Source organism: Vibrio sp. QJM3NY_26, assembly GCF_057786005.1.
Genome location: NZ_CM173515.1, coordinates 3,227,771 through 3,285,441, shown reverse-complemented (window position 1 = coordinate 3,285,441; position 57,671 = coordinate 3,227,771). Strand labels below are relative to the sequence as shown.

General features: G+C 46.3%; 34 protein-coding genes, 12 tRNA genes and 12 rRNA genes (2 of these 58 running past the window's edge). 46 read left to right on the top strand and 12 right to left on the bottom strand.

The features are described 5' to 3' along the window. The 3 genes in view from btuB to murI are tightly spaced (at most 60 nt apart) and all read left to right on the top strand, a layout consistent with a single transcriptional unit that may run on beyond the window. A protein-coding gene (gene btuB / locus AC3CH4_RS14705; RefSeq protein ID WP_488543080.1) for a TonB-dependent vitamin B12 receptor crosses the window boundary here: on the top strand, window positions 1-131 show its 3' end. It extends 1,705 nt beyond the left edge of the window; 131 of the gene's 1,836 nt are visible here — the last part of the coding sequence; its start codon lies beyond the left edge, outside the window; its stop codon occupies window positions 129-131. A gap of 48 nt (window positions 132-179) precedes the next feature. Continuing rightward, window positions 180-845 (top strand): Dph6-related ATP pyrophosphatase, encoded by a 666-nt coding sequence (locus tag AC3CH4_RS14700; protein ID WP_054548337.1) that lies wholly within the window; start codon window positions 180-182, stop codon window positions 843-845. 60 nt (window positions 846-905) lie between these two features. Then, on the top strand, window positions 906-1,712 hold the full coding sequence (murI, locus tag AC3CH4_RS14695; RefSeq protein WP_054548336.1) for a glutamate racemase: 807 nt from the start codon (window positions 906-908) through the stop codon (window positions 1,710-1,712). Here murI and AC3CH4_RS14690 read toward each other — a convergent pair. Then, window positions 1,675-2,127, bottom strand: coding sequence for an RNA recognition motif domain-containing protein (locus AC3CH4_RS14690; protein WP_004736687.1), 453 nt, complete (start codon window positions 2,125-2,127; stop codon window positions 1,675-1,677). The genes murI and AC3CH4_RS14690 overlap by 38 nt on opposite strands. A 640-nt stretch (window positions 2,128-2,767) precedes the next feature. On the opposite strand from AC3CH4_RS14690, the gene AC3CH4_RS14685 reads away from it, so the two are divergent. The 22 genes from AC3CH4_RS14685 (at window position 2,768) to AC3CH4_RS14580 (ending at window position 25,023) form a co-directional block, all read left to right on the top strand. Beyond that, window positions 2,768-4,322 (top strand): 16S ribosomal RNA (locus tag AC3CH4_RS14685). Window positions 4,323-4,678: 356 nt separating this feature from the next. Continuing rightward, window positions 4,679-7,572, top strand: a 23S ribosomal RNA gene (locus AC3CH4_RS14680). Between the two features lie 97 nt (window positions 7,573-7,669). Beyond that, window positions 7,670-7,785: ribosomal RNA gene (gene rrf, locus AC3CH4_RS14675) — 5S ribosomal RNA — on the top strand. Window positions 7,786-8,211: 426 nt separating this feature from the next. Beyond that, window positions 8,212-9,766 (top strand): 16S ribosomal RNA (locus AC3CH4_RS14670). Window positions 9,767-9,832: 66 nt separating this feature from the next. Next, window positions 9,833-9,909: transfer RNA gene (locus AC3CH4_RS14665), tRNA-Ile, on the top strand. Between the two features lie 14 nt (window positions 9,910-9,923). Further along, window positions 9,924-9,999, top strand: a tRNA-Ala gene (locus AC3CH4_RS14660). Between the two features lie 125 nt (window positions 10,000-10,124). Further along, window positions 10,125-10,280 (top strand): hypothetical protein, encoded by a 156-nt coding sequence (locus AC3CH4_RS14655; RefSeq protein ID WP_413216768.1) that lies wholly within the window; start codon window positions 10,125-10,127, stop codon window positions 10,278-10,280. 18 nt (window positions 10,281-10,298) lie between these two features. Next, window positions 10,299-13,191: ribosomal RNA gene (locus tag AC3CH4_RS14650) — 23S ribosomal RNA — on the top strand. A gap of 98 nt (window positions 13,192-13,289) precedes the next feature. After that, window positions 13,290-13,405 (top strand): 5S ribosomal RNA (gene rrf / locus AC3CH4_RS14645). A gap of 408 nt (window positions 13,406-13,813) precedes the next feature. Continuing rightward, window positions 13,814-15,368 (top strand): 16S ribosomal RNA (locus AC3CH4_RS14640). Window positions 15,369-15,490: 122 nt separating this feature from the next. Continuing rightward, window positions 15,491-15,566 (top strand) — tRNA-Glu (locus AC3CH4_RS14635). 2 nt (window positions 15,567-15,568) lie between these two features. Then, window positions 15,569-15,644, top strand: a tRNA-Lys gene (locus AC3CH4_RS14630). Between the two features lie 32 nt (window positions 15,645-15,676). Continuing rightward, window positions 15,677-15,752 (top strand) — tRNA-Val (locus AC3CH4_RS14625). Between the two features lie 405 nt (window positions 15,753-16,157). Beyond that, a 23S ribosomal RNA gene (locus AC3CH4_RS14620) occupies window positions 16,158-19,051 on the top strand. 98 nt (window positions 19,052-19,149) lie between these two features. Continuing rightward, window positions 19,150-19,265 (top strand): 5S ribosomal RNA (gene rrf / locus AC3CH4_RS14615). Window positions 19,266-19,673: 408 nt separating this feature from the next. Next, window positions 19,674-21,228: ribosomal RNA gene (locus tag AC3CH4_RS14610) — 16S ribosomal RNA — on the top strand. Between the two features lie 66 nt (window positions 21,229-21,294). Beyond that, window positions 21,295-21,371, top strand: a tRNA-Ile gene (locus tag AC3CH4_RS14605). 21 nt (window positions 21,372-21,392) lie between these two features. Continuing rightward, a tRNA-Ala gene (locus AC3CH4_RS14600) sits at window positions 21,393-21,468 on the top strand. 128 nt (window positions 21,469-21,596) lie between these two features. Then, window positions 21,597-21,752: a hypothetical protein gene (locus AC3CH4_RS14595; protein ID WP_488543079.1), complete on the top strand. Its 156-nt coding sequence runs from the start codon at window positions 21,597-21,599 to the stop codon at window positions 21,750-21,752. An 18-nt stretch (window positions 21,753-21,770) separates the two neighbouring features. Then, window positions 21,771-24,664 (top strand): 23S ribosomal RNA (locus AC3CH4_RS14590). 99 nt (window positions 24,665-24,763) lie between these two features. After that, a 5S ribosomal RNA gene (rrf, locus tag AC3CH4_RS14585) occupies window positions 24,764-24,879 on the top strand. The 16S, 23S and 5S rRNA genes sit together here with 8 tRNA genes alongside, the layout of an rRNA operon. 67 nt (window positions 24,880-24,946) lie before the next feature. Next, window positions 24,947-25,023 (top strand) — tRNA-Asp (locus tag AC3CH4_RS14580). Between the two features lie 642 nt (window positions 25,024-25,665). Here the strand turns inward: AC3CH4_RS14580 and pssA are convergent. After that, entirely contained in the window at window positions 25,666-27,006 is a 1,341-nt protein-coding gene (gene pssA / locus AC3CH4_RS14575) for a CDP-diacylglycerol--serine O-phosphatidyltransferase (protein WP_171331239.1), read from the bottom strand. A 91-nt stretch (window positions 27,007-27,097) separates the two neighbouring features. Beyond that, window positions 27,098-27,529 (bottom strand): GNAT family N-acetyltransferase, encoded by a 432-nt coding sequence (locus tag AC3CH4_RS14570; protein WP_171309486.1) that lies wholly within the window; start codon window positions 27,527-27,529, stop codon window positions 27,098-27,100. A gap of 66 nt (window positions 27,530-27,595) precedes the next feature. Here AC3CH4_RS14570 and murB point away from each other — a divergent pair, with 66 nt between their 5' ends. Further along, window positions 27,596-28,642 carry a UDP-N-acetylmuramate dehydrogenase gene (gene murB / locus AC3CH4_RS14565; RefSeq protein ID WP_488543078.1) on the top strand — a complete coding sequence of 349 codons (1,047 nt, stop codon included), beginning with the start codon at window positions 27,596-27,598 and terminating at the stop codon, window positions 28,640-28,642. Then, window positions 28,639-29,604 carry a bifunctional biotin--[acetyl-CoA-carboxylase] ligase/biotin operon repressor BirA gene (gene birA, locus AC3CH4_RS14560; RefSeq protein WP_488524943.1) on the top strand — a complete coding sequence of 322 codons (966 nt, stop codon included), beginning with the start codon at window positions 28,639-28,641 and terminating at the stop codon, window positions 29,602-29,604. Before murB ends, birA begins: the two co-directional genes overlap by 4 nt. Window positions 29,605-29,611: 7 nt before the next feature. On the opposite strand, the gene coaA is transcribed toward birA, so the two are convergent. Beyond that, on the bottom strand, window positions 29,612-30,535 hold the full coding sequence (coaA, locus tag AC3CH4_RS14555; RefSeq protein WP_171313578.1) for a type I pantothenate kinase: 924 nt from the start codon (window positions 30,533-30,535) through the stop codon (window positions 29,612-29,614). Between the two features lie 210 nt (window positions 30,536-30,745). Between coaA and AC3CH4_RS14550 the strand changes: the two genes are divergently transcribed. The 13 genes from AC3CH4_RS14550 to rpoC all read left to right on the top strand — a co-directional run bounded on the left by AC3CH4_RS14550 (window position 30,746) and on the right by rpoC (window position 44,665). Next, window positions 30,746-30,821: transfer RNA gene (locus tag AC3CH4_RS14550), tRNA-Thr, on the top strand. 45 nt (window positions 30,822-30,866) lie between these two features. Further along, window positions 30,867-30,951 (top strand) — tRNA-Tyr (locus tag AC3CH4_RS14545). Window positions 30,952-30,989: 38 nt separating this feature from the next. Beyond that, window positions 30,990-31,064: transfer RNA gene (locus tag AC3CH4_RS14540), tRNA-Gly, on the top strand. A 14-nt stretch (window positions 31,065-31,078) separates the two neighbouring features. Further along, window positions 31,079-31,154 (top strand) — tRNA-Thr (locus AC3CH4_RS14535). Between the two features lie 95 nt (window positions 31,155-31,249). Continuing rightward, on the top strand, window positions 31,250-32,434 hold the full coding sequence (gene tuf / locus AC3CH4_RS14530; protein ID WP_012604914.1) for an elongation factor Tu: 1,185 nt from the start codon (window positions 31,250-31,252) through the stop codon (window positions 32,432-32,434). A gap of 223 nt (window positions 32,435-32,657) precedes the next feature. Beyond that, the gene (secE, locus tag AC3CH4_RS14525; protein WP_017073785.1) at window positions 32,658-33,035 is read left to right on the top strand and encodes a preprotein translocase subunit SecE; all 378 of its coding nucleotides are present in this window, start codon (window positions 32,658-32,660) and stop codon (window positions 33,033-33,035) included. A gap of 13 nt (window positions 33,036-33,048) precedes the next feature. After that, entirely contained in the window at window positions 33,049-33,597 is a 549-nt protein-coding gene (gene nusG / locus AC3CH4_RS14520) for a transcription termination/antitermination protein NusG (RefSeq protein ID WP_012605006.1), read from the top strand. Between the two features lie 212 nt (window positions 33,598-33,809). Then, window positions 33,810-34,238 (top strand): 50S ribosomal protein L11, encoded by a 429-nt coding sequence (rplK, locus tag AC3CH4_RS14515; RefSeq protein ID WP_010435555.1) that lies wholly within the window; start codon window positions 33,810-33,812, stop codon window positions 34,236-34,238. Window positions 34,239-34,242: 4 nt separating this feature from the next. Further along, the gene (rplA, locus tag AC3CH4_RS14510; protein WP_017077557.1) at window positions 34,243-34,947 is read left to right on the top strand and encodes a 50S ribosomal protein L1; all 705 of its coding nucleotides are present in this window, start codon (window positions 34,243-34,245) and stop codon (window positions 34,945-34,947) included. Window positions 34,948-35,190: 243 nt separating this feature from the next. Continuing rightward, window positions 35,191-35,685 carry a 50S ribosomal protein L10 gene (gene rplJ / locus AC3CH4_RS14505; protein WP_017077558.1) on the top strand — a complete coding sequence of 165 codons (495 nt, stop codon included), beginning with the start codon at window positions 35,191-35,193 and terminating at the stop codon, window positions 35,683-35,685. A 57-nt stretch (window positions 35,686-35,742) separates the two neighbouring features. Further along, complete coding sequence (gene rplL, locus AC3CH4_RS14500; RefSeq protein WP_054548256.1) at window positions 35,743-36,108, top strand: 50S ribosomal protein L7/L12; 366 nt, start codon at window positions 35,743-35,745, stop codon at window positions 36,106-36,108. A gap of 235 nt (window positions 36,109-36,343) precedes the next feature. Then, entirely contained in the window at window positions 36,344-40,372 is a 4,029-nt protein-coding gene (gene rpoB, locus AC3CH4_RS14495; RefSeq protein WP_029222057.1) for a DNA-directed RNA polymerase subunit beta, read from the top strand. Window positions 40,373-40,462: 90 nt separating this feature from the next. Then, entirely contained in the window at window positions 40,463-44,665 is a 4,203-nt protein-coding gene (gene rpoC, locus AC3CH4_RS14490; protein ID WP_029222058.1) for a DNA-directed RNA polymerase subunit beta', read from the top strand. A 372-nt stretch (window positions 44,666-45,037) separates the two neighbouring features. Here the strand turns inward: rpoC and AC3CH4_RS14485 are convergent, their stop codons facing one another. Then, window positions 45,038-45,535: an Rsd/AlgQ family anti-sigma factor gene (locus AC3CH4_RS14485; protein ID WP_054548255.1), complete on the bottom strand. Its 498-nt coding sequence runs from the start codon at window positions 45,533-45,535 to the stop codon at window positions 45,038-45,040. 165 nt (window positions 45,536-45,700) lie between these two features. Here AC3CH4_RS14485 and nudC point away from each other — a divergent pair, with 165 nt between their 5' ends. Both nudC and hemE read left to right on the top strand, forming a co-directional pair. Next, window positions 45,701-46,510, top strand: a complete 810-nt coding sequence (nudC, locus tag AC3CH4_RS14480; protein ID WP_488543077.1) for an NAD(+) diphosphatase — start codon at window positions 45,701-45,703, stop codon at window positions 46,508-46,510. Window positions 46,511-46,810: 300 nt separating this feature from the next. Beyond that, window positions 46,811-47,878, top strand: a complete 1,068-nt coding sequence (hemE, locus tag AC3CH4_RS14475) for a uroporphyrinogen decarboxylase (RefSeq protein WP_004729761.1) — start codon at window positions 46,811-46,813, stop codon at window positions 47,876-47,878. Window positions 47,879-47,986: 108 nt separating this feature from the next. Here the strand turns inward: hemE and AC3CH4_RS14470 are convergent, their stop codons facing one another. Together AC3CH4_RS14470 and AC3CH4_RS14465 are read right to left on the bottom strand one after the other, a co-directional pair. After that, entirely contained in the window at window positions 47,987-48,580 is a 594-nt protein-coding gene (locus AC3CH4_RS14470; RefSeq protein ID WP_171308896.1) for a uracil-DNA glycosylase family protein, read from the bottom strand. Next, window positions 48,580-49,506, bottom strand: a complete 927-nt coding sequence (locus tag AC3CH4_RS14465; RefSeq protein WP_065207437.1) for a D-2-hydroxyacid dehydrogenase — start codon at window positions 49,504-49,506, stop codon at window positions 48,580-48,582. Before AC3CH4_RS14465 ends, AC3CH4_RS14470 begins: the two co-directional genes overlap by 1 nt. A gap of 71 nt (window positions 49,507-49,577) precedes the next feature. Here AC3CH4_RS14465 and AC3CH4_RS14460 point away from each other — a divergent pair, with 71 nt between their 5' ends. After that, complete coding sequence (locus tag AC3CH4_RS14460) at window positions 49,578-50,165, top strand: YjaG family protein (protein WP_054548251.1); 588 nt, start codon at window positions 49,578-49,580, stop codon at window positions 50,163-50,165. Between the two features lie 80 nt (window positions 50,166-50,245). On the opposite strand, the gene AC3CH4_RS14455 is transcribed toward AC3CH4_RS14460, so the two are convergent. After that, window positions 50,246-51,397, bottom strand: coding sequence for a CNNM domain-containing protein (locus AC3CH4_RS14455; protein ID WP_017077566.1), 1,152 nt, complete (start codon window positions 51,395-51,397; stop codon window positions 50,246-50,248). 270 nt (window positions 51,398-51,667) lie between these two features. On the opposite strand from AC3CH4_RS14455, the gene hupA reads away from it, so the two are divergent. Together hupA and AC3CH4_RS14445 are read left to right on the top strand one after the other, a co-directional pair. Next, window positions 51,668-51,940: a nucleoid-associated protein HU-alpha gene (gene hupA, locus AC3CH4_RS14450; protein WP_004729753.1), complete on the top strand. Its 273-nt coding sequence runs from the start codon at window positions 51,668-51,670 to the stop codon at window positions 51,938-51,940. A 47-nt stretch (window positions 51,941-51,987) separates the two neighbouring features. Then, entirely contained in the window at window positions 51,988-52,686 is a 699-nt protein-coding gene (locus tag AC3CH4_RS14445; RefSeq protein WP_171316694.1) for a DUF1481 domain-containing protein, read from the top strand. Between the two features lie 170 nt (window positions 52,687-52,856). Here the strand turns inward: AC3CH4_RS14445 and purD are convergent, their stop codons facing one another. Together purD and purH are read right to left on the bottom strand one after the other, a co-directional pair. Then, complete coding sequence (gene purD, locus AC3CH4_RS14440) at window positions 52,857-54,146, bottom strand: phosphoribosylamine--glycine ligase (RefSeq protein WP_017073773.1); 1,290 nt, start codon at window positions 54,144-54,146, stop codon at window positions 52,857-52,859. 282 nt (window positions 54,147-54,428) lie between these two features. Then, window positions 54,429-56,021, bottom strand: a complete 1,593-nt coding sequence (gene purH, locus AC3CH4_RS14435) for a bifunctional phosphoribosylaminoimidazolecarboxamide formyltransferase/IMP cyclohydrolase (protein WP_146456953.1) — start codon at window positions 56,019-56,021, stop codon at window positions 54,429-54,431. 325 nt (window positions 56,022-56,346) lie between these two features. Between purH and zntR the strand changes: the two genes are divergently transcribed. Continuing rightward, a complete protein-coding gene (zntR, locus tag AC3CH4_RS14430) occupies window positions 56,347-56,787 on the top strand; it encodes a Zn(2+)-responsive transcriptional regulator (protein WP_488543076.1) in 441 nt (146 codons plus the stop codon). A gap of 90 nt (window positions 56,788-56,877) precedes the next feature. Here zntR and fis read toward each other — a convergent pair whose 3' ends face one another. Both fis and dusB read right to left on the bottom strand, forming a co-directional pair. Then, complete coding sequence (gene fis, locus AC3CH4_RS14425) at window positions 56,878-57,174, bottom strand: DNA-binding transcriptional regulator Fis (RefSeq protein ID WP_004729744.1); 297 nt, start codon at window positions 57,172-57,174, stop codon at window positions 56,878-56,880. Window positions 57,175-57,197: 23 nt separating this feature from the next. Continuing rightward, a protein-coding gene (gene dusB / locus AC3CH4_RS14420) for a tRNA dihydrouridine synthase DusB (protein ID WP_488543638.1) crosses the window boundary here: on the bottom strand, window positions 57,198-57,671 show its 3' portion. It continues 495 nt past the right edge of the window; only the last 474 of its 969 coding nucleotides appear in the window; its start codon lies beyond the right edge, outside the window; its stop codon occupies window positions 57,198-57,200.

Genomic DNA, 57,671 nt, shown 5'->3' with positions numbered 1-57,671 from the left:
GCTATTATGCTAATGAGAACACTACGATCAGTGCTCGTGTTGATAACTTACTTGATGAAGACTACGAAACGGCTTTAGGGTACCCAGCCGCAGAGCGTGCTTACTACTTGAACGTAGCTTACCAATTCTAATTTACACCTAAACCGCCTCCGGGCGGTTTTTTCTTATTGGGTATATCAATGAAAAAGAAAGTCGTCATAAGTTGGTCGTCAGGTAAAGACTCGACATTAACGCTAGAGCGTCTACTTGAAAGCTCCGAATATGAAGTTGTCGCTCTATACACTACATATGTTGGAGATGAAGTTCCTTTCCAAGTGACTCCCATTGATGTGGTTGCCATGCAGGCGCAATTAGTCGGTTTGCCACTCATCACGATTGAGCTCCCGGAAGTGTTTCCTAGTAATGAGATTTATCAAAGTACCATTGTCTCCGCACTTAAAGGTTCTGGCTTATCAATCGATGCGGTCGCGTTTGGAGACATGTTTTGTAATGGCATTGCCGATTATCGAAGAAGCTATATAGAACCTGCGGGGTGGGAGTGTGTGTTTCCCTTAATGGGAGAGAGCAGTCAGGCACTTGCAAGTGAAATAATAGACAGAGGAATCGAAACCTTTCTCGTCACGGTCGATAGCGATGCATTAGACATGAGCTATTGCGGGAAAAAATACACGCTTGAACTAATAGACAGTTTACCGAGTCATGTCGATCCATGTGGCGAAGATGGTGAGTTCCATACCTTAGTGATGTCAGCGCCATGCTTTAAAGGTAAGCTCAAGATAGATCTAGAAAATGTAGAGCAAGGTGAGCGCTTTGTTCATCAACGTTATCAAGCTTGCATTATATAGAGTGAGGATTGGCGAAAACTAAGCGAAGGAGTATCATTGCAGCGAAACTTATTATAGGTAATCGTTGTGTCGGATAGTCTACAAAAAAATATATTGGTCTTTGATTCTGGAGTGGGTGGCCTATCTGTATATAAGGAGATAAGCCAGTTACTACCGAATCATAACTATACTTATGTATTCGATAACGAGGCTTACCCATACGGTGAACTCGATCAACAAGTTCTTGTCCGCAGAGTCCAAAGTATCGTCGCTAGCTTTGTGGCTAGCCACGCTATTGATATCGTAGTAATAGCCTGCAATACCGCAAGTACGATTGTCTTACCTACACTGCGTGCTAATAATCTAATCCCAATTGTTGGCGTTGTTCCGGCAATCAAACCTGCATCCCTACTTGCCAATAAAGCGGTGGGTCTGATTGCTACTCCCGCAACGATTACTCGTGAATACACACACGAGCTCATCAAAAACTTCTCGAGTAATAAAAGAGTCGAACTGTTAGGTTCTACTCGGCTGGTGGATATGGCCGAAGATAAACTCAGGGGGGAGACGATTGACCTTGAAGAGCTGCAACTCATCCTTCAACCGATGATCAATACAATTGATGTGGCCGTTTTAGGATGCACACATTTCCCGCTGATAAAATCAGAGATTCAACAAGTCCTAGGTAAGAGTGTTTTATTGGTTGATTCTGGTAAAGCGATTGCGAAGCGAGTTCAAGATTTATTGGATTTGGAGAGTAGTGATAAAGAAGGGGGAGTGCGTGAGGTTTTTTGTAGTGCACTTCCTAAGAAAGAAAGTGCACTAAATAGCATGTTGAAGCAGTTAGGATTTAGCTCAGTTCAGCTTCGTCCGTTTCTGGATGTTTAGGATCATTTGCAACTCGCACTTTTAAAGTTCGTTGCATGTAATCTTTATCGTTAAGTTCTGAAATAGCATGATTCACATCATTGCTAGCCATTACGACAAATCCAAAGCCTCTTCTTTTACCAGTACGTTTGTCTTTCATTAAGCGTACTGCAAATACTTCACCATACTCTGAGAATAATTCACGTACGTGTGACTCATTCGCTTTGTATGGAAGGTTACCTACATAAAGTGTTTTTGTTGATGCCTTAGGTTCTGAATCTGATTTTGAGTCGGTGCTTGAAAAGTTAACAACAAAAGCGGAAGCCAAGACACCAAGGATAAAGGTAATTGCAGGCGATATATCTACCTGAGAGAAAACAATGCCACCTAGAACAGCTAGTGCGACAATTAACAACATCGATTTTTTTGAGTTCATATCGGAATACTACATATTAATAAACGAAATAGACGCATCTACTCTTAACAAAATAGATACATGAATCTTACGTTCATGGTTTCCATTTTGCCAATGTATTGCTGTGATACGTCTCAAATGTTTAGTTTTTATTCGAAAAATGCGGATCTGGTGGCTTTTTAGGCGAACAAAACTTTTATTCAAAAAAGCCCTTGTGCTCTATGTCGATCTCTCTATAATGCCGCCTCACCGACACGGAGTGAGACGAAAGTCACACAGCGAAATCGGTAGAGAAAAAGGAGTTGAAAATAACCCTTGACTCTCTAAGTGGTGCAGGTATAGTACGCACCCCTAGCGACTGAGATGTGAATCACAAAACGCTAGCGCTCTTTAACAATTTAAACCTATCAATCTGTGTGGGCACTCGTTGATGAATATCAAAACGTTATTACTTAGGTAGTAACAGTTACTTCGGTAACAAACTTGATTTCAATGAACTGAGTGACCAATACAAAGTTAAGTTTACTTAATTTTGGCACAGTCAATTCATTACCATTCTGTTGGAATGGTAATAGCTTTAGAATTACATGTTCATCAATCTTTTTCGAAAGAGCAATGAATATTAGTTTTGAAGTCAGTATTCGTTGAGTCACAAAATCTTAAATTGAAGAGTTTGATCATGGCTCAGATTGAACGCTGGCGGCAGGCCTAACACATGCAAGTCGAGCGGAAACGACAACATTGAATCTTCGGAGGATTTGTTGGGCGTCGAGCGGCGGACGGGTGAGTAATGCCTAGGAAATTGCCTTGATGTGGGGGATAACCATTGGAAACGATGGCTAATACCGCATAATGCCTACGGGCCAAAGAGGGGGACCTTCGGGCCTCTCGCGTCAAGATATGCCTAGGTGGGATTAGCTAGTTGGTGAGGTAATGGCTCACCAAGGCGACGATCCCTAGCTGGTCTGAGAGGATGATCAGCCACACTGGAACTGAGACACGGTCCAGACTCCTACGGGAGGCAGCAGTGGGGAATATTGCACAATGGGCGAAAGCCTGATGCAGCCATGCCGCGTGTATGAAGAAGGCCTTCGGGTTGTAAAGTACTTTCAGTTGTGAGGAAGGGTGTGTAGTTAATAGCTGCGCATCTTGACGTTAGCAACAGAAGAAGCACCGGCTAACTCCGTGCCAGCAGCCGCGGTAATACGGAGGGTGCGAGCGTTAATCGGAATTACTGGGCGTAAAGCGCATGCAGGTGGTTCATTAAGTCAGATGTGAAAGCCCGGGGCTCAACCTCGGAACTGCATTTGAAACTGGTGAACTAGAGTGCTGTAGAGGGGGGTAGAATTTCAGGTGTAGCGGTGAAATGCGTAGAGATCTGAAGGAATACCAGTGGCGAAGGCGGCCCCCTGGACAGACACTGACACTCAGATGCGAAAGCGTGGGGAGCAAACAGGATTAGATACCCTGGTAGTCCACGCCGTAAACGATGTCTACTTGGAGGTTGTGGCCTTGAGCCGTGGCTTTCGGAGCTAACGCGTTAAGTAGACCGCCTGGGGAGTACGGTCGCAAGATTAAAACTCAAATGAATTGACGGGGGCCCGCACAAGCGGTGGAGCATGTGGTTTAATTCGATGCAACGCGAAGAACCTTACCTACTCTTGACATCCAGAGAAGCCAGCGGAGACGCAGGTGTGCCTTCGGGAGCTCTGAGACAGGTGCTGCATGGCTGTCGTCAGCTCGTGTTGTGAAATGTTGGGTTAAGTCCCGCAACGAGCGCAACCCTTATCCTTGTTTGCCAGCGAGTAATGTCGGGAACTCCAGGGAGACTGCCGGTGATAAACCGGAGGAAGGTGGGGACGACGTCAAGTCATCATGGCCCTTACGAGTAGGGCTACACACGTGCTACAATGGCGCATACAGAGGGCAGCAAGCTAGCGATAGTGAGCGAATCCCAAAAAGTGCGTCGTAGTCCGGATTGGAGTCTGCAACTCGACTCCATGAAGTCGGAATCGCTAGTAATCGTGAATCAGAATGTCACGGTGAATACGTTCCCGGGCCTTGTACACACCGCCCGTCACACCATGGGAGTGGGCTGCAAAAGAAGTGGGTAGTTTAACCTTTCGGGGAGGACGCTCACCACTTTGTGGTTCATGACTGGGGTGAAGTCGTAACAAGGTAGCCCTAGGGGAACCTGGGGCTGGATCACCTCCTTATACGAAGATAGTCACGATGAGTGTCCACACAGATTGATGGTTTAGATTTAGTTAAAGCCAGAGCTTTAATTAATAACGTAAGTTATTGATTAAAGCTTTTTGCTTTATGCTCTTTAACAATTTGGAAAGCTGACTGATTTGATTACTTACGAGTAATTCAATCAAATTTAAAAGTTCTCAATGTTTATCTTTCATTAGATAAACACAACAAACACATTCAAGTGTCTTGTATTCGAATCAATGTTTACATTGATTCACAATTGAGTCCGGCAAACAGTTATCAAGAATTAACCCTTCTTGATGACAACCAAAAACCTTGGTTAGTTGCCATACGCTAAGACCCTTTCGGGTTGTATGGTTAAGTGACTAAGCGTACACGGTGGATGCCTTGGCAGTCAGAGGCGATGAAAGGCGTAATAACTTGCGATAAGCCCAGATTAGGTAGTAATAACCTTTTGAGTCTGGGATTCCTGAATGGGGAAACCCACTTGCATAAGCAAGTATCCTGTTGTGAATACATAGCAACAGGAGGCAAACCGGGGGAACTGAAACATCTAAGTACCCCGAGGAAGAGAAATCAACCGAGATTCCGAAAGTAGCGGCGAGCGAAATTGGATTAGCCCTTAAGCTTTTAATGATGCAGGTGAAGAGTCTGGAAAGTCTCGCAATAAAGGGTGATAGCCCCGTAACCGACACATCATAATCAGTGAAAACGAGTAGGGCGGGACACGTGATATCCTGTCTGAATATGGGGGGACCATCCTCCAAGGCTAAATACTACTGACTGACCGATAGTGAACCAGTACCGTGAGGGAAAGGCGAAAAGAACCCCTGTGAGGGGAGTGAAATAGAACCTGAAACCGTGTACGTACAAGCAGTAGGAGCACCTTCGTGGTGTGACTGCGTACCTTTTGTATAATGGGTCAGCGACTTAATTTTAGTAGCAAGGTTAACCGTTTAGGGGAGCCGTAGGGAAACCGAGTCTTAACTGGGCGTACAGTTGCTAGGATTAGACCCGAAACCAGGTGATCTAGCCATGGGCAGGTTGAAGGTTGAGTAACATCAACTGGAGGACCGAACCGACTAATGTTGAAAAATTAGCGGATGACTTGTGGCTAGGGGTGAAAGGCCAATCAAACCTGGAGATAGCTGGTTCTCCCCGAAAGCTATTTAGGTAGCGCCTCGGACGAATACTACTGGGGGTAGAGCACTGTTAAGGCTAGGGGGTCATCCCGACTTACCAACCCTTTGCAAACTCCGAATACCAGTAAGTACTATCCGGGAGACACACGGCGGGTGCTAACGTCCGTCGTGGAGAGGGAAACAACCCAGACCGCCAGCTAAGGTCCCAAAGTATAGCTAAGTGGGAAACGATGTGGGAAGGCTCAGACAGCCAGGATGTTGGCTTAGAAGCAGCCATCATTTAAAGAAAGCGTAATAGCTCACTGGTCGAGTCGGCCTGCGCGGAAGATGTAACGGGGCTAAGCTATACACCGAAGCTGCGGCTACGTACCTTAGGGTATGTGGGGTAGGGGAGCGTTCTGTAAGCCGTTGAAGGTGGTCTGTAAGGGCTGCTGGAGGTATCAGAAGTGCGAATGCTGACATGAGTAACGATAAAGGGAGTGAAAAACTCCCTCGCCGGAAGACCAAGGGTTCCTGTCCAACGTTAATCGGGGCAGGGTAAGTCGACTCCTAAGGCGAGGCCGAAAGGCGTAGTCGATGGGAAACGGGTTAATATTCCCGTACTTCTTACAATTGCGATGGGGGGACGGAGAAGGCTAGGTGGGCCTGGCGACGGTTGTCCAGGTTCAAGTATGTAGGCGGGTGGTTTAGGTAAATCCGGACCACTACTAACGCTGAGATACGATGTCGAGCTACTACGGTAGTGAAGTCATTGATGCCATGCTTCCAGGAAAAGCCTCTAAGCTTCAGATTGTAAGGAATCGTACCCCAAACCGACACAGGTGGTCGGGTAGAGAATACCAAGGCGCTTGAGAGAACTCGGGTGAAGGAACTAGGCAAAATGGTACCGTAACTTCGGGAGAAGGTACGCTCTTATCAGTGAAGTCCCTTGCGGATGGAGCAGACGAGAGTCGCAGATACCAGGTGGCTGCAACTGTTTATTAAAAACACAGCACTGTGCAAAATCGTAAGATGACGTATACGGTGTGACGCCTGCCCGGTGCCGGAAGGTTAATTGATGGGGTTAGTCTTCGGACGAAGCTCTTGATCGAAGCCCCGGTAAACGGCGGCCGTAACTATAACGGTCCTAAGGTAGCGAAATTCCTTGTCGGGTAAGTTCCGACCTGCACGAATGGCGTAATGATGGCCACGCTGTCTCCACCCGAGACTCAGTGAAATTGAAATCGCTGTGAAGATGCAGTGTACCCGCGGCTAGACGGAAAGACCCCGTGAACCTTTACTACAGCTTGGCACTGAACATTGAACCTACATGTGTAGGATAGGTGGGAGACTATGAAATTGCGTCGCTAGATGTGATGGAGTCGTCCTTGAAATACCACCCTTGTAGTTTTGATGTTCTAACGTTGGTCCCTGAATCGGGATTACGGACAGTGCCTGGTGGGTAGTTTGACTGGGGCGGTCTCCTCCCAAAGAGTAACGGAGGAGCACGAAGGTGGGCTAAACACGGTTGGACATCGTGTGGTTAGTGCAATGGCATAAGCCCGCTTGACTGCGAGAATGACAATTCGAGCAGGTGCGAAAGCAGGTCATAGTGATCCGGTGGTTCTGAATGGAAGGGCCATCGCTCAACGGATAAAAGGTACTCCGGGGATAACAGGCTGATACCGCCCAAGAGTTCATATCGACGGCGGTGTTTGGCACCTCGATGTCGGCTCATCACATCCTGGGGCTGAAGTCGGTCCCAAGGGTATGGCTGTTCGCCATTTAAAGTGGTACGCGAGCTGGGTTTAGAACGTCGTGAGACAGTTCGGTCCCTATCTGCCGTGGGCGTTGGAAAATTGAAAGGGGCTGCTCCTAGTACGAGAGGACCGGAGTGGACGAACCTCTGGTGTTCGGGTTGTCATGCCAATGGCATTGCCCGGTAGCTAAGTTCGGAATCGATAACCGCTGAAAGCATCTAAGCGGGAAGCGAGCCTTGAGATGAGTTTTCCCTGGCACTATAAGTGTCCTAAAGGGTTGTCGTAGACTACGACGTTGATAGGCAGGGTGTGTAAGTGCTGCGAGGCATTGAGCTAACCTGTACTAATTGCCCGTGAGGCTTAACCATACAACACCCAAGGGGTTTTGTGGACTCAGATGTACCAGACCTTGAATGAGTTTGAAGAGAAATACTTTTAGATAAGCTTTCCGAATTTTAAAATTTGCTTGGCGACCATAGCATTGTGGACCCACCTGATTCCATGCCGAACTCAGAAGTGAAACACAATAGCGCCGATGGTAGTGTGGGGTTTCCCCATGTGAGAGTAGGACATCGCCAGGCTTTAATTTCGACTTTGTCTATTTAATAGACAAGTCACCATAGGGTTCTAAGTTTTCTTAGTGTTTTATGTTGACTTTCAAAGTGGAAAGCGTATTATACGCGTCCTGCTTAAGTGCTAAGGCACTGAAAGCGTTCTCTTTTTAGAGGACACGCTCTTTAACAATTTAAACCTATCAATCTGTGTGGGCACTCGTTGATGAATATCAAAACGTTATTACTTAGGTAATGACAGTTACTTCGGTAACACAATGATTTCAATGAACTGAGTGACCAATACGTTTAACTACTTGTAGTTATTCGGCACAGTCAATTCATTACCATTCTGTTGGAATGGTAATAGCTTTAGAATTACATGTTCATCAATCTTTTTCGAAAGAGCAATGAATATTAGTTTTGAAGTCAGTATTCGTTGAGTCACAAAATCTTAAATTGAAGAGTTTGATCATGGCTCAGATTGAACGCTGGCGGCAGGCCTAACACATGCAAGTCGAGCGGAAACGACACTAACAATCCTTCGGGTGCGTTAATGGGCGTCGAGCGGCGGACGGGTGAGTAATGCCTAGGAAATTGCCTTGATGTGGGGGATAACCATTGGAAACGATGGCTAATACCGCATAATGCCTACGGGCCAAAGAGGGGGATCTTCGGACCTCTCGCGTCAAGATATGCCTAGGTGGGATTAGCTAGTTGGTGAGGTAATGGCTCACCAAGGCGACGATCCCTAGCTGGTCTGAGAGGATGATCAGCCACACTGGAACTGAGACACGGTCCAGACTCCTACGGGAGGCAGCAGTGGGGAATATTGCACAATGGGCGAAAGCCTGATGCAGCCATGCCGCGTGTATGAAGAAGGCCTTCGGGTTGTAAAGTACTTTCAGTTGTGAGGAAGGGTGTGTAGTTAATAGCTGCGCATCTTGACGTTAGCAACAGAAGAAGCACCGGCTAACTCCGTGCCAGCAGCCGCGGTAATACGGAGGGTGCGAGCGTTAATCGGAATTACTGGGCGTAAAGCGCATGCAGGTGGTTCATTAAGTCAGATGTGAAAGCCCGGGGCTCAACCTCGGAACTGCATTTGAAACTGGTGAACTAGAGTGCTGTAGAGGGGGGTAGAATTTCAGGTGTAGCGGTGAAATGCGTAGAGATCTGAAGGAATACCAGTGGCGAAGGCGGCCCCCTGGACAGACACTGACACTCAGATGCGAAAGCGTGGGGAGCAAACAGGATTAGATACCCTGGTAGTCCACGCCGTAAACGATGTCTACTTGGAGGTTGTGGCCTTGAGCCGTGGCTTTCGGAGCTAACGCGTTAAGTAGACCGCCTGGGGAGTACGGTCGCAAGATTAAAACTCAAATGAATTGACGGGGGCCCGCACAAGCGGTGGAGCATGTGGTTTAATTCGATGCAACGCGAAGAACCTTACCTACTCTTGACATCCAGAGAAGCCAGCGGAGACGCAGGTGTGCCTTCGGGAGCTCTGAGACAGGTGCTGCATGGCTGTCGTCAGCTCGTGTTGTGAAATGTTGGGTTAAGTCCCGCAACGAGCGCAACCCTTATCCTTGTTTGCCAGCGAGTAATGTCGGGAACTCCAGGGAGACTGCCGGTGATAAACCGGAGGAAGGTGGGGACGACGTCAAGTCATCATGGCCCTTACGAGTAGGGCTACACACGTGCTACAATGGCGCATACAGAGGGCAGCAAGCTAGCGATAGTGAGCGAATCCCAAAAAGTGCGTCGTAGTCCGGATTGGAGTCTGCAACTCGACTCCATGAAGTCGGAATCGCTAGTAATCGTGAATCAGAATGTCACGGTGAATACGTTCCCGGGCCTTGTACACACCGCCCGTCACACCATGGGAGTGGGCTGCAAAAGAAGTGGGTAGTTTAACCTTTCGGGGAGGACGCTCACCACTTTGTGGTTCATGACTGGGGTGAAGTCGTAACAAGGTAGCCCTAGGGGAACCTGGGGCTGGATCACCTCCTTATACGAAGATACCACGATGAGTGTCCACACAGATTGATTAGGTTTAGAAAGTAAAAGAGACGATATTGGGTCTGTAGCTCAGCTGGTTAGAGCGCTCGCCTGATAAGCGGGAGGTCGGTGGTTCGAGTCCACTCAGACCCACCAATATCGACCTAGATGGGGCTATAGCTCAGCTGGGAGAGCGCCTGCCTTGCACGCAGGAGGTCTGCGGTTCGATCCCGCATAGCTCCACCATCTTTAAGTGTTTTTATCTGAAAATATTTAAAAATGGTTTCGAAAGAAATCAAGCTCTTTAACAATTTGGAAAGCTGACTGATTGATTTACTTACGAGTAATTCAATCAAATTTAAAAGTTCTCAATGTTTACCTTTATTGGTAAACACAACAAACACATTCAAGTGTCTTGTATTCGAATCAATGTTTACATTGATTCACAATTGAGTCCGGCAAACAGTTATCAAGAATTAACCCTTCTTGATGACAACCAAAAACCTTGGTTAGTTGCCATACGCTAAGACCCTTTCGGGTTGTATGGTTAAGTGACTAAGCGTACACGGTGGATGCCTTGGCAGTCAGAGGCGATGAAAGACGTAATAACTTGCGATAAGCCCAGATTAGGTAGTAATAACCTTTTGAGTCTGGGATTTCTGAATGGGGAAACCCACTTGCATAAGCAAGTATCCTGTTGTGAATACATAGCAACAGGAGGCAAACCGGGGGAACTGAAACATCTAAGTACCCCGAGGAAGAGAAATCAACCGAGATTCCGAAAGTAGCGGCGAGCGAAATTGGATTAGCCCTTAAGCTTTTAATGATGCAGGTGAAGAGTCTGGAAAGTCTCGCAATAAAGGGTGATAGCCCCGTAACCGACACATCATAATCAGTGAAAACGAGTAGGGCGGGACACGTGATATCCTGTCTGAATATGGGGGGACCATCCTCCAAGGCTAAATACTACTGACTGACCGATAGTGAACCAGTACCGTGAGGGAAAGGCGAAAAGAACCCCTGTGAGGGGAGTGAAATAGAACCTGAAACCGTGTACGTACAAGCAGTAGGAGCACCTTCGTGGTGTGACTGCGTACCTTTTGTATAATGGGTCAGCGACTTAATTTTAGTAGCAAGGTTAACCGTTTAGGGGAGCCGTAGGGAAACCGAGTCTTAACTGGGCGTACAGTTGCTAGGATTAGACCCGAAACCAGGTGATCTAGCCATGGGCAGGTTGAAGGTTGAGTAACATCAACTGGAGGACCGAACCGACTAATGTTGAAAAATTAGCGGATGACTTGTGGCTAGGGGTGAAAGGCCAATCAAACCTGGAGATAGCTGGTTCTCCCCGAAAGCTATTTAGGTAGCGCCTCGGACGAATACTACTGGGGGTAGAGCACTGTTAAGGCTAGGGGGTCATCCCGACTTACCAACCCTTTGCAAACTCCGAATACCAGTAAGTACTATCCGGGAGACACACGGCGGGTGCTAACGTCCGTCGTGGAGAGGGAAACAACCCAGACCGCCAGCTAAGGTCCCAAAGTATAGCTAAGTGGGAAACGATGTGGGAAGGCTCAGACAGCCAGGATGTTGGCTTAGAAGCAGCCATCATTTAAAGAAAGCGTAATAGCTCACTGGTCGAGTCGGCCTGCGCGGAAGATGTAACGGGGCTAAGCTATACACCGAAGCTGCGGCTACGTATCTTAGGATATGTGGGGTAGGGGAGCGTTCTGTAAGCCGTTGAAGGTGGTCTGTAAGGGCTGCTGGAGGTATCAGAAGTGCGAATGCTGACATGAGTAACGATAAAGGGAGTGAAAAACTCCCTCGCCGGAAGACCAAGGGTTCCTGTCCAACGTTAATCGGGGCAGGGTAAGTCGACTCCTAAGGCGAGGCCGAAAGGCGTAGTCGATGGGAAACGGGTTAATATTCCCGTACTTCTTACAATTGCGATGGGGGGACGGAGAAGGCTAGGTGGGCCTGGCGACGGTTGTCCAGGTTCAAGTACGTAGGCGGAAAGTTTAGGTAAATCCGGACTTTCTTAACGCTGAGATACGATGTCGAGCTACTACGGTAGTGAAGTCATTGATGCCATGCTTCCAGGAAAAGCCTCTAAGCTTCAGATTGTAAGGAATCGTACCCCAAACCGACACAGGTGGTCGGGTAGAGAATACCAAGGCGCTTGAGAGAACTCGGGTGAAGGAACTAGGCAAAATGGTACCGTAACTTCGGGAGAAGGTACGCTCTTATCAGTGAAGTCCCTTGCGGATGGAGCAGACGAGAGTCGCAGATACCAGGTGGCTGCAACTGTTTATTAAAAACACAGCACTGTGCAAAATCGTAAGATGACGTATACGGTGTGACGCCTGCCCGGTGCCGGAAGGTTAATTGATGGGGTTAGACTTCGGTCGAAGCTCTTGATCGAAGCCCCGGTAAACGGCGGCCGTAACTATAACGGTCCTAAGGTAGCGAAATTCCTTGTCGGGTAAGTTCCGACCTGCACGAATGGCGTAATGATGGCCACGCTGTCTCCACCCGAGACTCAGTGAAATTGAAATCGCTGTGAAGATGCAGTGTACCCGCGGCTAGACGGAAAGACCCCGTGAACCTTTACTACAGCTTGGCACTGAACATTGAACCTACATGTGTAGGATAGGTGGGAGACTATGAAATTGCGTCGCTAGATGTGATGGAGTCGTCCTTGAAATACCACCCTTGTAGTTTTGATGTTCTAACGTTGGTCCCTGAATCGGGATTACGGACAGTGCCTGGTGGGTAGTTTGACTGGGGCGGTCTCCTCCCAAAGAGTAACGGAGGAGCACGAAGGTGGGCTAAACACGGTTGGACATCGTGTGGTTAGTGCAATGGCATAAGCCCGCTTGACTGCGAGAATGACAATTCGAGCAGGTGCGAAAGCAGGTCATAGTGATCCGGTGGTTCTGAATGGAAGGGCCATCGCTCAACGGATAAAAGGTACTCCGGGGATAACAGGCTGATACCGCCCAAGAGTTCATATCGACGGCGGTGTTTGGCACCTCGATGTCGGCTCATCACATCCTGGGGCTGAAGTCGGTCCCAAGGGTATGGCTGTTCGCCATTTAAAGTGGTACGCGAGCTGGGTTTAGAACGTCGTGAGACAGTTCGGTCCCTATCTGCCGTGGGCGTTGGAAAATTGAAAGGGGCTGCTCCTAGTACGAGAGGACCGGAGTGGACGAACCTCTGGTGTTCGGGTTGTCATGCCAATGGCATTGCCCGGTAGCTAAGTTCGGAATCGATAACCGCTGAAAGCATCTAAGCGGGAAGCGAGCCTTGAGATGAGTTTTCCCTGGCACTATAAGTGTCCTAAAGGGTTGTCGTAGACTACGACGTTGATAGGCAGGGTGTGTAAGTGCTGCGAGGCATTGAGCTAACCTGTACTAATTGCCCGTGAGGCTTAACCATACAACACCCAAGGGGTTTTGTGGACTCAGATGTACCAGACCTTGAATGCGTTTGAAGAGAAATAACTTTTAGATAAGCTTTCCGAATTTTAAAATTTGCTTGGCGACCATAGCATTGTGGACCCACCTGATTCCATGCCGAACTCAGAAGTGAAACACAATAGCGCCGATGGTAGTGTGGGGTTTCCCCATGTGAGAGTAGGACATCGCCAGGCTTTAATTTCGACTTTGTCTAGTTTCTAGACAAGTCACCATAGAGTTCTAAGTTTCTTAGAGTTTTATGTTGACTTTCAAAGTGGAAAGCGTATTATACGCGTCCTGCTTACGTGCTAAGGCACTGAAAGCAAAGCTCTTTAACAATTTAAACCTATCAATCTGTGTGGGCACTCGTTGATGAATATCAAAACGTTATTACTTAGGTAATGACAGTTACTTCGGTAACACAATGATTTCAATGAACTGAGTGACCAATACGTTTAACTACTTGTAGTTATTCGGCACAGTCAATTCATTACCATTCTGTTGGAATGGTAATAGCTTTAGAATTACATGTTCATCAATCTTTTTCGAAAGAGCAATGAATATTAGTTTTGAAGTCAGTATTCGTTGAGTCACAAAATCTTAAATTGAAGAGTTTGATCATGGCTCAGATTGAACGCTGGCGGCAGGCCTAACACATGCAAGTCGAGCGGAAACGACACTAACAATCCTTCGGGTGCGTTAATGGGCGTCGAGCGGCGGACGGGTGAGTAATGCCTAGGAAATTGCCTTGATGTGGGGGATAACCATTGGAAACGATGGCTAATACCGCATAATGCCTACGGGCCAAAGAGGGGGATCTTCGGACCTCTCGCGTCAAGATATGCCTAGGTGGGATTAGCTAGTTGGTGAGGTAATGGCTCACCAAGGCGACGATCCCTAGCTGGTCTGAGAGGATGATCAGCCACACTGGAACTGAGACACGGTCCAGACTCCTACGGGAGGCAGCAGTGGGGAATATTGCACAATGGGCGAAAGCCTGATGCAGCCATGCCGCGTGTATGAAGAAGGCCTTCGGGTTGTAAAGTACTTTCAGTTGTGAGGAAGGGTGTGTAGTTAATAGCTGCGCATCTTGACGTTAGCAACAGAAGAAGCACCGGCTAACTCCGTGCCAGCAGCCGCGGTAATACGGAGGGTGCGAGCGTTAATCGGAATTACTGGGCGTAAAGCGCATGCAGGTGGTTCATTAAGTCAGATGTGAAAGCCCGGGGCTCAACCTCGGAACTGCATTTGAAACTGGTGAACTAGAGTGCTGTAGAGGGGGGTAGAATTTCAGGTGTAGCGGTGAAATGCGTAGAGATCTGAAGGAATACCAGTGGCGAAGGCGGCCCCCTGGACAGACACTGACACTCAGATGCGAAAGCGTGGGGAGCAAACAGGATTAGATACCCTGGTAGTCCACGCCGTAAACGATGTCTACTTGGAGGTTGTGGCCTTGAGCCGTGGCTTTCGGAGCTAACGCGTTAAGTAGACCGCCTGGGGAGTACGGTCGCAAGATTAAAACTCAAATGAATTGACGGGGGCCCGCACAAGCGGTGGAGCATGTGGTTTAATTCGATGCAACGCGAAGAACCTTACCTACTCTTGACATCCAGAGAAGCCAGCGGAGACGCAGGTGTGCCTTCGGGAGCTCTGAGACAGGTGCTGCATGGCTGTCGTCAGCTCGTGTTGTGAAATGTTGGGTTAAGTCCCGCAACGAGCGCAACCCTTATCCTTGTTTGCCAGCGAGTAATGTCGGGAACTCCAGGGAGACTGCCGGTGATAAACCGGAGGAAGGTGGGGACGACGTCAAGTCATCATGGCCCTTACGAGTAGGGCTACACACGTGCTACAATGGCGCATACAGAGGGCAGCAAGCTAGCGATAGTGAGCGAATCCCAAAAAGTGCGTCGTAGTCCGGATTGGAGTCTGCAACTCGACTCCATGAAGTCGGAATCGCTAGTAATCGTGAATCAGAATGTCACGGTGAATACGTTCCCGGGCCTTGTACACACCGCCCGTCACACCATGGGAGTGGGCTGCAAAAGAAGTGGGTAGTTTAACCTTTCGGGGAGGACGCTCACCACTTTGTGGTTCATGACTGGGGTGAAGTCGTAACAAGGTAGCCCTAGGGGAACCTGGGGCTGGATCACCTCCTTATACGAAGATAGTCACGATGAGTGTCCACACAGATTGATTAGGTTTAGAAAAGCAAAGAGATGAAGAACTCCCAAGTTCTTCGAAGTTTGTTTCTACTTTTTAAAGTGGAGATAAATTGCAGTGTCCCGTTCGTCTAGAGGCCTAGGACACCGCCCTTTCACGGCGGTAACAGGGGTTCGACTCCCCTACGGGATACCATTGGGTCGTTAGCTCAGTTGGTAGAGCAGTTGACTTTTAATCAATTGGTCGCAGGTTCGAATCCTGCACGACCCACCATTCTTTCTCCGCGAAGGAATTAAAACTATCGTGGGCGATTAGCTCAGTTGGGAGAGCACCTGCCTTACAAGCAGGGGGTCACTGGTTCGAGCCCGGTATCGCCCACCATTCTCTAAAAATTCTTGGTTATATTCATATCCAAACCACTTCTTTTGTCGTTGGTTGGTATGTTTGACCCTGAGAGTCTTTAGAAAATGTGAATTTTAGAACACTGGTTCTTAAAGTCTCATGCTCTTTAACAATTTGGAAAGCTGACTGATTAACTGACTTACGAGTCATGTTAATCAAATTTAAAAGTTCTCAATGTTTATCTTTCATTAGGTAAACACAACAAACACATTCAAGTGTCTTGTATTCGAATCAATGTTTACATTGATTCACAATTGAGTCCGGCAAACAGTTATCAAGAATTAACCCTTCTTGATGACAACCAAAAACCTTGGTTAGTTGCCATACGCTTATTTGTCTTCACTTTTTAAAGTGAAAGTAAATAGAAACCCTTTCGGGTTGTATGGTTAAGTGACTAAGCGTACACGGTGGATGCCTTGGCAGTCAGAGGCGATGAAAGGCGTAATAACTTGCGATAAGCCCAGATTAGGTAGTAATAACCTTTTGAGTCTGGGATTCCTGAATGGGGAAACCCACGTGCATAAGCACGTATCCTGTTGTGAATACATAGCAACAGGAGGCAAACCGGGGGAACTGAAACATCTAAGTACCCCGAGGAAGAGAAATCAACCGAGATTCCGAAAGTAGCGGCGAGCGAAATTGGATTAGCCCTTAAGCTTTTAATGAGACAGACGAAGGCTCTGGAAAGTGCCGCAGTAAAGGGTGATAGCCCCGTAGTCGACATCTCATAATCAGTGAAAACGAGTAGGGCGGGACACGTGATATCCTGTCTGAATATGGGGGGACCATCCTCCAAGGCTAAATACTACTGACTGACCGATAGTGAACCAGTACCGTGAGGGAAAGGCGAAAAGAACCCCTGTGAGGGGAGTGAAATAGAACCTGAAACCGTGTACGTACAAGCAGTAGGAGCACCTTCGTGGTGTGACTGCGTACCTTTTGTATAATGGGTCAGCGACTTAATTTTAGTAGCAAGGTTAACCGTTTAGGGGAGCCGTAGGGAAACCGAGTCTTAACTGGGCGTACAGTTGCTAGGATTAGACCCGAAACCAGGTGATCTAGCCATGGGCAGGTTGAAGGTTGAGTAACATCAACTGGAGGACCGAACCGACTAATGTTGAAAAATTAGCGGATGACTTGTGGCTAGGGGTGAAAGGCCAATCAAACCTGGAGATAGCTGGTTCTCCCCGAAAGCTATTTAGGTAGCGCCTCGGACGAATACTACTGGGGGTAGAGCACTGTTAAGGCTAGGGGGTCATCCCGACTTACCAACCCTTTGCAAACTCCGAATACCAGTAAGTACTATCCGGGAGACACACGGCGGGTGCTAACGTCCGTCGTGGAGAGGGAAACAACCCAGACCGCCAGCTAAGGTCCCAAAGTATAGCTAAGTGGGAAACGATGTGGGAAGGCTCAGACAGCCAGGATGTTGGCTTAGAAGCAGCCATCATTTAAAGAAAGCGTAATAGCTCACTGGTCGAGTCGGCCTGCGCGGAAGATGTAACGGGGCTAAGCTATACACCGAAGCTGCGGCTACGTACCTTAGGGTATGTGGGGTAGGGGAGCGTTCTGTAAGCCGTTGAAGGTGGTCTGTAAGGGCTGCTGGAGGTATCAGAAGTGCGAATGCTGACATGAGTAACGATAAAGGGAGTGAAAAACTCCCTCGCCGGAAGACCAAGGGTTCCTGTCCAACGTTAATCGGGGCAGGGTAAGTCGACTCCTAAGGCGAGGCCGAAAGGCGTAGTCGATGGGAAACGGGTTAATATTCCCGTACTTCTTACAATTGCGATGGGGGGACGGAGAAGGCTAGGTGGGCCTGGCGACGGTTGTCCAGGTTCAAGTATGTAGGCGGGTGGTTTAGGTAAATCCGGACCACTACTAACGCTGAGATACGATGTCGAGCTACTACGGTAGTGAAGTCATTGATGCCATGCTTCCAGGAAAAGCCTCTAAGCTTCAGATTGTAAGGAATCGTACCCCAAACCGACACAGGTGGTCGGGTAGAGAATACCAAGGCGCTTGAGAGAACTCGGGTGAAGGAACTAGGCAAAATGGTACCGTAACTTCGGGAGAAGGTACGCTCTTATCAGTGAAGTCCCTTGCGGATGGAGCAGACGAGAGTCGCAGATACCAGGTGGCTGCAACTGTTTATTAAAAACACAGCACTGTGCAAAATCGTAAGATGACGTATACGGTGTGACGCCTGCCCGGTGCCGGAAGGTTAATTGATGGGGTTAGACTTCGGTCGAAGCTCTTGATCGAAGCCCCGGTAAACGGCGGCCGTAACTATAACGGTCCTAAGGTAGCGAAATTCCTTGTCGGGTAAGTTCCGACCTGCACGAATGGCGTAATGATGGCCACGCTGTCTCCACCCGAGACTCAGTGAAATTGAAATCGCTGTGAAGATGCAGTGTACCCGCGGCTAGACGGAAAGACCCCGTGAACCTTTACTACAGCTTGGCACTGAACATTGAACCTACATGTGTAGGATAGGTGGGAGACTATGAAATTGCGTCGCTAGATGTGATGGAGTCGTCCTTGAAATACCACCCTTGTAGTTTTGATGTTCTAACGTTGGTCCCTGAATCGGGATTACGGACAGTGCCTGGTGGGTAGTTTGACTGGGGCGGTCTCCTCCCAAAGAGTAACGGAGGAGCACGAAGGTGGGCTAAACACGGTTGGACATCGTGTGGTTAGTGCAATGGCATAAGCCCGCTTGACTGCGAGAATGACAATTCGAGCAGGTGCGAAAGCAGGTCATAGTGATCCGGTGGTTCTGAATGGAAGGGCCATCGCTCAACGGATAAAAGGTACTCCGGGGATAACAGGCTGATACCGCCCAAGAGTTCATATCGACGGCGGTGTTTGGCACCTCGATGTCGGCTCATCACATCCTGGGGCTGAAGTCGGTCCCAAGGGTATGGCTGTTCGCCATTTAAAGTGGTACGCGAGCTGGGTTTAGAACGTCGTGAGACAGTTCGGTCCCTATCTGCCGTGGGCGTTGGAAAATTGAAAGGGGCTGCTCCTAGTACGAGAGGACCGGAGTGGACGAACCTCTGGTGTTCGGGTTGTCATGCCAATGGCATTGCCCGGTAGCTAAGTTCGGAATCGATAACCGCTGAAAGCATCTAAGCGGGAAGCGAGCCTTGAGATGAGTTTTCCCTGGCACTATAAGTGTCCTAAAGGGTTGTCGTAGACTACGACGTTGATAGGCAGGGTGTGTAAGTGCTGCGAGGCATTGAGCTAACCTGTACTAATTGCCCGTGAGGCTTAACCATACAACACCCAAGGGGTTTTGTGGACTCAGATGTACCAGACCTTGAATGCGTTTGAAGAGAAATAACTTTTAGATAAGCTTTCCGAATTTTAAAATTTGCTTGGCGACCATAGCATTGTGGACCCACCTGATTCCATGCCGAACTCAGAAGTGAAACACAATAGCGCCGATGGTAGTGTGGGGTTTCCCCATGTGAGAGTAGGACATCGCCAGGCTTTAATTTCGACTTTGTCTAGTTTCTAGACAAGTCACCATAGAGTTCTAAGTTTCTTAGAGTTTTATGTTGACTTTCAAAGTGGAAAGCGTATTATACGCGTCCTGCTTACGTGCTAAGGTACTGAAAGCAAAGCTCTTTAACAATTTAAACCTATCAATCTGTGTGGGCACTCGTTGATGAATATCAAAACGTTATTACTTAGGTAATGACAGTTACTTCGGTAACACAATGATTTCAATGAACTGAGTGACCAATACGTTTAACTACTTGTAGTTATTCGGCACAGTCAATTCATTACCATTCTGTTGGAATGGTAATAGCTTTAGAATTACATGTTCATCAATCTTTTTCGAAAGAGCAATGAATATTAGTTTTGAAGTCAGTATTCGTTGAGTCACAAAATCTTAAATTGAAGAGTTTGATCATGGCTCAGATTGAACGCTGGCGGCAGGCCTAACACATGCAAGTCGAGCGGAAACGACACTAACAATCCTTCGGGTGCGTTAATGGGCGTCGAGCGGCGGACGGGTGAGTAATGCCTAGGAAATTGCCTTGATGTGGGGGATAACCATTGGAAACGATGGCTAATACCGCATAATGCCTACGGGCCAAAGAGGGGGATCTTCGGACCTCTCGCGTCAAGATATGCCTAGGTGGGATTAGCTAGTTGGTGAGGTAATGGCTCACCAAGGCGACGATCCCTAGCTGGTCTGAGAGGATGATCAGCCACACTGGAACTGAGACACGGTCCAGACTCCTACGGGAGGCAGCAGTGGGGAATATTGCACAATGGGCGAAAGCCTGATGCAGCCATGCCGCGTGTATGAAGAAGGCCTTCGGGTTGTAAAGTACTTTCAGTTGTGAGGAAGGGTGTGTAGTTAATAGCTGCGCATCTTGACGTTAGCAACAGAAGAAGCACCGGCTAACTCCGTGCCAGCAGCCGCGGTAATACGGAGGGTGCGAGCGTTAATCGGAATTACTGGGCGTAAAGCGCATGCAGGTGGTTCATTAAGTCAGATGTGAAAGCCCGGGGCTCAACCTCGGAACTGCATTTGAAACTGGTGAACTAGAGTGCTGTAGAGGGGGGTAGAATTTCAGGTGTAGCGGTGAAATGCGTAGAGATCTGAAGGAATACCAGTGGCGAAGGCGGCCCCCTGGACAGACACTGACACTCAGATGCGAAAGCGTGGGGAGCAAACAGGATTAGATACCCTGGTAGTCCACGCCGTAAACGATGTCTACTTGGAGGTTGTGGCCTTGAGCCGTGGCTTTCGGAGCTAACGCGTTAAGTAGACCGCCTGGGGAGTACGGTCGCAAGATTAAAACTCAAATGAATTGACGGGGGCCCGCACAAGCGGTGGAGCATGTGGTTTAATTCGATGCAACGCGAAGAACCTTACCTACTCTTGACATCCAGAGAAGCCAGTGGAGACACAGGTGTGCCTTCGGGAACTCTGAGACAGGTGCTGCATGGCTGTCGTCAGCTCGTGTTGTGAAATGTTGGGTTAAGTCCCGCAACGAGCGCAACCCTTATCCTTGTTTGCCAGCGAGTAATGTCGGGAACTCCAGGGAGACTGCCGGTGATAAACCGGAGGAAGGTGGGGACGACGTCAAGTCATCATGGCCCTTACGAGTAGGGCTACACACGTGCTACAATGGCGCATACAGAGGGCAGCAAGCTAGCGATAGTGAGCGAATCCCAAAAAGTGCGTCGTAGTCCGGATTGGAGTCTGCAACTCGACTCCATGAAGTCGGAATCGCTAGTAATCGTGAATCAGAATGTCACGGTGAATACGTTCCCGGGCCTTGTACACACCGCCCGTCACACCATGGGAGTGGGCTGCAAAAGAAGTGGGTAGTTTAACCTTTCGAGGAGGACGCTCACCACTTTGTGGTTCATGACTGGGGTGAAGTCGTAACAAGGTAGCCCTAGGGGAACCTGGGGCTGGATCACCTCCTTATACGAAGATACCACGATGAGTGTCCACACAGATTGATTAGGTTTAGAAAGTAAAAGAGACGATATTGGGTCTGTAGCTCAGCTGGTTAGAGCGCTCGCCTGATAAGCGGGAGGTCGGTGGTTCGAGTCCACTCAGACCCACCAATATCGACTAGATACAAAGATGGGGCTATAGCTCAGCTGGGAGAGCGCCTGCCTTGCACGCAGGAGGTCTGCGGTTCGATCCCGCATAGCTCCACCATCTTTAAGTGTTTTTATTTGAAAATATTTAAAAATGGTTCATTAGTTTGAATCTAGCTCTTTAACAATTTGGAAAGCTGACTGATTTGATTACTTACGAGTAATTCAAATCAAATTTAAAAGTTCTCAATGTTTATCTTTATTGGTAAACACAACAAACACATTCAAGTGTCTTGTATTCGAATCAATGTTTACATTGATTCACAATTGAGTCCGGCAAACAGTTATCAAGAATTAACCCTTCTTGATGACAACCAAAAACCTTGGTTAGTTGCCATACACTAAGACCCTTTCGGGTTGTATGGTTAAGTGACTAAGCGTACACGGTGGATGCCTTGGCAGTCAGAGGCGATGAAAGGCGTAATAACTTGCGATAAGCCCAGATTAGGTAGTAATAACCTTTTGAGTCTGGGATTCCTGAATGGGGAAACCCACTTGCATAAGCAAGTATCCTGTTGTGAATACATAGCAACAGGAGGCAAACCGGGGGAACTGAAACATCTAAGTACCCCGAGGAAGAGAAATCAACCGAGATTCCGAAAGTAGCGGCGAGCGAAATTGGATTAGCCCTTAAGCTTTTAATGAGACAGACGAAGGCTCTGGAAAGTGCCGCAGTAAAGGGTGATAGCCCCGTAGTCGACATCTCATAATCAGTGAAAACGAGTAGGGCGGGACACGTGATATCCTGTCTGAATATGGGGGGACCATCCTCCAAGGCTAAATACTACTGACTGACCGATAGTGAACCAGTACCGTGAGGGAAAGGCGAAAAGAACCCCTGTGAGGGGAGTGAAATAGAACCTGAAACCGTGTACGTACAAGCAGTAGGAGCACCTTCGTGGTGTGACTGCGTACCTTTTGTATAATGGGTCAGCGACTTAATTTTAGTAGCAAGGTTAACCGTTTAGGGGAGCCGTAGGGAAACCGAGTCTTAACTGGGCGTACAGTTGCTAGGATTAGACCCGAAACCAGGTGATCTAGCCATGGGCAGGTTGAAGGTTGAGTAACATCAACTGGAGGACCGAACCGACTAATGTTGAAAAATTAGCGGATGACTTGTGGCTAGGGGTGAAAGGCCAATCAAACCTGGAGATAGCTGGTTCTCCCCGAAAGCTATTTAGGTAGCGCCTCGGACGAATACTACTGGGGGTAGAGCACTGTTAAGGCTAGGGGGTCATCCCGACTTACCAACCCTTTGCAAACTCCGAATACCAGTAAGTACTATCCGGGAGACACACGGCGGGTGCTAACGTCCGTCGTGGAGAGGGAAACAACCCAGACCGCCAGCTAAGGTCCCAAAGTATAGCTAAGTGGGAAACGATGTGGGAAGGCTCAGACAGCCAGGATGTTGGCTTAGAAGCAGCCATCATTTAAAGAAAGCGTAATAGCTCACTGGTCGAGTCGGCCTGCGCGGAAGATGTAACGGGGCTAAGCTATACACCGAAGCTGCGGCTACGTACCTTAGGGTATGTGGGGTAGGGGAGCGTTCTGTAAGCCGTTGAAGGTGGTCTGTAAGGGCTGCTGGAGGTATCAGAAGTGCGAATGCTGACATGAGTAACGATAAAGGGAGTGAAAAACTCCCTCGCCGGAAGACCAAGGGTTCCTGTCCAACGTTAATCGGGGCAGGGTAAGTCGACTCCTAAGGCGAGGCCGAAAGGCGTAGTCGATGGGAAACGGGTTAATATTCCCGTACTTCTTACAATTGCGATGGGGGGACGGAGAAGGCTAGGTGGGCCTGGCGACGGTTGTCCAGGTTCAAGTATGTAGGCGGGTGGTTTAGGTAAATCCGGACCACTACTAACGCTGAGATACGATGTCGAGCTACTACGGTAGTGAAGTCATTGATGCCATGCTTCCAGGAAAAGCCTCTAAGCTTCAGATTGTAAGGAATCGTACCCCAAACCGACACAGGTGGTCGGGTAGAGAATACCAAGGCGCTTGAGAGAACTCGGGTGAAGGAACTAGGCAAAATGGTACCGTAACTTCGGGAGAAGGTACGCTCTTATCAGTGAAGTCCCTTGCGGATGGAGCAGACGAGAGTCGCAGATACCAGGTGGCTGCAACTGTTTATTAAAAACACAGCACTGTGCAAAATCGTAAGATGACGTATACGGTGTGACGCCTGCCCGGTGCCGGAAGGTTAATTGATGGGGTTAGTCTTCGGACGAAGCTCTTGATCGAAGCCCCGGTAAACGGCGGCCGTAACTATAACGGTCCTAAGGTAGCGAAATTCCTTGTCGGGTAAGTTCCGACCTGCACGAATGGCGTAATGATGGCCACGCTGTCTCCACCCGAGACTCAGTGAAATTGAAATCGCTGTGAAGATGCAGTGTACCCGCGGCTAGACGGAAAGACCCCGTGAACCTTTACTACAGCTTGGCACTGAACATTGAACCTACATGTGTAGGATAGGTGGGAGACTATGAAATTGCGTCGCTAGATGTGATGGAGTCGTCCTTGAAATACCACCCTTGTAGTTTTGATGTTCTAACGTTGGTCCCTGAATCGGGATTACGGACAGTGCCTGGTGGGTAGTTTGACTGGGGCGGTCTCCTCCCAAAGAGTAACGGAGGAGCACGAAGGTGGGCTAAACACGGTTGGACATCGTGTGGTTAGTGCAATGGCATAAGCCCGCTTGACTGCGAGAATGACAATTCGAGCAGGTGCGAAAGCAGGTCATAGTGATCCGGTGGTTCTGAATGGAAGGGCCATCGCTCAACGGATAAAAGGTACTCCGGGGATAACAGGCTGATACCGCCCAAGAGTTCATATCGACGGCGGTGTTTGGCACCTCGATGTCGGCTCATCACATCCTGGGGCTGAAGTCGGTCCCAAGGGTATGGCTGTTCGCCATTTAAAGTGGTACGCGAGCTGGGTTTAGAACGTCGTGAGACAGTTCGGTCCCTATCTGCCGTGGGCGTTGGAAAATTGAAAGGGGCTGCTCCTAGTACGAGAGGACCGGAGTGGACGAACCTCTGGTGTTCGGGTTGTCATGCCAATGGCATTGCCCGGTAGCTAAGTTCGGAATCGATAACCGCTGAAAGCATCTAAGCGGGAAGCGAGCCTTGAGATGAGTTTTCCCTGGCACTATAAGTGTCCTAAAGGGTTGTCGTAGACTACGACGTTGATAGGCAGGGTGTGTAAGTGCTGCGAGGCATTGAGCTAACCTGTACTAATTGCCCGTGAGGCTTAACCATACAACACCCAAGGGGTTTTGTGGACTCAATAGAAAGACAGACCTTGAATGAGTTTGAAGAGAAATACTTTTAGATAAGCTTTCCGAATTTTAAAATTTGCTTGGCGACCATAGCATTGTGGACCCACCTGATTCCATGCCGAACTCAGAAGTGAAACACAATAGCGCCGATGGTAGTGTGGGGTTTCCCCATGTGAGAGTAGGACATCGCCAGGCTTTAAATTAAATCTTTAGGTTGACCGACCTGGAGATATGGACGCTCACTTAGTGAGTTGACCACTGCGGAGTGGTAGTTCAGTTGGTTAGAATACCGGCCTGTCACGCCGGGGGTCGCGGGTTCGAGTCCCGTCCACTCCGCCACTTATTAGAAAAGCCCTGCTAGAAATAGCAGGGCTTTTTTACATTTCAAGAAAAGTGTTTTGCCCTTCGGTCGAATGAGTCCCACAAAGGGGTTGCCTGAAGTCCGCAACCCCGTCCATTCCGCTACTTATTAGAAAGCCTAGTCTGACGACTAGGCTTTCGTCGTTTCTCGGGTATGAGTTTTTGGATTTTGGTTACAGACCTTATCGCTATATATTGAGGTGTCTCTCTAGATAGAGGGAGGCTCGTGCTGTTTTACATTTAAACCTGACGAATTGAGATGGTTACTTCTAATTCTTTTTGCTACACCCTCTAAAGATAACGGAGCATCAAATTAGACCAGTATAAATACAAGTGAATATCAGGGGGCTGTCACGCTAGTTCTCGCTGTAAGGAGTGGCGATCAGGACAGGATATAGAAAGTAATTGTCGATTGAGTTGGTATCTTACGTGGTTGTTATTTGTATCTGATAGCCGCATCTTAATTATTAGGCTGACTAAGAAAGGTAGATACTTGGAGATTTAAGCGTTGGCACTAGTCTTGAGTAAATAGCGAAATTACAACAAACAAACTTATCTCACAGATACAAAAACGCCTAGCGTTTGCTAGGCGTTGATAAATAATGTTTCTAATAACATCGACTACAATATTTGTTTAAGGACTCTATCGGCTTTGACACGAGTGATCTTACGAATCAACTTCTGAACCTCCATCGGATAGCTCTCAATCTTGTCCAATTGCTTATAAGTGCAGATTAGCTGTGTGTGTTGAACAATATTATTAACCTCAGCTTGGAATTTATCCGTTAGATGATGATAGTTATCTTGGATGAATATGCCATTTTCTAAGTCCAACTTCCATGCGCGTGGGTTTAGGTTATTACCTGTGAGTAGCATGTAGCGTTTATCAACCCAAATGCCCTTCAAATGGAAGCTGTTGGAATCGTGTTGCCAAAGTCGGATAGACAGGTTACGACTTGCTATATTCGCTTCATTTGCCTTCGCAAATCGACGCAGGTTCAATTCGTATAAGTAAGGCAAGCCACCAATCGTTTTAAACTCTTCCTCTGGGGAGATAAAGAAGTCATTGGCTGTCTTATCGCCGACAACAATCGTGACCTTTACGCCACGTTTAAGTGCTCTCTTCACTTCCTTCGCTAGGCTAGGCGGAAAATTGAAATATGGCGTACAAATGAAAATTTCATCTTTAGCTTGAGCAACCAGTTGGTTAATTCCCTGATTTAGGCGGTTACGTCTCTTACCTATACCAACTAAAGGAGTTACGGCCACTTGTTCTGCGGAGACATCTTGAGAGTCGAACTTGTATTGAGAGCGTGCTAATGATGCTCTGAATTGACGGATTGCAGGTTTCAGTTCTTTGGTAACTGGTTTGTTCTTATCAGCCAAATCATAAACAGCGATGTCTGAGATCATTTGTTCTTGGACATAGGAGAACATTGAGTCAGCAAGTGTTGCGTTGTTTAAAACATGGTAGCGATCGAAACGGTAACGATCATGATAACTTAAATAGATATTGTTAAGGCTTGCACCGCTGTATATCACGCTGTCATCGACGATAAAGCCTTTTAAGTGCAATACGCCAAAGACTTCTTTGCCGCGAACTGGAATGCCATAGACGGGTACAGAGTGCTGATATTTTTCCGCAAACTCTTTATACATGGCTGCATTGCCTTCAGAAGACTCCGCACCAATCAATCCACGTTGAGCTCTGTGCCAATCGACACATACACTCACATCTAATTCTGGATTCTTTTGCTTTGCTTCATATAAGGCAGTTAGGATCTCACGGCCAGCCTCATCATCTTCAAGATACAAAGCGACTAAACTAATACGAGTTGTTGCGCGAGATATCTCATCAAGTAAGCGAGTTCTAAACTCTTGCGCTGATAGTAGTACTTCAAACTTGTCAGGATTCTGCGCTATGGTTGGCAACTGTATGAATGGATTCCTACTGGCAATCATATTGACTGTTTTACCTTAAAAATATGCAAAATTGCGAACCTTTGATTTTACCAAAGGGATAGCATCAAATACTAGATAATCGAGGCATTCTCTAACAATTTTGCTGATAATGCATAGGAATGAGATCTTTTCCGCTATTCGAATAGCGCTCATATAAGACTCTCAAACCATTTGGTAGTTCATTGGGATCGATTTGTATGAATTGATGACGATTGTAGAAATTAGTCAGATGAGAATACGCGAAGCAATAATCTTTTTCCGTCAGCGTGTGAAGAACACAATAATCCATTAGCTGTGAACCTAATCGCTTGCCACGGTATTCCTTAGAGATAGCCATTCCGGTAAGTAAGCGTGCATCTTCTATCGTTCGAAAGCGAACTACACCACATAACTGGCCGTCTAGCTCTAATGAGTAGATTTTTTCGCTTTTGTTGGCTTTACCTGTTGGGTAATGCTCTTTGTAAAAACGCTTAACGAGGGGAACCTTTACGGGGTCTAATTGAGTAATGATGACATTGTTCATTCAGTCACTGCGCCATTTGTTTATCTGCTGTAGAATGATGGCAGTGTAAGTTAATTGAATATCGCCATGCAATTCCATCTCAATGCTAGTTTAAAAAATGTTCATACTTTTTCTATCGATCAGACCTGTGATGCGTTGGTTGAAGTAACTACGATCGACGAACTGATTTCGGTTTATAGGAATCCTAAATGGTCAACTTCACCTAAGTTAATTCTGGGTAAGGGCAGTAATATGCTTTTTACCAAGCATTTCGCTGGTTTGATCATTGTCAATAAATTAGCTGGGATTGAGATGACCGAGACGGACCGTCATCACCTTCTGCATGTGAGTGGTGGTGAGGATTGGCCAAGCTTGGTTGAGTGGAGTGTTGATAAAGGTCTGGGTGGTCTAGAAAACCTCGCAATGATACCTGGTTGTTCAGGTTCTGCTCCGATTCAGAATATTGGTGCGTATGGTGTTGAACTGCAAGACGTATGCGAATATGTTGATATTCTGTATCTGGATACTTATACAGTTAAGCGGTTAAGCAAAGAGGAATGTCTCTTTGGCTACCGAGATTCTATTTTTAAGCACGCTCTCTATGGCAAAGCGATTGTTGTTGCGATTGGTTTGACCCTACCTAAAGAGTGGAAGCCATGTAACCACTACGGCCCGCTTAAAAGTTTACCTTTAGAGACACTTTCTCCTCGTTCTATATTTGATGAAGTGTGTGCTATACGCTCAAGCAAGCTACCAGACCCTTCCGTACAGGGTAATGCGGGAAGTTTCTTCAAAAACCCTGTGATCACCAAAGATCATTTTGATCGGCTGTCTGCGTTATACCCAAACATTGTCGGTTATGAGAGTAACGACATGATCAAAGTCGCCGCTGGGTGGCTCATTGATCAATGCCAGTTTAAAGGTGTGTTTGAAGGTGGTGCTCAAATTCATCCAAATCAAGCTTTGGTTATCATCAATTATGATGAAGCGTCTGCTACGGATATCCTCAGACTTGCAGCGCGAGTACGTCAAGCTGTCCTAGACAAGTTCGACATATCATTGGAACACGAAGTTCGCTTCATAGGTCAAGAAAGTGAGACAAACCTAGATAAAGCTTTGGAGTCATTGGTATGAGAGAGCACAGTACCAAGCTTGCACTATTGAGATGTCTTGCCGATGGTGAGTTTCATTCTGGTGAATACTTAGGTGAAATGATCGGTGTATCACGAGCGGCTATCAGTAAGCACATTAAAGGTATCCAAGAGTGGGGTTTGGATATCTATCGAGTACAAGGCAAAGGTTATAAGCTAGCTAGTCGTTTAGATATGCTTGACCAAGAAAAATTGTCTGCTGTGAGTCGTGATGCTTCTCTTGAACTCATTCCAATCATAGGTTCAACAAACCAGCACCTATTAGAGCGTACTAATACCCTCGAATCGGGTTCGGTCTGTATTGCTGAATATCAAGCTGCAGGTCGTGGACGTCGTGGCCGTGAATGGGTATCGCCATTCGGTGCCAATCTATACCTTTCAATGTACTGGAGACTCGATGCCGGTATGGCTGCGGCTATGGGGCTGAGTCTTGTGGTTGGTGTCGCCGTTGTAGAGGCGTTGGAGGATATGGGAGTTGAAGGCGTTAAACTAAAGTGGCCGAACGACCTTTATCATAATGACAAGAAACTCGCGGGTATTTTAGTCGAGTTGTCAGGACAGTCTGGTGGCGCTGCTCATATTGTTATTGGTTTGGGACTAAACCTGTCCATGGACCCGACAACATCAGGTATTGGTCAGCCGTGGACCTCTCTCAAAGAAGTGTGTGATGGGAAAGTGCCAGATCGTAATGATTTAGCACAGGCTCTGATCAATGCTTGGGACAAGTCACTTGCCGACTATGAGTTGAAAGGAATGTCTAATTTTGTCGAACGGTGGAACCGCTTAGATAATTTCTTAGGTCGCAACGTAAGGTTGATTATTGGACCTAGAGAAATTGAAGGTGTCGTTCAGGGGATTGATGAACAAGGCGCCGTGCTGCTCAAAACTGAGAGTGGTATAGAGAGCTATATCGGGGGAGAAATCTCGCTGAGAAAAGGAGACTAAGGCTCTACTATTTTCTTAGTAACACTTCTTCGACCATATGATCTGCGCCCTTGCGTAGAATCAGGTGAGCCCTTTCTCTGGTCGGAAGGATATTCTGCTCTAGGTTTAAACCATTGATTGATTGCCAAATACCTTCTGCTTTTTCCTTAGCGGCTAGATCTGATAATTTAGTGTAGTGCCCGAAGTATGACCCTGGTTTAGCGAAGGCACCTTCACGAAACTTCATAAAACGATTTACATACCATTGTTGAATTTGAGCGCTTTCAGCATCGACATATAACGAGAAGTCGAGGAAGTCTGAAATAAAGACTCTATGAGGCTCATGTGGGTAATTCATACCGCTTTGTAGAACGTTGAGTCCTTCAATAATAAGCACATCTGGTAAGTCGACCTCTTTTACTTCATTGGTAATGTTGTAGGTGAGGTGAGAGTACACAGGTGCTGTCACATTACGCTTGCATGCCTTCACGTCTGATACAAAATTGACTAGCGCTTTAATATCATAAGACTCAGGGAACCCTTTCTTACTCATTAGGCCTTTTTCTTGAAGCACTTCATTGGGATACAAAAAGCCATCTGTCGTAACTAGTTCAACTTTAGGGTGGTTGTCCCAACGAGATAACAGAGCTTTGAGTAGACGAGCGGTTGTACTTTTACCTACCGCCACACTGCCAGCGATACCAATGATAAATGGCGGCGCAGTCTCTTTCTTATCCAGAAATTGATGAAGTACTGAGTTTCTATTTTGTCGAGCGGCCACATAGAGATTCAACAGACGAGATAACGGTAGGTAAATTTCTACAGCTTCTTCCATTGTCAGCTTTTCATTGATGCCTTGAAGCTCTTTCAAATCGCTCTCAGAAAGTGTCATTGGAACTAAATTCCTTAGTTCAGACCACTGCGCGCGGTCAAATGACATAAATGGGCTCATACAAAACTCTATAGTGGATAACAAAACAAGTGCATGGAAAATACATCAAGCGATAGATAAATTAAATATCTTCCTTTACTAGATGCGGATTAAAGGCAGAAACCTTGAGCTAAATAACCGTATATGGGAATTTGATAAGAGAATTTTACACTTTTTTGCAATTTACTATTGCAAGGTGGAAAATCATTCAATAAAATGCGCCCCACTTGTGCCGACTTAGCTCAGTAGGTAGAGCAACTGACTTGTAATCAGTAGGTCACCAGTTCGACTCCGGTAGTCGGCACCACTTTCTCCCTTCTATTTATAGAGAGCGAGAGAAAGATCAAAATTTGGAGGGGTTCCCGAGTGGCCAAAGGGAGCAGACTGTAAATCTGCCGGCACTGCCTTCGATGGTTCGAATCCGTCTCCCTCCACCATATTCTAAAGGTTAAATAGCTCAAAAGAGTTACGTGTTGCGTGCATCGTATAATGGCTATTACCTCAGCCTTCCAAGCTGATGATGCGGGTTCGATTCCCGCTGCACGCTCCAACTCATTTTTGTGTGCTGATATAGCTCAGTCGGTAGAGCGCACCCTTGGTAAGGGTGAGGCCCCCAGTTCGACTCTGGGTATTAGCACCAGTCTAAAGCTTCTTCTCCTTTAATAAAGAAAACCATTTTTTTTGGTTGCGTGGTCTTATTTTAAGCCACCTAATCCGTACCTAGAGGGACACCCCATGTCTAAAGAAAAATTTGAACGTACGAAACCGCACGTAAACGTTGGTACTATCGGCCACGTTGACCACGGTAAAACAACTCTAACTGCTGCTATCTGTACTACACTTGCAAAAGTGTACGGCGGTGTTGCTAAAGATTTCGCATCTATCGATAACGCTCCAGAAGAGCGCGAGCGCGGTATCACAATCGCAACTTCTCACGTTGAGTACGATACTCCTGAACGTCACTACGCACACGTAGACTGTCCTGGACACGCCGATTATGTTAAAAACATGATCACTGGTGCTGCTCAAATGGACGGCGGTATCCTAGTTGTTGCTGCTACAGATGGCCCTATGCCACAAACACGTGAGCACATCCTACTTGGTCGTCAAGTTGGTATCCCTTACATCATCGTATTCATGAACAAATGTGACATGGTTGATGACGAAGAGCTACTTGAGCTAGTAGAAATGGAAGTACGTGAACTTCTTTCTGAGTACGAGTACCCAGGAGACGACCTTCCAGTAATTCAAGGTTCTGCACTTGGCGCTCTAAACGGCGAAAAGCAGTGGGAAGACAAGATTGTTGAGCTTGCAGAAGCACTAGATTCTTACATTCCACTTCCAGAGCGTGCTGTTGACCTGCCGTTCCTACTTCCTATTGAAGATGTATTCTCAATCCAAGGTCGTGGTACTGTTGTTACTGGTCGTATCGAGCGCGGTATCCTACGTGTAGGTGACGAAGTAGAAATCGTTGGTATCAAAGAAACTACTCTTACTACTTGTACTGGTGTTGAAATGTTCCGTAAACTGCTTGACGAAGGTCGTGCAGGTGAGAACGTTGGTGCACTTCTACGTGGTACTAAGCGTGATGACGTTGAACGTGGCCAAGTACTTTCTGCTAAAGGTTCAATCAACCCACACACTAAGTTTGAGTCTGAAGTATACGTACTTTCTAAAGACGAAGGCGGCCGTCACACTCCTTTCTTCAAGGGTTACCGTCCACAGTTCTACTTCCGTACAACTGACGTAACAGGCGATATCACTCTACCAGAAGGCGTAGAAATGGTAATGCCAGGTGACAACGTTCAAATGACTGTTGAGCTAATCGCTCCAATCGCAATGGACGAAGGTCTACGTTTCGCAATCCGCGAAGGTGGCCGTACAGTTGGTGCTGGTGTTGTAGCTAAAATCTTTGCATAAGATTTGACGAACCACTAGTAAAAAGGGCATCATTTGATGCCCTTTTTCTTCGCTGAAAAAAGAGTTGGATGTTTTGGCATCAATTTTAGCTCTTAGCAAAGAATTAAACGGTCTTTTTGACTAAAATGACTGTTAGATGTGTTGTTTTGCAACGCAAAGGAATGTGCCCTGCAACAGCGGGGTTATTGTCGTCTATATTTAAGACTTATCACAGGTTGGTTTTATGAAAGCAAACGCTGAAACTCCTGATAGCTCAGGTGCAGCAGATACAATGAAGTGGGTAGTCGCTTTTGTACTGTTGGCTGCTGCTGTTGTGGGTAATTACCTGTATGGTGAATTGTCTGTTGTAATTCGCGCTGCAGGTGTAGTTGTGCTGATTGCTGCCGCACTAGGCGTTGCAGCAACAACAGTTAAAGGTAAAGCTGCGATCGATTTTGCAAAAGAATCTCGTATGGAGATTCGTAAAGTTGTTTGGCCTACTCGCCAAGAAACTATGCAAACTACATTGATCGTTTTAGCTGTATGTATTGTTATGTCTCTAGTGCTTTGGGGAATTGACGGCATTATGGTCCGTTTAGTTTCTCTAGCGACTGGGGTGTAGAGGGTTCTGATTCATGAGTGAAGCTCCAAAAAAACGTTGGTATGTAGTTCAAGCCTTTTCTGGCTATGAAGGTCGTGTATCTCAATCGCTACGCGAACATATTAAAATGCACGACATGGAAGAGTTCTTTGGTGACGTTTTAGTACCTACTGAAGAAGTAGTGGAAATGCGTGCAGGTCAACGCCGTAAAAGCGAACGTAAGTTCTTCCCTGGCTACGTATTAGTGCAAATGATCATGAATGATGAATCATGGCACTTAGTGCGCAGTATCCCTCGTGTTATGGGCTTCATTGGTGGTACCTCTGATCGTCCTGCACCAATCACTGACAAAGAAGCTGATGCTATCTTGAACCGTCTAGAGAAAGCGAGCGAGTCTCCACGTCCTAAGACAATGTTCGAAGCGGGTGAAGTGGTTCGTGTGAACGATGGTCCGTTTGCTGATTTCAACGGTACAGTTGAAGAAGTAGATTACGAGAAAAGCCGCATTAAGGTATCTGTATCGATCTTTGGTCGTGCAACACCGGTTGAGCTTGAATTTGGTCAAGTTGAAAAGCTAGACTAAAACTCTAATCTTTGAACAAGCTGTGGATAAATACGTCATAAGTTGTTCAAAATAAAAGAGTATAAAAAACCACCTTTTTAGGGTTGTTAAAGGCGCGAATTATGATTATAATTTCGCGCCTTTTTGCTTCTATCGAAGTAAGAAAGAGTTAATTGAAATTAAGGGGAGCTTGCCTTAGGGCTAGCGCATGTACCCAAAAATTAGGAAATATCATGGCTAAGAAAGTTGAAGCTTATATCAAACTGCAAGTTGCAGCTGGTATGGCAAACCCAAGTCCACCGGTTGGTCCTGCTCTAGGTCAACACGGCGTGAACATCATGGAATTCTGTAAAGCGTTCAACGCAAAAACAGAATCTGTTGAGAAAGGTCTACCTACTCCAGTAGTAATTACTGTTTACAACGACCGTTCTTTCACGTTCGTAACTAAGACTCCACCTGCTGCTGTTCTTCTTAAGAAAGCTGCTGGCGTTAAGTCTGGTTCAGGTCGTCCAAACACTGAGAAAGTTGGTACTGTAACTGACGCTCAAGTTCAGGAAATCGCAGAAACTAAAGCTGCTGATATGACTGGTGCTGACATCGAAGCAATGAAGCGTTCTATTGCTGGTACTGCTCGTTCAATGGGCCTAGTGGTAGAGGGATAAGATCATGGCAAAACTTACTAAGCGTATGCGCGTAATCCGCGACAAAGTTGAAGTAACTAAAGAATACGAAATCAACGAAGCTGTTGCTCTTCTTAAAGAACTAGCGACTGCTAAATTCGTTGAGTCTGTAGATGTTGCTGTTAACCTAGGCATCGATGCTCGTAAATCTGACCAAAACGTACGTGGCGCAACTGTGCTACCTCACGGTACTGGCCGTGAAATCCGCGTTGCTGTGTTCACTCAAGGTGCAAACGCAGAAGCAGCTAAAGCAGCTGGCGCAGATATCGTTGGTATGGAAGATCTTGCTGAGCAAGTGAAAAAAGGCGTAATGGACTTTGACGTTGTTGTTGCTTCTCCTGATGCAATGCGCGTTGTTGGTCAACTAGGTACAATCCTAGGTCCACGCGGTCTAATGCCAAACCCTAAAGTTGGTACTGTAACTCCTAACGTTGCTGAAGCGGTTAAGAACGCTAAAGCTGGTCAGGTTCGTTACCGTAACGACAAGAACGGTATCATCCACACTACTATCGGCAAAGCGTCTTTCGAAGCTAACCAGCTTCAAGAGAACCTAGAAGCACTTCTAGTTGCTCTTAAGAAAGCTAAGCCTTCTTCAGCGAAAGGTACTTTCCTGAAGAAAGTAAGCATCTCTACTACGATGGGTGCTGGTGTTACTGTTGATCAAGCTAGTCTTGACACTCAAGCAAACTAATTTGCTTTGGCGCAGATTTAGTGTATACTTCTGCGCCTAATATTTGTGGTTGGGTGGTTTTTGAAGCAATTCATAACTGTCTATCCCAAGACCGTAGGCGCTGAACCTTTTAAGGTGAAGCTTAATAAAACCTACGTAGGCGATGTTGTCGTTTGAAATGAATTTATTCATTTTTGAATAACATCGTAAACGCTCAATGTATTTTATATTGAGTGCTGTAATCACAACCAGAGGTTAATCCAAATGGCTTTAAATCTTCAAGACAAAAAAGCAATTGTTGCTGAAGTCAACGAAGCAGCCAGTGGTGCACTTTCTGCAGTTGTAGCTGACTCTCGTGGCGTTACTGTTGGCGCGATGACTTCTCTACGTAAACAAGCTCGCGAAGCGGGTGTTTACATGAGAGTTGTTCGTAACACACTAGCACGCCGTGCAGTAGAAGGTACTGAGTATGAGTGTCTACAAGACACATTTACTGGTCCTAGCCTACTTGCGTTCTCTAACGAGCACCCTGGTGCTGCAGCGCGTCTTTTCAAAGACTTCGCTAAAGAGAACAAAACATTCGAGATCAAAGCTGCTGCATTTGAAGGCGCAGTTACTGATGCTGATGTACTAGCGACACTACCAACTTACGACGAAGCTATCGCACGCCTAATGATGTGCATGAAAGAAGCTTCTGCTGGCAAGCTGGTTCGTACTATCGCTGCTGTTCGCGACCAAAAAGAAGAAGCTGCGGCATAAGCCTTGCTTTTCACTGGTTGCTATTTAAACTTATTGTTGACTTAAAAGAGAATTGTTATGTCTATTACTAACGAGCAAATCCTAGACGCAGTTGCAGAAATGTCTGTAATGCAAGTTGTTGAGCTTATCGAAGCTATGGAAGAAAAATTCGGTGTTACTGCTGCTGCTGCAGTTGTAGCTGGTGGTGCTTCTGCTGAAGCTGCTGCTGAGCAAACTGAATTCGACGTTATCCTTACTGCTGCTGGCGCTAACAAAGTACAAGTTATCAAAGCTGTACGTGGCGCAACTGGCCTAGGTCTTAAAGAAGCTAAAGGTCTTGTAGACTCAGCTCCTGCAGCGCTTAAAGAAGGCGTTGACAAAGCTGAAGCTGAAGCTCTTAAAGCACAGCTAGAAGAAGTTGGCGCTTCTGTTGAAATCAAGTAATTATTACTTAATTTCCTAGCCGCAAGGCTATTGGCTGGTGGTTTATTAACCACCGGCCTTTTTGCGCTGTAGGGCTATGACGAATTTCCCGCTGTTTAACCGTCATAATCCGAGCAAAAAAACAGTCATTTTTTCGAAATGATTGTTCAACTACAGTAAACAGCTGTTTGTCACCGCCCCCTCTGAAGAGTGTTTTGGGTGGTTTGGGTCACTTATCAGCGAGCTGAGGAACCCCATGGTTTACTCTTATACCGAGAAAAAGCGCATCCGTAAGGATTTTGGTACTCGTCCACAAGTTTTGGACATTCCATACCTGTTATCGATCCAGCTTGATTCTTTCGATAAATTCATCGAACAGGATCCAGAAGGTCAATACGGTCTTGAAGCTGCTTTCCGTTCTGTATTTCCAATTCAGAGCTACAACGGCAATTCTGAGCTGCAATACGTTAGCTACCGTCTTGGTGAGCCAGTTTTTGACGTTAAAGAATGTCAAATCCGCGGTGTAACTTACTCAAAGCCACTACGCGTAAAACTACGTCTAGTTATCTTTGATCGAGACGCACCAGCAGGCACTGTAAAAGACATTAAAGAGCAAGAAGTCTACATGGGCGAAATTCCGCTTATGACAGACAATGGTACTTTCGTAATTAATGGTACCGAGAGGGTTATCGTATCCCAGCTGCACCGAAGCCCAGGCGTGTTCTTCGACAGTGATAAGGGTAAGACCCACTCATCAGGTAAAGTTCTTTATAACGCACGTGTAATTCCTTACCGTGGCTCATGGTTAGACTTTGAGTTCGATCCTAAGGATAACTTATTCGTACGTATCGACCGTCGTCGTAAGCTACCTGCATCGATTATTCTTCGTGCACTTGGTAAATCGACTGAAGAGATCCTAGATCTGTTCTTCGACAAGGTGAACTTCGAAGTTAAAGACCAAACTCTACTTATGGAGTTGGTTCCTGATCGTCTACGTGGTGAAACTGCGTCATTCGACATCGAATCAAACGGTAAAACTTACGTTGAGACTGGTCGTCGTGTTACTGCTCGCCATATCCGTCAACTTGAAAAAGATGGCGTTGAGCACATCGAAGTACCAGTAGAGTACATCGTTGAAAAGATTGCTGCGAAAGATTACATCAACGAAGCAACTGGCGAGATCATCGTTGGCGCAAACCAAGAGATTAGCCTAGAAGCACTTGCTAACCTGTCTCAAGCAGGTCACAAGACTCTAGAAGTGCTGTTCACGAATGACCTAGACCATGGTCCATTCATGTCAGACACTCTACGTGCGGATAGCACAGTAGATCGCATCTCTGCATTGGTAGAAATCTACCGCATGATGCGCCCTGGCGAGCCACCAACGAAAGAAGCTGCAGAATCATTGTTCGAAAGCCTATTCTTCTCTGAAGATCGTTACGACCTATCAACTGTAGGCCGTATGAAATTCAACAGCTCTATCGAGCGTGAAGAAGAAGAAGAGCGCGGTACTCTGGATGAATCAGACATCATCGAAGTGATGAAGAAACTGATCGGCATCCGTAACGGTATTGGTGAAGTGGACGATATCGACCACCTTGGCAACCGTCGTATCCGTTCTGTAGGTGAAATGGCAGAAAACCAATTCCGTGTTGGTCTAGTTCGTGTAGAACGTGCTGTTAAAGAGCGCCTAAGCCTTGGTGACCTTGATGCAATTATGCCTCAAGATCTTATCAACGCTAAGCCGATCTCTGCTGCAGTTAAAGAATTCTTTGGCTCTTCACAGCTTTCACAGTTTATGGACCAAAACAACCCATTGTCAGAAGTTACGCACAAACGTCGTATCTCTGCTTTAGGTCCTGGTGGTCTTACTCGTGAGCGCGCAGGCTTCGAAGTACGTGACGTTCACGTAACTCACTACGGTCGTCTATGTCCGATCGAAACGCCTGAAGGTCCAAACATCGGTCTAATTAACTCGCTATCTGCGTTTGCACGTTGTAACGATTACGGTTTCCTAGAAACTCCGTACCGTCGTGTAGTAGATGGCGTAGTAACAGAAGAAGTTGATTACCTGTCTGCAATCCAGGAAGGTCAATTCGTAATCGCGCAAGCAAACACTATTCTTACAGAAGAAGGTACGTTTGCAGATGAGCTAATCACAGCTCGTCAAAAAGGTGAATCTGGTCTTCACCCACGCGAGCACGTTGACTACATGGACGTTGCGACAAACCAAGTAGTATCTATCGCTGCTTCGCTTATCCCGTTCCTAGAACACGATGATGCGAACCGTGCATTGATGGGTGCCAACATGCAACGTCAAGCGGTACCAACACTTAGAGCTGATAAGCCTCTAGTAGGTACTGGTATTGAACGTAACATCGCAGTTGACTCTGGTGTTACAGCGGTTGCTAAACGTGGTGGTCAGGTTCAGTCTGTAGACGCTTCTCGTATCGTAGTTAAGGTTAACGAAGATGAATTGGTACCTGGCGAAGCTGGTATCGATATCTACAACCTAACTAAGTACACGCGTTCGAACCAAAATACATGTATTAACCAACGTCCAACTGTACTTCCTGGTGAACCAGTTGCACGCGGTGATGTTCTTGCTGATGGTCCTTCAACTGACCTTGGTGAACTTGCTCTTGGCCAAAACATGCGTATCGCATTCATGCCTTGGAACGGTTACAACTTCGAAGACTCGATCTTAGTATCTGAGCGCGTAGTTCAAGAAGACCGTTTCACGACAATCCACATTCAAGAACTGTCTTGTGTGGCTCGTGATACTAAGCTGGGTTCTGAAGAGATCACAGCTGATATTCCAAACGTAGGTGAGTCTGCTCTGTCTAAACTAGACGAGTCAGGTATCGTTTACATTGGTGCTGAAGTTAAGGGTGGCGACATCCTAGTTGGTAAAGTAACCCCTAAAGGTGAAACTCAACTGACTCCTGAAGAGAAGCTACTACGTGCTATCTTCGGTGAGAAAGCATCTGATGTTAAAGATACTTCTCTACGTGTACCAAACTCTGTTTCGGGTACTATCATCGATGTACAAGTCTTCACTCGCGATGGCGTAGAGAAAGACAAACGTGCACTTGAAATCGAACAGATGCAGCTTAAAGAAGCTAAGAAAGATCTAACTGAAGAGTTCCAAATTCTTGAGGGTGGCCTTCTTAACCGTGTTAAAGCTGTACTTCTGTCTGGTGGTTACTCTGAAGCTAAGCTTGATACTATCGGTCGTAAGCAATGGCTAGAGCAAGTTCTAGAAGACGATGCGCTACAAACACAGCTTGAGCAACTTGCTGAGCAGTGGGATGAGCTAAAAGCAGACTTCGATAAGAAGTTTGAAACTAAGCGTCGTAAAATCACTCAAGGTGATGATCTAGCGCCTGGCGTTCTTAAGATTGTTAAAGTTTACCTAGCGGTTAAACGTCGTATCCAGCCTGGTGATAAGATGGCCGGTCGTCACGGTAACAAAGGTGTAATCTCTAAGATTAACCCTGTTGAAGACATGCCATACGATGAGAAAGGTCAGCCTGTAGACATCGTACTTAACCCGCTGGGTGTACCATCGCGTATGAACATCGGTCAGATCCTAGAAGTTCACTTAGGTTTGGCTGCGAAAGGTATCGGTGACAAGATCAACCAAATGGTTAAGGAACAACAAGAACTGCATAAGTTCCGTGAGTTCCTACAGAAGGTTTATGATCTTGGTGATACTCGTCAGAAAGTTGATATTGCTGAACTGTCTGATGATCAAGTTCGTACACTGATTAAGAACCTACGTGGCGGTCTACCGATTGCTACTCCTGTGTTCGACGGTGCTTCTGAGTCTCTAATCAAAGAACTACTTAAACTGGGTGATCTGCCAGAATCTGGTCAGCTTAAACTGTTTGATGGTCGTACTGGTGATTCGTTTGAGCGTCCTGTAACTGTTGGTTACATGTACATGCTGAAACTGAACCACTTGGTTGATGACAAGATGCATGCTCGTTCAACTGGTTCTTACAGCCTAGTAACTCAGCAACCACTTGGTGGTAAAGCTCAGTTCGGTGGTCAGCGTTTCGGTGAGATGGAAGTATGGGCACTAGAAGCATACGGTGCTGCATATACTCTACAAGAAATGCTAACAGTTAAGTCGGATGACGTTAACGGCCGTACTAAGATGTATAAGAACATCGTAGATGGCAACCATAGCATGGAACCTGGCATGCCAGAGTCGTTCAACGTACTGTTGAAAGAGATTCGCTCGCTAGGTATCAACATCGAGCTAGAAGACGAAGAGTAATCCCTCTTTTTTATAAAGAAGATTGGATTACTTGGTAAAGGGGGCTCACTTTAGTCGGTGAGCTCCTTTAACTCCTTACAGGAGCTGAACGTGAAAGACTTATTAAACTTTCTAAAAGCACAGCATAAGACCGAAGAATTTGATGCAATCAAAATCGGTCTATCTTCACCAGACACGATCCGTTCGTGGTCTTTTGGTGAAGTTAAAAAGCCAGAAACAATTAACTATCGTACGTTCAAACCTGAACGTGATGGTCTGTTCTGTGCACGTATTTTTGGTCCAGTTAAAGACTACGAATGTCTTTGTGGCAAATACAAGCGCCTGAAGCACCGTGGTGTTATCTGTGAGAAGTGTGGCGTTGAAGTTACACAAACTAAAGTTCGTCGTGACCGTATGGGCCACATCGAGCTTGCTTCACCAGTTGCTCACATCTGGTTCCTAAAATCACTACCGTCTCGTATCGGTCTACTAATGGATATCCCTCTGCGTGATATCGAACGTGTTCTTTACTTCGAAATGTACGTAGTAACTGAACCGGGTATGACTGATCTAGAAAAATCTCAGATGCTTACTGAAGAAGAGTATCTGGATCGTCTAGAAGAGTGGGGTGACGAATTCACTGCTAAGATGGGTGCTGAAGCGATCAAAGATCTGCTTTCAACAATGGACCTTCATCAAGAAGTGGAAGAAATGCGCGAAGAGTTGGAAACAACTAACTCTGAAACTAAGCGTAAGAAAGTTACTAAGCGTTTGAAGCTAGTTGAAGCGTTCATCTCGTCAGGCAACAAGCCTGAGTGGATGATCCTAACTGTACTTCCAGTGCTACCGCCAGATCTTCGTCCTCTAGTACCTCTAGATGGCGGTCGTTTTGCGACTTCAGATCTGAACGACCTTTACCGTCGTGTGATCAACCGTAACAACCGTTTGAAGCGTCTTCTAGAGCTAGCGGCTCCAGACATCATCGTACGTAACGAAAAGCGTATGTTGCAAGAGTCTGTTGATGCCCTTCTAGATAACGGTCGTCGCGGTCGTGCGATCACGGGTTCTAACAAGCGTCCTCTGAAATCTCTTGCTGATATGATCAAGGGTAAACAAGGTCGTTTCCGTCAGAACCTTCTAGGTAAACGTGTAGACTACTCTGGCCGTTCTGTAATCACAGTAGGTCCATACCTTCGTCTACATCAGTGTGGTCTTCCTAAGAAGATGGCACTTGAGCTATTTAAGCCGTTCATCTACAGCAAGCTAGAGACTCGTGGCATGGCTACGACAATCAAAGCTGCTAAGAAAATGGTAGAGCGCGAAGAAGCGATCGTTTGGGATATCCTAGACGAAGTTATCCGTGAACACCCAGTACTGCTTAACCGTGCACCTACACTTCACCGTCTAGGTATCCAAGCGTTTGAACCAGTACTAATCGAAGGTAAAGCGATTCAGCTTCACCCACTAGTGTGTGCGGCATACAACGCCGACTTCGATGGTGACCAAATGGCTGTACACGTGCCTCTAACTTTAGAAGCACAGCTTGAAGCTCGTACCCTAATGATGTCGACGAATAACATTCTGTCGCCAGCATCAGGTGATCCGATCATCGTACCTTCTCAGGACGTTGTATTGGGTCTTTACTACATGACACGTGACAAGATCAACGTGAAAGGTGAAGGTATGTACCTTGCTGGCCCTGCTGAGGCTGAAAAGGCATACCGTACTAAGACTGCTGAGCTACATGCTCGCGTTAAAGTACGTATCACTGAAACAGTAGTAGACGAAGACGGCAATAGCACAACGAATACTGGTCTAGTAGATACGACTGTAGGTCGTGCAATGCTATGGCAGATCGTTCCTAAAGGCCTTCCGTACAGCATCGTTAACCAAAAGTTAGGTAAGAAGCAGATCTCTACTCTTCTTAACGAGTGTTACCGTAAGCTTGGTCTAAAAGATACAGTAGTATTTGCTGACCAAATTATGTACGCAGGTTTCGCATACGCGGCTCTTTCTGGTGTTTCTGTAGGTATCAACGATATGGTTGTTCCTCAAGCGAAATACGACGAGATTGAATCTGCTGAAGAAGAAGTTCGCGAAATCCAAGAGCAATTCCAATCTGGTCTTGTTACTGCGGGTGAGCGTTACAACAAAGTTATCGATATCTGGGCATCTACGAATGACCGCGTTGCGAAAGCAATGATGGATAACCTATCTTCTGAAACAGTTATTAACCGTGACGGCGAAGAAGAACAGCAAGAATCGTTCAACAGCATCTACATGATGGCCGACTCGGGCGCACGTGGTTCTGCAGCTCAGATTCGTCAGCTAGCAGGTATGCGTGGTCTGATGGCGCGTCCAGATGGTTCAATCATCGAAACGCCGATCACTGCGAACTTTAAAGAGGGTCTAAACGTCCTTCAGTACTTTATCTCAACGCACGGTGCTCGTAAGGGTCTTGCGGATACAGCACTGAAAACAGCAAACTCGGGTTACCTAACTCGTCGTCTAGTAGACGTTGCTCAAGACGTTGTAGTACACGAACATGACTGTGGCACGCATGAAGGTATCGACATGATGCCTCACATCGAAGGTGGTGACGTTAAAGTTGCACTTTCTGAGCTTGCTCTTGGTCGTGTTGTTGCTGAAGATGTTCTTAAGCCTGGTACTGAAGATGTACTGATTCCACGTAATACTCTGATTGATGAGAAGTGGTGTCAAATCATGGAAGACAACTCAGTAGATAGCATGAAAGTGCGCTCTGTTGTTACCTGTGATGCAGACTTCGGTTGTTGTGCACAGTGTTACGGTCGTGACCTAGCACGTGGTCACCTAGTAAACCAAGGTGAAGCAGTTGGTGTTATCGCTGCACAATCTATCGGTGAACCGGGTACACAGCTAACGATGCGTACGTTCCACATCGGTGGTGCGGCATCTACTGCAGCAGCAGAGAACAGCATCCAAGCTAAGACAACTGGTACTGTGAAGCTTCACAATGCTAAGTTCGTAATTAACAAAGATAAGAAACTGGTTATCACTTCTCGTGCATCTGAGATGACGATTATTGATGAATTCGGCCGTACGAAAGAGAAGCACAAACTTCCTTACGGTTCGATGCTAACCAAAGGCGACAACGCAGCAGTTACTGCTGGTGAAGTTGTAGCTAACTGGGAAGCGCATACCATGCCAATCATCACTGAAGTGGCAGGTCGTATCCAATTCGTAGATATGATCGATGGTATTACAGTTTCTCGTAACACTGACGATCTAACGGGTCTTTCTTCAAGTGAAGTTACAGACGCAGCAGCTCGCCCAGCAGCAGGTAAAGATATGCGTCCAGCTATCAAACTTGTTGATGAGCAAGGTAATGACGTAATGATCCCTGGTACTGATATGCCAGCTCACTACTTCCTACCTGGCAAAGCGATTGTAAACATCGAAGATGGCGCTGAAGTTGGCATTGGTGACACACTATCTCGTATCCCTCAAAAATCGAGCGGAAACAAAGATATCACCGGTGGTCTACCACGCGTAGCTGACCTATTCGAAGCTCGTAAGCCTAAAGAGCCTGCGATCCTTGCTGAGCACACAGGTACTGTGTCTTTCGGTAAAGAAACGAAAGGTAAGCGTCGTCTAGTAATCACTCGTGAAGGCGGTGACGCTTACGAAGAGATGATTCCTAAGCATCGTCAATTGAACGTGTTCGAAGGTGAGAAGATTGAACGTGGTGATGTAATCGCCGACGGTCCTGAAACTCCACACGATATCCTGCGTCTACGTGGTATCCACGCAGTAACTCAGTACATCGCGAACGAAGTTCAAGAAGTTTACCGCTTACAAGGCGTAAAGATTAACGATAAGCACATTGAGACTATCGTTCGTCAAATGCTACGTAAGTGTACAATCACTCATTCTGGTGACTCTCCGTTCCTACCTGGCGAACAAGTTGAGTACCATAATGTTAAGATTGCTAACCGTAAGCTAGAAGCTGAAGGTAAAGAACTAGTACGTTTCGAACGTGATCTACTAGGTATTACTAAAGCATCTCTTGCAACTGAGTCATTCATCTCAGCTGCATCGTTCCAAGAAACGACTCGCGTACTAACAGAAGCTGCGGTTTCTGGTAAGCGTGATGACCTTCGCGGTCTGAAAGAGAACGTAATTGTTGGTCGTCTGATCCCAGCTGGTACTGGTTTCGCATACCACCAAGAGCGTCAAAAGCAACGTGAAGAAGAGCAAGAAGGTCCTTCAGCTGAACAAGCTACTGACAATCTAGCAGCACTTCTAAACGCTGGTTTCTCTTCAGAAGAGTAAGCTCTACGAGTAGTCTCTAAGAGATAAGAAAAGGCACCTTCGGGTGCCTTTTTTGTATCTGGCGTATAAGTGTTTAACGAGAGGCTTATCGATTCGAAGTTGATAGGTATGCTTGCTTGTCGATTGCTTGTCGATTGCTTGTCGATTGCTTGGCTGGTGGACTTAGTCGATAGTACTTTCTCTAAGGCAGCTTGCGTGTTTACAGGGAGGCGCTGAGGATGAAACTGGTGGAAGTGTTACGTCGGGTTATCGCAAAACATCAGAGTAGGGACGAACCAATAGGCTCTGGTAAAAGAGTTGGATGTGTGTTAGGTAACGCTACAGACAAAACAAAAAGCTTGCACAGAGGCAAGCTTAGAAGGTGTTAAGCCATTAAGCTCCTGGTGGAACCGCTAGGCTGTCGGCAATTTGTTGTATCAGCTGGTCTTCAACCGCAAACCTAGCCTCAAGAATCTCACCTATAAGTGACAGCTCACTATCAAAGCTTTCTAATGTATCACTAGCTTCAATGGCGGCGTACTTATCGGTGAAGTTGAGCAGAGGGTCCGTGGTAAGGACGATATGACCATAAGACTGGTTGATTTCGTCTGTTGCTTTGAAGCCAGTAGACTGCCATTTGTCCATCACCATGTCATAGATTTTGAAATGACCTTCGGAGATGTAATCAACAAGGTGTTGGCTGAATTTTTGGAGTTCTTCTGGAGAAGGCAGTTCGGTGATTGCCGTTGCTTTCGACGATGAAGGCTGTAGAGCGGCAAGCTTACAATACTCAACGATTAGAGACTGTCGAGTTTCGAGCCAATGATCGATGACCTCATTAGAGCCACCCCATTGTTCTTGTATTTGTTTGAATTTATTTAGCATGACCATGTCCTCATGATCTGATCACAACCTTGTGATCATGGTAATTGCCTAAGCAAGGTCCGTTTATTGGTAACTACTAAAAGTAATAGCTTGAAATATTCTCTGCTACAACTCTAGTATGAAATTAGATTGCCAGTAAAATGAACGAACTGCAAGCAATGAGGCATAGGGATGTTAAAAAAAAGTGATAACAAAATGACAGAGCAAGCTTATTGGTGCGTCGTTTCAGGTAGTGATATTTGGGTTAATAATGATCAGTTTCCTTATGGCTCAGCAGAGGAGCTAGGGCTGAGTGTCGAGCATGCAATCTGTATTGGTCAGCATCAAGGTCGTAAGGTGTATTGGCTCAACGACTGTGATGTTGAGAGTGAGCTGACCATGATAAATCTACGTGAGTTATTACACTGGCCTGAATCGAGTTTTCTGACAGCAAGCAAAGCTATCCAGTATGGGCACATGACGCAAAGTATGCGTTTTTGCCCTCAGTGTGGCGGTCGTAATCACCTCAATCATAATCAGGTGGCGATGCAATGCGGAGATTGCCGAACGCTTCATTACCCTCGTATCTTCCCGTGCATCATTGTCGCTGTACGAAACGACAACAAGATATTGCTTGCACAGCACCCAAGACATAAAACAGGTATGTATACCGTGATAGCGGGCTTCCTAGAGGTTGGAGAGACCTTAGAGCAGTGTGTGGCAAGAGAAGTCAAAGAAGAGACAGGCATCGATGTCAGTAATATCCGTTACTTTGGCAGCCAGCCATGGGCTTTTCCGTCGAGTATGATGATGGCCTTTCTGGCTGACTATGCTGGTGGGACGCTTAAACCAGATTACAGTGAACTGTCGGATGCCCAATGGTTTGATGTAACAAGCCTGCCTGATGTAGCTCCAGTAGGAACGATTGCGAGACAATTGATTGAGAAAACTGTGGGTGACGTGGCGAAAGATGATGTGACGAAGCAGACGATAGAGTACTAATTTACCTATGATAGTATTTGGCCTATAGGTGGTCAAAAGCTAAAAAAAAACCCTCCACAAGTGGAGGGGGTAAGTAAGATGTCGTTATGAGATGCTGAGTAGTGACTACTCAGATGTTATAATTGTAATTTTCGCTAGCAAACAAATTTTTAACATGCTCCTGCAATTGGGTGCAAATTAAGCATTGATTTAAAAGTTAATAACTTGATCTAGGTTGCAAAGCACACAGCTTTTACCCTTCAATCAGTGTTAGAATACTTGCCATTAAAACTAGACAAGATTGAATTGGAATTTAACGGAATGACCGAATTAAAAAACGATCGCTATTTACGCGCACTTTTAAAACAGCCTGTTGATTACACACCAGTATGGATGATGCGCCAAGCTGGCCGCTATCTTCCTGAGTACAAAGCAACGCGTGCTGAAGCGGGCGATTTCATGTCTTTGTGCAAAAACGCTGAACTGGCATCAGAAGTAACACTTCAACCTTTACGTCGTTTCCCGCTTGATGCGGCAATCTTGTTCTCTGACATCCTAACTATCCCTGATGCAATGGGCTTAGGCTTGTACTTTGAAACTGGTGAAGGTCCTAAGTTTGAACGTCCTATCACATGTAAAGCTGACGTAGAGAAGATTGGCCTACCTGATCCAGAAGGAGAGCTTCAATACGTAATGAATGCCGTTCGTCAGATCCGTAAAGATCTGAAAGGCGAAGTGCCATTGATTGGTTTCTCTGGTAGCCCTTGGACACTGGCAACTTACATGGTTGAAGGCAGCAGCTCGAAGGCGTTTACTAAGATCAAGAAGATGATGTACGCAGAGCCACAAACACTGCATTTACTTCTAGATAAACTGGCTGACACCGTTATTGAATACCTGAACGCGCAAATTAAAGCGGGTGCACAATCGGTAATGGTATTCGACACATGGGGTGGTGTACTTACTCCGCGTGACTACAACCTGTTCTCACTACAGTACATGCATAAAATTGTAGATGGCCTAATCCGTGAAAACGAAGGTCGCCGTGTACCGGTTACTCTGTTCACTAAGAACGGTGGCATGTGGCTAGAATCTATCGCAGCGACTGGCTGTGATGCGGTGGGTCTAGACTGGACAATCAATATTGCGGATGCAAAAGCGCGTATTGGCGATAAAGTGGCTCTACAAGGCAACATGGACCCATCAGTGCTTTACGCACAACCTGAGCGTATTCGTGAAGAAGTCGGCACTATCCTTGAAGGTTTTGGTGACGGCGGTACTGGTCACGTATTTAACCTTGGCCATGGTATTCACCTAGATGTGCCACCAGAGAATGCTGGTGTATTTGTGGACGCAGTTCATGACCTATCTAAGCCATACCATAAGTAATTAAGTATGTGTTTTTAGAAAAAGCGCTGTCGAGAAATCGGCAGCGCTTTTTTATTACCTTTTTATCCGCATCCAATATCGGCTTCATCATCGTGGATGTGCAGCTAATTAGGTATTTGGATCATGGTAGGCCAAATGCTCCGAGATGTGCTTTTGGATGTAAGGAATAACGTCACTCTCAAACCAAGGGTTCTTCTTGAGCCAGATATTATTGCGTGGCGAAGGATGAGGTAGAGGCAAAAACTCAGGCGCCCACCTTTGCCAATCACGTACGGTTGCGGTCAGTGTGCTGGTGGTTTTGTTTGTTAGGTAATGGTTTTGTGCGTACTGACCAATCAGCAGTGTCATTTGGATGTTGGGTAGCGATTTCAGCACTTTGTTATGCCAAAGCTCCGCACACTCCTTACGTGGTGGGAGATCGCCACTCTTTCCCTTTCCCGGATAACAAAACCCCATAGGAACAATCGCGACTTTTTGTTCGTCATAAAATGTATCGCTATCTATCCCTAACCATTCTCTTAATCGTTCGCCACTGGCATCATTCCAAGGGATCGATGACTCATGAACCTTGATGCCGGGTGCCTGCCCAATAATAAGCAAGCGCGCGTTTGGATGCGCTTGAATCACCGGGTTAGCACCGTGTGATATGTGAGGCTCACAAGCTCGGCATTGTCGAATCTCTTTGAGTAACGATGAGGGCATCAGTAACCTTTATCAAAATCGATGACATGGTTAAGTTTAAAGCCATCTCGCCACTGTTGGTAATTCTCGGCGAAGATCTCTACCACCTGCCTTGGCTCACTCAGCGCTGCAATGTGCGGGGTGATGGTCACTTGCGGCAATGTCCAGAAAGGGTGTTCCTGCGAGAGGGGCTCACTTTCAAAGACATCCAAGAAAGCGTGCTCAACCCATTTATTCTTAATCGCAAGCAGCAAGGCTTTGTTATCTAAGCTCTCTCCTCTACCAACATTAAAGAGCAGCACATTCGAGCAGTAACTTAAGGTCGTTTGATTGAGTAATTGATAGGTTTCATCTGTTGATGGCAAGGTGTTGACCACGATATCCGCTTGCTTAAGGGCAGCCTCTATCTCATTGATGTGGAAAGTGTCTTTAAAGGTCTCTTGCTTTGATGGAATGCCGGTACGGTTGACTCCAATGGTATGAATACCAAAGGCAGCTGCGGTTTTCGCTAAATGACTGCCGATTGAACCTGTCCCTAAAATCACCATGGTTTTGTCAGTTAGGCTAGTATATAGCTGTGGTTGCCAGCTTCGTTGTGCTTGTTGCTGGTGGTAGTGAGGGAAGTGTCTACAGTGGCTGATAGTGTAACCTAACACGTATTCAGCAATCGCAGGGCCGAAGATGCCTTTGACGTTGGTCAGCGTATAATCTTGACGTAGATCCGGCTGAGTGAGTTTATTGATTCCTGCGTAGGTACTCTGCACCCAGTCTAGATGTTTAAACTCATTAAGTCGCTCCGCGATTAAAGGAGGAGAAGCCAGCACGATCTCAGCTAATTCGGGGTTTTGAGTGATTTCGAGGTCAGGTAACCCTTGGTTTAGAATCAGTTGCGTATAAGTATCGTCATGCTCAGTAAGAATATAGAGCTTATTCGTAAAATTGTTCATCGGCCTACCTTTTCCATCCTAGGTTTATCAAGTACACTTTCGCTGTCTTTTTCTGCAATTATTGAGTGACTATGCTTCAGAATCCACTGCAGGTTCGTCTAGAAAAGTTAGAACCTTGGCAACAAATTACCTTTATGGCGTGTCTATGTGAGCGTATGTACCCTAACTATGCCATGTTTTGTGAGAATACAGAATTTGCGGAAGCTCGAATCTATCGTGATGTTTTGGATAGCATTTGGGAAATCCTAACCGTTAAAACGGCAAAGGTGAATTTTGAGCGTCAACTTGAGAAAGTCGAAGAGCTATTCCCAAGTGGAGATGATTTTGATTTTTACGGTGTTTACCCTGCGATGGACGCGTGCCAAGGCTTGGCAACGTTAATTCATGGCTTACTTGATCGTGAACATCTGCTTGAAACTGTAATTAAAGTGAGTCAACAATCGGTGAAGACGGTTGCTGAGCTTGAGTTTGCTCAAGGCGCTGAAGAAGTGACAAACGAAAACCAGAAAGAAAACGAAGCGGTGTGTGAAGAGTGGGACGTTCAGTGGGCCATCTTCCGACCTCTACGTGAAACGACTGAGCGTGACCTAGATCTGATCAAAGATCTACGCCACGAACTGCGTGAAGACCCAGTAAGTAACATTGGTGTAGCGTTATAATTCGCTATAGCACCAAAGTACGAATAAAAACAAAGGCTCCCTAGGGAGCCTTTGTTGTATCTGACGGTATCAAATTGAGATTAAGCGTCTTTTTTGTCTTCTTTTTGAACCTTGTCTTCATCCGCTGACTTTGAGTCTGAGGTGTCGTTGTCTGTTAGAGTTTTTTCCTCTAGCTCGTCCTCTTCATCGCGGTTTTCGATAACACCGTGTGTTTCTTTCCATTGTTCCCAACGTTGAAATGCCAGTTCTTGCATGTCAGTTGTCTTATCTGCCTCGTCGACGATCTCTTCGCCCACTAGGTGCTCAAAGATATCTTCTAGGGTGATGATGCCCTGAATCGTACCGTATTCGTCAACCACTAAGGAAAGCTGCAGGCGGTTTGCCATCATTTGGTCAAAGGCTTTAGCCAAGCCCATATTGTTCAGCAACACGTGGATAGGGCGCATTACTTCACCCAGAGCTTTCTCGCCACAACCCGCTTGTTGTAATCTAAACAGCTCCAGACGGTGTACAAAACCAATGATGTTGTCAGTTTGCTCGCTGTAAACCAATGGGCGCGAGAATGGTGTGTCTTTGTGTTGCTCTAGGAACGTATTCACGCTCATTTCGGCATCGACGCGGAATACAACAGGGCGCGGCGTCATTACTTGAGTCACGGGCACATCTTGAATGCCTAATAGGTTGCTCAGAATTTTTGATTCGCCTTCAGCAAACTCACCACTCTCTTTTGCCAAAATAGCCATTGCGGACAGCTCATCACGCATTTTTGGTGCTTGGTGGCCACGAGCAAGACGTTTGGTGATCTGTTCTGAGAACCAGACAAACGGTGTTAGAAAGAAAACCATCCAGCGAAGTACGTTTGATGATGCTGGAGCAAGTTGGCGCCAGTAGGTTGCACCAATGGTTTTTGGAACAATCTCAGACAAAACCAAAATACCCAAAGTCAGTACGGCAGAGAATACACCTAACCATTGGCTACCAAAAACCACAGCCGCTTGTGCACCTGCCGTCGCAGCACCGATTGTGTGCGCGATGGTGTTGAGCGTTAAAATTGACGCGAGCGGGCGGTCAATGTCTGTTTTCAGTTTGTCTAAAGACTCTGCTGCAGGGTGCCCATTTTGTTTTAGTTGAGCAATATAGCTCGGACTAATACTCAAAAGTACAGCTTCTAAAACAGAACAAATGAAAGAAACTCCAATAGCAATGGAGACGTAAATAGTTAGCAGCAGCATGTTTGCCCTTAAATTAAATTGTACGCTTTAGCAGCGATTCAGCGTGGATTATAGAGATAAAGTAGTGGCTAGGTCATCATTAATTTGCCTCTCAGCCCCTTTTAAACAAGGGCTTGCTCAATAAAATCAGTAACAAATTGTGAGTTATTACTCATATTATGGCTAAAACTACGGCATTAGAGCTAAAGATCGACGACAAACCTTTGCCAGATGGGGCATTTATGTTTTAGAGTAAATTGAATTCAAAAATACAAAGAAGGGAAACCTAAAATGAACAAGACTCAATTAATCGACTTTATTGCTGAAAAAGCGGACCTTTCTAAAGCACAAGCTAAAGCTGCTCTAGAAGCGACTCTTGGCGGTGTTACAGATGCTCTTAAAGATGGCGATCAAGTTCAGCTAATTGGTTTTGGTACTTTTAAAGTAAACCACCGTGCAGCTCGCACTGGTCGTAACCCAAAAACTGGTGATGAGATCCAAATCGCTGCTGCAAATGTTCCAGCATTTGTTGCAGGTAAAGCGCTGAAAGATTCAGTGAAATAATCTAAACTGTACCGAGGTAGTCGTATTCCACCTCGGTACAGGTTTTTATGAAAAAAGCATTTCTTCTCGTTTCACTATTATCTACATTCCTCATTGGCTGTTCATCAACCAGCCCCAGCAAAAACCTAGAGCAATTTGAAACTCACACCGGCGGCCAAGTCATGGGCGACGCGACAAGTTTCTACTGGGTCACCAACAAGCTAACACAACCTCATACTTCTGCTGACTATGTCACCATGGGCGATTACGGCTGGTACAAAACTGACTATGTTTGGTCGGAAGATGTGCTTCGTGAATTTGTACGTGAAGGTGAACTACGCGATGATTCACTGGCGTTGGTTCCATATCGTATACATGTGCGCTTTAATCAGTCTGGTGAGGCTGTGTATCAACAGTATCGTATTGGTAAAAAAGTATTACCGTTACAGTCGGTTCAACTCGACAGATATAAACAGGAAGCGACATCCGTTCTCGATGTTACCGAGAAGCAAAATGATGAAGGATTAGAGCTTTTGCAGGGCTATTGGAATGGCAAAACGTTTCAGACTTGTTCTGGTAAGCAGTTTGATGACTTTGAGTTCAACCAAACATTGCCTAATTTTGTGATTAACCGTTTATCGTCTGTAGAGAGCTATGGTGCTTTTGTCGGTAAAGCGTCTTTGAGAAAATTGTCGGTTGCTGAGTTTTTGATATTGGCAGATGAAAATCATGAGTGTGTATCAAGGCCCTCATTGCTGAAAGAATAGAGATCGCTTGAACAGTATCAGAGTATTTGGCCTACTATAGGCCAAGTGCTGATTAGTCAGTACAAGTACCACTAATCGATGAAAAAGGCGCCTGTTGAGGCGCCTTTTCTTTTATTCAATTGCAGTCATTCATTTGCTGATATTCGAATCTAGCCGAATGATGATGTTGATTACTGTTCTTGCTCGCGCGCAATCGCACGGTAACCGATGTCATTGCGGTGGAACATACCATTCCAGCTAACTTGCTTAGTTAACGCGTAAGCGCGCTCTTGAGCCTCAGAAACCGTATTGCCCAGTGCTGTTGCACAAAGTACACGACCGCCGTTTGTCACTACGTCGCCAGCTTCATTATTTGTCGTACCTGCATGGAAAACCTTTTGGCCTTCAACTTCGCTTGTTGGTAGTGAAATAACGTCACCTTTTGCGTAGTCAGCAGGGTAACCACCAGCCGCAAGAACAACACCGATAGAAGCGCGTGGATCCCACTTCGATTCTGCTTCGTCGAGCTTCTCGTCGATAGCCATTAGGCAAAGTTCAACAAGGTCTGACTCCATACGCATCATGATAGGTTGCGTTTCTGGATCGCCGAAGCGGCAGTTGTATTCGATAACTTTAGGTGTGCCGTCAGCATCGATCATTAGGCCAGCGTAAAGGAAACCTGTGTAAGGTGCGCCTTCCGCATCCATGCCACGTACCGTTGGGTAGATAACTTCCTCAAGGATACGGTTGTGGATTTCTGGAGTTACCACTGGAGCTGGAGAGTAAGCCCCCATGCCACCTGTGTTAGGGCCTGTATCTTTGTCGCCAACACGTTTGTGGTCTTGGCTGGTGGCCATAGGAAGGACGCTAGAACCGTCAACCATTACGATGAAGCTTGCTTCTTCGCCTTCAAGGAACTCTTCGATAACCACGCGGCTGCCAGCTTCGCCAAAGGCGTTGCCCGCTAGCATGTCTTTGATTGCGTCTTCAGCTTCTTCAAGTGTCATCGCAACGATAACGCCTTTACCCGCGGCAAGACCGTCAGCTTTCACTACGATTGGAGCGCCTTGCTCGCGAACGTAAGCGATAGCGGGTTCAATCTCAGTGAAGTTTGAGTAGTAACCTGTCGGGATATCATGACGAGCTAGGAAGTCTTTAGTGAATGCTTTAGACCCTTCAAGCTGTGCTGCGGCTTGAGTAGGGCCAAAGATAGGCAAACCTACTTCGCGGAATGCATCAACCACACCGATAACCAATGGTGCTTCAGGGCCCACTATAGTCAGTTCGATTTTCTTCTCTTGAGCAAACGCGACTAAACCAGCGATGTCTTCAACGCCAATCTTTACGTTTTCAAGTTTAGGCTCTAGCGCAGTACCTGCGTTGCCTGGAGCAATGAATACTGTTTCAACATTTGGGTTTTGTGCTGCTTTCCAGCCTAAAGCATGTTCTCTACCGCCAGCACCAATAATTAATACATTCATGTTTTAAAATCCTTATAGCTGCTTCAGAGCCTTTATTTCTGTGTCAAACATGCTCACTTATGGTCATAAGCTCCGCGTGTTTTCCTTGAACTAAAGTCACTGACTTGCTCTGCGTATTTCAAATATCGGAATATTTAAAAAACAAAATTATAAGCCTTGCTCAAAGTAGTTGGTGATGTGGCTAGGCAACAATTGAGCCCATCCCCGGGAGCATAGTCCGCTATGTGACCGGGGTGGGCGAAAGCAGCTAACGACGCCACAGTGCCAAATACGAAGAGGAAATTAATGGCGGAAGTGACGCATGCCAGTAAAGATCATCGCCATGCCGTGTTCGTCTGCTGCTGCGATAACTTCGTCATCACGCATAGAGCCACCCGGTTGGATAACACACTTGATACCCGCTTCAGCTGCCGCGTCGATACCGTCACGGAATGGGAAGAATGCATCTGATGCCATTGCACATCCTTCAACAACCAAACCTTCGTCAGCAGCTTTGATGCCTGCGATTTTCGCAGAGTAAACGCGGCTCATTTGGCCAGCGCCGACACCAATCGTCATGTCGCCTTTCGAATAAACGATAGCGTTAGACTTAACGTACTTCGCTACTTTCCAGCAGAATAGAGCATCTTTTAGCTCTTCAGCCGTTGGTTGACGCTTAGAAACTACTTTCAGGTCGTCTTCAGAAACCATGCCTTGGTCGCGGTCTTGAACTAGCAAACCACCGTTAACACGCTTCACGTCAAAGCCAGTCGTCTTCGTTGTCCACTCACCACACTCAAGTAGGCGAAGGTTTTTCTTAGCCGCTACGATTTCTACTGCTTCAGCAGAAACAGACGGTGCAATGATAACTTCAACGAATTGACGCTCAGTGATAGCCGTTGCTGTTGCCGCGTCTAGTTCACGGTTGAATGCGATGATGCCGCCAAATGCAGATGTAGGGTCTGTTTTGAATGCGCGGTCGTAAGCTTCTAGGATGTCTTCACCTAGTGCAACACCACATGGGTTAGCGTGCTTAACAATCACACATGCTGGCTCGTTGAACTCTTTCACACACTCAAGTGCTGCGTCAGTGTCAGCGATGTTGTTGTAAGAAAGTGCTTTACCTTGGATTTGATGAGCTGTAGATACAGACGCTTCTTCAGGGTTCGCTTCAACGTAGAAAGCGGCTGCTTGGTGGCTGTTCTCACCGTAGCGCATGTCTTGCTTCTTCTCGAACTGTTGGTTGAACGTACGAGGGAATTTGCTCTCTTTATCGCCTTCCTTGTTCGCGCCGTAGCTAGGAACCATAGTGCCGAAGTAGTTAGCGATCATGCCGTCGTAAGAAGCGGTGTGCTCAAATGCCGCGATAGCGAGGTCGAAGCGAGTCTCTAGGGTTAGAGATTGCTCGTTCGCGTCCATTTCAGTGACAACGCGCTCGTAGTCGTGTGCGTTTACAACGATCGTTACGTCTTTGTGGTTTTTCGCTGCAGAGCGAACCATTGTAGGGCCACCGATGTCGATATTCTCAACAGCGTCAGCAAGGGTACAACCTTCTTTAGCAACGGTTTCTGCGAATGGGTATAGGTTTACAACAACCATATCGATAGGGTTGATACCGTGAGTTTCCATCACGTCATCATCTTGGCCACGACGGCCTAGAACACCACCATGAACTTTAGGGTGCAGAGTCTTAACACGGCCATCCATCATTTCTGGGAAACCAGTGTAGTCAGATACTTCTGTAACAGAGATGCCTTTTTCAGCAAGCAGGCGAGCAGTGCCACCGGTAGATAGGATATCTACACCACGGTTAGCAAGAGCTTGTGCAAATTCAACGATACCAGTTTTGTCTGATACGCTGATGAGAGCGCGGCGAATTGGACGAGCGTTATTCATGCTTCCATCTTCCTCAAATTCATGGGGTTAAAATAAAGATATTTGCCAAAAAAGAACTTGTTTCTATCTTCTTAGCGTGGATTATCTTAGATACCAGTAAGAGATAAAATATTGGCCAGTTTTGGTAAAGACCTTTTGGGTTAGTCTTATGATTAAGCTATAAGATAACCAACTCCAAATTTGATGGCGCAGATTCTAACTAATTTATTACAAAAAAGCTCGCGCAATCGTTTGGCATCTCAAAATTAATTATGAAAAGTGCCATTTCAGCCTGAAAAGTAACGATAAGGTTAATTGTGGAATGGACGGAACAGTAGGAAAAAACATGTTTCAGATAGGTGAATTAGCGAAACGATGTGGTGTGACAGCCGATACCTTACGATTTTATGAGAAGAATAATCTGATCGCGCCAGCCAGTCGCAGTGAGTCGGGTTATCGTCTATATGATGAAAATAACCAGAAACAGGTGACGTTTATTCTCAAATCTAAAGCGTTGGGACTGAGTCTGGACGAGATTAAAGAATTGCTTGAGATTCGTCTCGAAGCCACACAGCACAGTTGCGCCGAAGTGAAATCAATTACCTCAGCAAAACTAGAGATGATCGATGAAAAGATTACCGAGTTAACCAAGATTCGCACGGCGCTTAAAAAGATTAATGATGCGTGTTGTGGCCACGTAGACGACGATGCAAGCCATTGTTCGATTTTGGCAGCCTTGGATTCAGCAAACGTTGATAAAGGGCGCTGTGGCCGTACTGGAGAGTAACTAGCCGCCTATCACGAGCCTGCAGGTAAAAAAAAAGCCAAACTCAATAAATGAGCTTGGCTTTCAATTCAATAAATTACGAAAGAACGATTAGTTCATGCCGTATTTTTTAAGTTTCTTGCGAAGAGTACCGCGGTTAATACCCATCATGGTTGCTGCGCGAGTCTGGTTACCGCGAGTGTACTGCATGATAGTGTCTAGTAGTGGCTGTTCAACTTCAGCTAATACTAATTCGTATAACTCGCTGACTTCTTGACCGTTTAATTGAGCAAGGTAATTTTTCAATGATGCTTTAACTGAGTCACGTAGTGGCTTCTGCGTGATTTGGTCTTGTGATGTAACTGTAGTTACTGTCAATGCTTCTGAAGTCAGATTTTGTTCGAACATATTCGGTCTAGCTCTTCTCGTAATTATGGTGCAACGTTATCAAAAAAACCTTCTAGCGCCTCAAGCTGCAGATCACCTGCTTCGAATGCGTTGAAGGTACGGCGAAACTCACTCGCTTGTTCATGTTCTTTTAGATACCAACCCACATGCTTACGAGCAATTCGGGGGCCTAAAAACTCGCCATAAAATTCATGTAGAGCGTTCACATGGCCAAGCATGATGTTCTTTACTTCCGAAATCGGGAGCGGGTCCATCGTGGTGCCGTTTTCCAAATAGTGTAGGATTTCGTTAAAAATCCAAGGACGTCCTTGGGCAGGTCGACCTATCATCAAAGCATCAGCGCCGGTGTACTCCAGCACAAACTTAGCTTTTTCCGGACTATCGATATCACCGTTAGCGATAACCGGAATAGATACTGCTTGTTTCGCTGCTTTAATGTGTTTGTATTCTGCCTCACCTTTGTACATACAAGCGCGAGTTCTCCCGTGAAGGGCAAG

Coding starts and splice junctions, on each gene's coding strand:
- AC3CH4_RS14700 (WP_054548337.1), top strand. CDS start 180: ATGAAAAAGAAAGTCGTCATAAGTTGGTCGTCAGGTAAAGACTCGACA.
- AC3CH4_RS14690 (WP_004736687.1), bottom strand. CDS start 2,127: ATGAACTCAAAAAAATCGATGTTGTTAATTGTCGCACTAGCTGTTCTA.
- AC3CH4_RS14655 (WP_413216768.1), top strand. CDS start 10,125: ATGTTTACCTTTATTGGTAAACACAACAAACACATTCAAGTGTCTTGT.
- AC3CH4_RS14595 (WP_488543079.1), top strand. CDS start 21,597: ATGTTTATCTTTATTGGTAAACACAACAAACACATTCAAGTGTCTTGT.
- pssA (WP_171331239.1), bottom strand. CDS start 27,006: ATGATTGCCAGTAGGAATCCATTCATACAGTTGCCAACCATAGCGCAG.
- AC3CH4_RS14570 (WP_171309486.1), bottom strand. CDS start 27,529: ATGAACAATGTCATCATTACTCAATTAGACCCCGTAAAGGTTCCCCTC.
- murB (WP_488543078.1), top strand. CDS start 27,596: ATGCAATTCCATCTCAATGCTAGTTTAAAAAATGTTCATACTTTTTCT.
- birA (WP_488524943.1), top strand. CDS start 28,639: ATGAGAGAGCACAGTACCAAGCTTGCACTATTGAGATGTCTTGCCGAT.
- coaA (WP_171313578.1), bottom strand. CDS start 30,535: ATGAGCCCATTTATGTCATTTGACCGCGCGCAGTGGTCTGAACTAAGG.
- tuf (WP_012604914.1), top strand. CDS start 31,250: ATGTCTAAAGAAAAATTTGAACGTACGAAACCGCACGTAAACGTTGGT.
- secE (WP_017073785.1), top strand. CDS start 32,658: ATGAAAGCAAACGCTGAAACTCCTGATAGCTCAGGTGCAGCAGATACA.
- nusG (WP_012605006.1), top strand. CDS start 33,049: ATGAGTGAAGCTCCAAAAAAACGTTGGTATGTAGTTCAAGCCTTTTCT.
- rplK (WP_010435555.1), top strand. CDS start 33,810: ATGGCTAAGAAAGTTGAAGCTTATATCAAACTGCAAGTTGCAGCTGGT.
- rplA (WP_017077557.1), top strand. CDS start 34,243: ATGGCAAAACTTACTAAGCGTATGCGCGTAATCCGCGACAAAGTTGAA.
- rplJ (WP_017077558.1), top strand. CDS start 35,191: ATGGCTTTAAATCTTCAAGACAAAAAAGCAATTGTTGCTGAAGTCAAC.
- rplL (WP_054548256.1), top strand. CDS start 35,743: ATGTCTATTACTAACGAGCAAATCCTAGACGCAGTTGCAGAAATGTCT.
- rpoB (WP_029222057.1), top strand. CDS start 36,344: ATGGTTTACTCTTATACCGAGAAAAAGCGCATCCGTAAGGATTTTGGT.
- AC3CH4_RS14485 (WP_054548255.1), bottom strand. CDS start 45,535: ATGGTCATGCTAAATAAATTCAAACAAATACAAGAACAATGGGGTGGC.
- nudC (WP_488543077.1), top strand. CDS start 45,701: ATGTTAAAAAAAAGTGATAACAAAATGACAGAGCAAGCTTATTGGTGC.
- hemE (WP_004729761.1), top strand. CDS start 46,811: ATGACCGAATTAAAAAACGATCGCTATTTACGCGCACTTTTAAAACAG.
- AC3CH4_RS14470 (WP_171308896.1), bottom strand. CDS start 48,580: ATGCCCTCATCGTTACTCAAAGAGATTCGACAATGCCGAGCTTGTGAG.
- AC3CH4_RS14465 (WP_065207437.1), bottom strand. CDS start 49,506: ATGAACAATTTTACGAATAAGCTCTATATTCTTACTGAGCATGACGAT.
- AC3CH4_RS14460 (WP_054548251.1), top strand. CDS start 49,578: ATGCTTCAGAATCCACTGCAGGTTCGTCTAGAAAAGTTAGAACCTTGG.
- AC3CH4_RS14455 (WP_017077566.1), bottom strand. CDS start 51,397: ATGCTGCTGCTAACTATTTACGTCTCCATTGCTATTGGAGTTTCTTTC.
- hupA (WP_004729753.1), top strand. CDS start 51,668: ATGAACAAGACTCAATTAATCGACTTTATTGCTGAAAAAGCGGACCTT.
- AC3CH4_RS14445 (WP_171316694.1), top strand. CDS start 51,988: ATGAAAAAAGCATTTCTTCTCGTTTCACTATTATCTACATTCCTCATT.
- purD (WP_017073773.1), bottom strand. CDS start 54,146: ATGAATGTATTAATTATTGGTGCTGGCGGTAGAGAACATGCTTTAGGC.
- purH (WP_146456953.1), bottom strand. CDS start 56,021: ATGAATAACGCTCGTCCAATTCGCCGCGCTCTCATCAGCGTATCAGAC.
- zntR (WP_488543076.1), top strand. CDS start 56,347: ATGTTTCAGATAGGTGAATTAGCGAAACGATGTGGTGTGACAGCCGAT.
- fis (WP_004729744.1), bottom strand. CDS start 57,174: ATGTTCGAACAAAATCTGACTTCAGAAGCATTGACAGTAACTACAGTT.